Consider the following 57671-nt stretch of genomic DNA (forward strand, 5'->3'; position numbering starts at 1 on the left):
CCGAGCTCGCCCCGGGGGTCAAGTTCACCCTCACCGACCACGACCTCAGTGAGCTCAACCGCGACTGGCAGGTGGTCAAGGTCAAGCACACCGGCAGCCAGCCCCAGGCCCTGGAAGAGGATGGTGTCACTCAAGGTGACGCGGCAGGGATGGGCCAGATGACCAAGTTCGACAACGAACTGATCCTCACCCCCGCCGACCGCGCCTGGCGTCCCACGCCCAACCCCAAGCCCCGCGTCGACGGCCCGCAGATCGCCTTCGTCGTCGGCCCCGAGGGCGAAGAGATCCACTGCGACGAACACGGCCGGGTCAAGGTCCAGTTCCCCTGGGATCGCTACGCCGAACCCAATGAAACCGCCAGCGCCTGGGTGCGCGTCTCCCAGGGCTGGGCCGGCGGCGGCTACGGTAGCATGGCGATACCCCGGATTGGGCATGAGGTAGTGGTATCGTTCCTCGAGGGCGATCCGGATCAACCGCTGATCACCGGGCGCACCTACCACGCCGTCAACACGCCGCCCTACGCGCTGCCCGAGCACAAGACGCGTACCGTCATCCGCACCCAGAGTCACAAAGGCGAAGGATTTAACGAACTTCGCTTCGAGGACCAGGCCGGCGAAGAGCAGATCTGGCTGCATGCCCAGAAAGACCTGGAGCTGCTGACCAACAACGACCGCACCGAAGAGATCGGCAACGACAGCTTCCTCACCGTGCACCACGACCGCATCGGCGAGATCCATGCCGATGAGCACCACACCGTGCGCGGCGAGCGCCATGAGCAAACCGTCGCCAACCAGCACCTCACGGTACAGGGCACCCTGCACGTCAAGGCCGGCCAGGCCTGGCTCAGCGAATGCGGCCGCGAACTGCACATCAAGGCCGGCCACAAGGTGGTGCTCGAAGCCGGCAGCGAAATGACCCTCAATGCCGGCGGCAGCTTCCTCAAGCTCGACGGCGGCGGCGTCACCCTGGTCGGCCCCAAGGTCAAGATCAACGCCGGAGGCAGCCCCGGCTCCGGCAGCGGCCAAGCCGTCGAGATACCGCTGCTGCCGGGCAGGGCAGTGCCGGAGGTACATGAGGCGATACCGCCCACCGTGCTGCCCAAGCTCAAGGACTACCAGCTCAGCGAAGCCACGCTGCTGCCGCTGTGCGGCAAGCTGAGCGAGACCACCTGCAGCCGGGGAGATTGCCCATGCCTGGCTGGTTGAGTCGAATCGACGAGCGCAGCCAGCGTATCGAGACCCTATCGGGCAGCTTCGAAGCCCAGCGCTCTGCTTATGTGGTGCTGGATCAGCGCCGCGCCCCAGAACGCTGTGCCGAACTCGTGGGCCAGCCCGGCTGGCACGACTACCTGACGCTGTTTGCCGGCACGCCGCTATCACCGCTGCTCGAAGCCAGCCCTTGGCTGGTCGAACTCACGCCGGGCAGTGAAGCCTGGCAGGCCATCGGCTCGCTATGTGCCGGGCAGCGCCACGGCTGGCTCTTCCTGCCGGCCCAGGCCACCCCCCTGAACGAGCTGGCCGATCATCTGCGTCGCCTGTTCATCCTCGACGACCCGCACGGCGGCCAGTCGCTGGTGAACCTGCAGGATGCCGCCGCCTGGACAGCCCTGCTCGCCGCCAGCAGCGACACCGCCTACGCCCAACTCATCGGGCCGCTGGGGCAGGTCATCACGCCCACGCCGCTGACGCACTGGCAAAGATGGCAGCCAGCCGGCGACCGTGATGAAGCCGAAGCCGAAGCCCCCGCACTGACCGAAGCGCTGGAACGGGCGCTCAAGGAGAGCCCGCGTGCCTGGTGGCTGAGCAGCGCGACCGATACGCCGCTTTCGGCGTTGCCGCCGGCGTGGTTGGAGAGACTGGAGCGGCTCGAGGCAGCGGGCATCAAGCAAGCTCACTATCTCAAGCGCCTACTTCCTTTGATCCGCCAAGCAGACGAGCATTTTGACTCGTCTATCGAACAGGGACTGCGTGCCGACCTGCCGACGCGCAAAAAAGTACAAGCTTTGGAGAACCTGGTATGAGCACAGGAGCACGCCCCGGCAGCCCTGAAAATCCACATGCCATCAGCCGATTCGAGCCACCGGAGGCGGAGGGCGGCAGTATCGAATCGACGGCACAACACGTCTGCGAGGAGCGGTGCTGGGCCGACATCCTCTACCTGCCGGGCACCCGTACTTTCTGGCTGCTGACCGAAGAGGTCTCCGAAATCTTGTTGGAAGCCAGCGAAACGCTGAGCGAATGGGTACAGGAGGAAGACCCGGCCAAGCGCCTGCGCAAGCTCACCGAAGATGCCGGGCTGGAGTGCCTGCTGCCGGCCCGAGCCGAGAACTTTCTCGATGAGAGCGAACGACAGCGCTACCGGGAAGCCTTCGAGCGGCTCGTCGAGCTGACCCAAGACGACGAGGCCTCACTGGAAGCGCGTATCGCTCATCAGCGCACCATGTGGGATCACTTGTATCAATTCAGCACCCCGGGGATGCTGGAGTTCTTGAATCGCCGTATCCGCAGAGACGCTCAAGAAGTCTCTCGGCTGGAGCGCCAACTGAGGCAGCTTTACCAACAGGGCCTCGAGCGTGCCAGAGAGCAAGGCTATCGCCTGGAAGATGAGGGCTACTTTGGCCCTTGGGAAGCCGAGATAGCCACTGCGCTGGAAGCCTATCGCTCGCACCGCGCTCAGGCTCAGCGGGAGTATCACTTCAATCCTGGCGGGCAAGGCGAAGCCACCCCCTTCTCCCTGCAAGACGTGCTGGCGGAGTACCAGCGCTTCATCCAGCTATGCGAGTCGATGCCGCCCCGTGAGGCGGCCAACGAGTGCCGCTTCGTCGGCTACGTGCAGCAATTGAGCGAGCAACAGGAAAGCAAGTACAACGACTACCTGCACAGTATCCTCACGCTTGCATCACTCGGCATCGCTACGCCCGAGTTGGCCCTCTCCTCTCCCAACCCACAGCTGCGCCAACTGCGCAATGGTGTGGAAGCCTTCGATGCTTACTGCCGTACGCTCAAGGAGAGCCTCGAACTGCACCAGGCGGTGGAAAACAAGCTGCGTGAATGGGAGTCCGGTACGGGTGGGCAAACCCAACTGCCCGTTTTCCTCTTCGAGCAGGAGCGGCAACGCTATGAAACCTTGCAGGAGACCCTGAACGAACTGCATGAGCGAGCCCGCCAGGCCGTGGAAGAGATGGAGCCAGGCCGCGTGCTGGTCTGGCATACCGATATCGAAGACGACCGGCACGCCCTGGGCTACCAGAAACGCAAGATAGAGCTTCTGGTACAGAACGACTTTCCGCTGCGCGAATTCAGCTCACCGCAGGGACAGAAGTCCCTTAGCCACATCAGCCTGTTGCAGATGATCCCTACCATGACCGGCAACGAGCGCTGGCGGCTAGAGCGCACACTGAGAGCTGACGGGGTACTGCCGGCTCGACTGTGGGATGCCCCCGAGAGCGCGTTATCGCAATGGCTGCAAGGGCGAGGTTGCCAGGCAATAGCGCATCGGCTTGATTGGCACGATGAGCCCATGGGCTTCTTCGAGCCCGAGCGCTTCTTCGCTTATCTGGAAACGCAGGGCCATGAGGTGGCCTCGCTGGATGACGCCAGCAGGCAAGCCTGGGGCGAGGCGCTGCAAAAAATCCTCTTTACCGGCCCCAGCCGTGAGGAGCTTCGCCTGTTCGATGCCAGTGCCCAAGCGCAGATGCTGCGGTTGGTAGGCATGGCACGACGTGAACTCAACGAAGCCCGTCAGGAAGGAGAGCGCGACACCCCCTGGGACGTCACTGAACACGCTCCCAGCCTGACCTTCTTCGACCTCGAGATGGAAGGGAGTCGTGGAGGATCGCTGGGGGTAGAGAGCCGAAGCGAAGTTGCCTTCGATCGGGAGGAGCCCGGCCTCTGGATTCTGGATGCCAACGATGAATGGAGCCCTTCGGTCGACCTCACCTATAGCTGGGAAGCCAAGGGCACCTTCAGCCTCGCCCGCGGTGAGCTTCCGCTGGGGCGGCTCGTGCTCCCCAGTAGAGAGCAGGCCCGGCCTGTCGTCGCGACGCTCACCGATCGCGGCGAACAGCGCGAGCTTGGCCGCTACGCCATTGTACTCGACGCCGTTGCCAAGGGCTTCGCTGGCGCCAGCGTTGCATTGGCCACCGAAGTAGGGTTCTCCTTCGACAAGGATGGGCTCAGTGTTTCCGGCATCGACTGGGTCAAGCGAGAAGCGACCGGTGCCACGGTGGATGCTTTTGCCGGGGCGCGTCTCGGCATCGAGACGCGCTGCGAGGTACATTGGGAGCCCCCAGAAAACCTGCTGCGCATTCTCCCCCAGCGTGCTGCCATGGCCAGCCTGGGCATGCATCGCCCCAGCCAATCACTGAGCGGATGGCGCAGTATCGGCGTGGCTCAACTCGATGCTGAAGTAGCAGCGGGCATCGGCGGCAAACTCGGATTCGTGCTTGGCATGAAGAACGGCAAGTTCGTGTTCAAGGTATCGGGACGTTTCGTCTTGGGCAAGGGCGCCGGCGGTGGCCTTGCCATTGAACTCGACCCCGACAGTCTGGATCTATGGCTAGTCATGCTCCATCGCGCCATGGTAGATAACAACTTCGAAAAGCCGGAGTGGATCGATCAGGAAGCCTATGAAAGCATGAACTGGCTGGCCTACATCGCGACCACGACACTGCTCAATGTGGGGCTGCTGGCCGCACGTGGCAGAACCGGCATCGAGCGAATCTACCGGGCCATGACCGGTGGGCAGAAAGCGGGACCGATTGCGTATGTGTTAGTCAATGACCCGCGGAAAGACGAGCTGCGCAGCTGGGTTCAGCAGCTTTCCCCCGAAGCCTTGGGGGCACTATTGCATTTGCTGGTTAGCGAGCCAAGAGCTTTCGAGGTAGAAGCCTCAGGTCGAGGGCGTGGTGGAAGCCAGAGCTTCAGTGCGCGGCAGGCATTGGACTTCCAGCAGATCGCTATCTCAAACTGCCTGGGTTGGATCGTGGAGGGCGTGACGATGAGCGTGTACGGCGCACAGTGTCGCTTCAGTCACGTGGACCCCACTCCTGCACAATACCTCTTTACCAAGGCGGTGGTGCGTATGACAGCGATTGGCCAGCCGCCGCATAATTATCCGGATGTGGCCTATGCCAACCATAAACACCATCTGGATCGGTTTATGGAGAGGGTGTCAGGTAGTGGAGCACTCATTGAAAGAGACGCTGGAATCGCTCGGGCAGACTATCGCCGATATGCGGGTGGTCTCGGGGTGATCAATTGTGCTGTTTAAGCGCCTTAAAAGAACAGGAAATACACTGATGAGCCGGCGATCTATGTCAACACTAGCAGCTGTGGTGCTATCGCTTCTTGCAATACCCACAGCCTTGGCGCTCGATGAGGAAGCTCAAGTTGCCAAGGATGAGGGCATGCGGCTGTGGGGCATCCATCAGTGGATAAAAATGCAGCCCTATCTGGAGCAAGCTGCTGAACATGGTGACGTTGAGTCTATGTACTATCTGGGCGAATCAAATCGCCTGTTAAGCCGCGGGCTTTCGCTAGCTGCTTTGGAGTGGTACCACCGAGCCGCACAACTGGGCGAGCCCCATGCCATGTTGCGCCTCTATGATGGCAGCGCCTGCGAACTGGGCGATGTCTGCCCTGAAGAGGGCAACGATTGGCGTGAAGCGGCCCTCGCTGCCACGCTGCCGAAGGCTGAGGCGGGAGATGCCGATGCCATGGGCGCGCTCTATGATATCTACACCTACCTCGACCAGCACGATGAGGCCATGGAGTGGCTTCTGCGCTCTGCCGAAGCCGGCAACCTGGAATCCATGAACTGGCTCGGCCAGTTGGCACGTGACGATGAGGAGAACTACGCCACGGAGACCGAGCGCCTGGAAGCGGCGGTGGAGTGGTATCGCAAAGCGGCTGAAGCTGGCCACGTTCCTTCCATGAGCTTTCTTGCAGCATCTCTAAACAGTTTAGGCCGCTCTGAAGAGGCGTGGCGGTGGATGGTTAAGGCCTCTGAGGGTGGAAACATTAACGGTCGTCAGTGGTTGGCGACTTGCTATATTGATCCGCAAGAGAGCGAGCTATGCCACGTAGAGAAAGACCCTGCCAATGGCTGGGCGATTTTTCTTGCCATAAATGAAGAGATATCAAGTACCTCATCTGAGAGAGCGCTAAGGGTCTATCACGACAGCGTCACCCCCGAACAGCGTGAAGAAGGCGAGCGCATGATGGAAGAATGGCTCAATCGCGAGCCGCCGCTCTCCTATTTTCCGGACAAGTTTGGTTTCTGATGTCGATAAGCGGACGCAAAGCCGCGGCGGCGTTGGTAGCCCGACATTCTCATTTCTGGTGCTGCCCACAGCCTTGGCGCTCAATGGTAAGCGCAAGCCGTCAAGAATGAAGGAATGCGGCTTTTCCGAGTGGATCGAGATGCAGCCTTACTTGGAATAAACCCCGTGCATAGAAGGCCGAATCTCGCTCGATGTATTCGGCGATGAGTTCCAGATCCTCGAGCGCTTCTGGAGACCAGGCTAGCGCTCGAGCAGTTGCCGCCTAACATCCTTTGTCGTATCCATGGCTTCACCCGCCCCCAGACGGCCTCACCCCACACCCCTTGAGGATCACCTGGGTCAGGAAGCGGGTGATCCGCTCCACGTCGGCATCCGAGATCTCGTCCTGGCCCATGATGCCCAGCACCTGGGCCTCGAAGTCGGCGTAGTGCTGTGTGGCCGACCAGATCAGGAAGATCAGCCACACCGGGTCGACCGGATCCATCAGACCGCGCTCGGCCCACTGTTCGAAGATTCTCGCCCGGGTACGCACCCACTCGCGCAGCTCGCCGCGCAGATAGCCCTGCAGGAAAGGCGCACCGCCGAGTATCTCCGCGGCGAACAGACGCGACCCTTCCGGGTGCTGGCGAGAGAGCTGCATCTTGCTGCGGATGAAGGCCTCCAGCACTTCGGCCGGGTCGTCCTCCACGCTGATGTCATCGAGCAAGGCGTTCCAGCGCGCCATCATGCGCTCGAGCAGACGTACATACAGCCCACGCTTGTTGCCCATGTAATAGAGCACGTTGGACTTGGGCAGCCCCGCCTCCTCGGCGATGGCCTGAACGCTGGCGCCGCGATAGCCGAAGCGGGCGAACACCCGCTCGGCGGCTTCGAGTATCTCGCGCTCGTTGCGCTCGCGTGTGGCGCCATTGCTTTCGCCACCCGGCCGTACAGGCTGCAAGGTCTCGGTTTCGGTCACGTCGGTCATCGACAGGCCCTGCCCTGTGAATGATGGTGGGATGCCAAGAGAGTGCCCCACCGCGGCGGTTCCTGCAAATGAGACCATGGGCGTCTTTGCGCTTGCAAAGTGCGACATTCTGGCCCATGCTGGATACATCCTGACCATTTGGTCAACAATCGTCGAAACAGACGAACCAACACTGGCAACGTGCGTCACGCCACAACGACCGTGTCACAGCTTTTACCAACAACCACAATGTCAAAGAGACATAGCCAACAAGAGACAAGGCGATGATCGACTTCATGCTCAACGGGAGGCCGTGCAGAAGCGAAGCCACCCCCGAAACCAGCGTACTGGAGCTGCTGCGCGATACGCTCGGCGCTACCGGCACCAAGGAGGGCTGCGCCTCGGGCGACTGCGGCGCCTGCACGGTGGCCATCGGCGAACCCGGCCCCAATGGCGAGCTGCGCTATCACAGTGCCAACGCCTGCATCACGCCCGCACATCAGCTCAACGGCCGTTACCTGGTCACCGTCGAGGGTCTTGCCCAGGGCGAAAAGCTGCATCCCGCCCAGGCCGCCATGGTCGCGTGTCATGGCAGCCAGTGCGGCTTCTGCACGCCGGGCATCGTGATGTCGCTGTTCACCCTGCACGAACAGCAGCGCCATACTCCGGCCCCCCTCACGCCGCAGCGCCTGGAAGCCGCGCTGGGCGGCAACCTGTGCCGCTGCACCGGTTATCGCCCGATCCGCGATGCCGCCCTGAGCATGAACCAGCATCCCGAGAATCGCCCGCTGTGGCTCGACGCCGCCGCAGAGACCCAGCCAGCAGAGCCCAAGAATGAGGCGAAGGCGGCCGATAACGACGCCGCCTTCCTGCAGCCCACCACGCTTGCAGCACTCACCGATTGCCTGAAGCGGCACCCCAAGGCGCGGCTCGTCGCCGGCGCCACCGACCTGTGGCTCGAATCGACCCAGCGCCTGGCGCGCTTCGAGCACGTCATCGACGTGACCCGGGTCGCCGAACTCAACGACATCGACGATGCCACGCTGGAAGACGGCCGTAGCGGCTGGTGGATCGGCGCCGCCGTCACCTACTCGCGTCTCGAACCGCTGCTGGAAGCGCACTACGACGCCTTCGCCCACCTGCTGCACCGGCTCGGCTCCCAGCAGGTGCGCAACCGCGGCACCCTGGGAGGCAACGTCGCCAACGCCTCGCCCATCGGCGACACCCCGCCGGTGCTGCTGGCGCTGGGCTCGCGTCTGCGCCTGGTCGGCCCCGAGGGTGAGCGTGAATTGCCGCTGGACGACTTCTTCCTCGACTACAAGCGCACCGCGCTGCGCGAGGGCGAGGCCATTCGCGCGATCTTCCTGCCCCACCCCGAGGCGGGCCAAACTCTCAAGGTGTGGAAGCTGTCCAAACGTCGTGAGGACGACATCTCGGCGGTGCTGGGCGCCTTCGCCTACCGCCTGGAGAACGGCGTGATGCGCGACGTGCGACTCGCCTTCGGCGGCATGGCGGCCATCCCCAAGCGGGCCGCCAATGCGGAAGCGGCCCTGGAAGGCAAGGCGCCGGACCTGGCGGCCTTCCAGGCGGCTCGCGAGGCCCTGTCGAACGACTTCCAGCCCATGAGCGACGTGCGTGGCAGCGCTCACTACCGCCGGCTCTCCGCCGCCAACCTGCTCGAGCGCCTGCGCCTTTCGATCGCCCAGGCCGACACCGACAGCCCCCGGGAGGTGATGCTCCATGCGTACGCTCACTAAGCTTTCCAAGGCGCCCGGTGCCGCGCCAATTTCCAAGGCGCCCGAAGCCGCGCCAAAGGACATAGACGCTGTCGACGACGTGAGCGCGGACTCTGCCGCTGCCCGCGAGGAGCTCAGGGGCGAGATCAAGGGCTCCAGCCCGCTGGCCCGTGACACCGTCACGCCAGGCACACATCCGCACTCTCGCGCCCACGAGAGCGCGATCAAGCACGTTACCGGCCGCGCCTCCTACATCGACGACCTCAAGGCGCCGGCCGATGCGCTGCACGTGGCGCTGGCGCTCTCGCCCGTGGCCCATGGCCGCCTGACCCGGCTCGATCTGGACAAGGTGCGCAGCATGCCGGGCGTGGTCGACGTGGTCGGCTTCCACGACGTGCCGGGACACACCGATATCGGCCCCGTGTTCCCAGGCGACCCGATCTTCGTCGAGGATGAGATCAGCTACGTCGGCCAGGTGCTGTTCGCCGTGGCCGCCGAGAGCCATCGCGCCGCCCGCGAGGCGGTGAACACGGCGCTGGCCCAGGGCATCGCCGAGATCGACGAGCAGCCGGCCTGCCTCGATCCGGTGGCCGCCGCCGAGCGCGGCGAGTTCGTGCGCCCCACCCACGTGCAGCAGAGCGGCGATTGGGAACAGGCCCTGGCCAGCGCCGCCCACGTGGTCGAGGCGGAGCAGTTCGTCGGCGGTCAGGAGCACTTCTATCTGGAAGGTCAGGCCTGCCTGGTGCAGCCCACCGAAGACGAAGGCGTGATCGTTCACACCTCCAACCAGCACCCCAGCGAGACCCAGAAGCTGGTGGCCGAGGTGCTCGGCATTCCGTTCCACGCCGTGACCGTGGAAGTACGCCGCATGGGCGGCGGCTTCGGCGGCAAGGAGACCCAGGCCTCGCCCTGGGCCTGCATCGCCGCGCTGATTGCCCGGCGCACCGGCCGTACCACCCGCGTGCGCCTGCCCCGCGCCGACGACATGCGCGTTACCGGCAAGCGCCACCCGTTCCACAACCGCTACCGCCTCGGCGTGGATGAGCAGGGCGTGATCCAGGGCGGCGAGATCACCGTGATCGGCGACTGCGGCTACTCCCCCGATCTCTCGGACGCCATCGTCGACCGCGCCATGTTCCACAGCGACAACGCCTACTCCCTGGGCGAAGCCCGGGTGACCGGCCACCGCGCCCGCACCCACACCGCCTCCAACACCGCCTTCCGCGGCTTCGGCGGCCCCCAGGGCATGATGGTGATCGAAGCGGCGATGGACGACATCGCCCGGCGTATCGGCGAAGACCCGCTCACGGTGCGCAAGCGCAACTTCTACCGCCCCGGCCGGCAGACCACCCACTACGGCCAGCAGGTGGATCAGATCAAGCTGCTGCGCGAGCTGGTCGAGCAGTTGGAAACCAGCAGCGAGTACTGGGCACGGCGGCGTGCCATCACCGAGTTCAACGCCGAGAGCCCGATCATCAAGCGCGGCCTGGCGCTCACGCCGGTCAAGTTCGGCATCTCCTTCACCGCCAAGCACCTCAACCAGGCCGGCGCCCTGCTGCACGTCTATACCGACGGCAGCGTGATGATCAATCACGGCGGCACCGAGATGGGCCAGGGCCTGCACACCAAGATCTGCCAGGTGGTGGCCCGCGAGCTGGGGCTCGACGTCGACGAGGTGCGCATCACCGCCACCCGTACCGACAAGGTGCCCAACACCTCGCCCACCGCGGCCTCCAGCGGCGCCGACCTCAACGGCCAGGCCGCCCGCGACGCCTGCGTGAAGCTCAAGCAGCGCCTGTTCGACTTCGCCCACGAGCATCTCTACAAGGATCAGGGTCTCGACCGCGAAGAGATGCGCATGGAAGCCGGCCACCTGGTGGCGGGCCACGGCGAGAGCGAGCGCCGCATTCCCTGGGGCGAGCTGGTCCAGGCCGCCTATCTCAACCGCATCTCGCTCTCCGAGAAGGGCTTCTACGCCACGCCGCTGATCCACTACGACCGCAACACCAGCCAGGGCCGCCCCTTCTACTACTACGCCTTCGGTGCCGCCGTGGCGGAAGTGAGCGTGGACACCCTGAGCGGCGAGTACCAGGTCGAGCGGGTCGACATCCTGCACGACGTGGGCGACTCGCTGAACCCGGCCATCGACATCGGCCAGGTGGAGGGCGGCTTCATTCAGGGCATGGGCTGGCTGACCAGCGAGGAGCTGAAGTGGAACGAGGCCGGCCGGCTGATCTCCGACGGCCCCGCCACCTACAAGATCCCGACCTACGGCGATCTGCCGCCGGTGTTCAACGTCAAGCTGATGGAGGGCCACCCCAACTCCATGGCCAGCATCTACCGCTCCAAGGCGGTGGGCGAACCACCCTTCATGCTCGGCATGGCGGTGTGGTCGGCGCTGCGCGACGCCCTGGCCAGCCTGGCCGACTACGCCGAAGCGCCGCGTCTCGACACCCCGGCCACGCCGGAGCGGGTGCTGCTGGCCGCCGAGGAGCTGCGTAGCCGCTACGACAGCGCACGGCTGGAACGAGGCGCGCCGTAATGAACGCGCCACGGCCCACTCCCTGGCACGAAGCGCTGCACCGGCTGCAGCGCGAGGGGCTGCCCCACGCGCTGGCCACGGTGGTGACCAGCGCCGGCTCCACGCCCCGCGAGCCCGGCGCGCGCATGGTGATCAGCGAGAGCGAAGTGTTCGACACCCTGGGTGGCGGCACCTTCGAGTTCCAGGTGATCGACGCCGCCCGCGAGAAGCTGGCACAGGGCGACGCCGGCATGAGCCTCGAGGCCTTCGCCCTGGGCGGTCGCAGTGGCCAGTGCTGTGGCGGCTTCGTCAACGTGCTGCTGGAGGTGTTCCCCGGCAGCGCGGCTACGCTTGCCATCTTCGGTGCCGGCCACGTCGGCAACGAACTGGTACGCCTGGCCGCCCCGCTGCCCTGGCGTGTGCTGTGGCACGACAGCCGTGAGGGCGTATTCCCGGCCTGGACCACGGAACAACCGCGCCTGGCCTGCCGCCACGCCCCGGACCCGCAGGCCGCCGTGGCGGCACTGCCGGCGGGCAGCCACGCGCTGGTGCTGACCCACGACCACGCCGAGGATCGCGCCCTGGTCGACGCCCTGCTCCAGCGGGACGACATCGCCTCCATCGGCCTGATCGGCTCCAAGAGCAAGTGGGCCAGCTTCCGTTCGCGGCTCACCGATGCCGGCCACGACGACGCGGCCCTGGCCCGAGTGCGCTGCCCCATCGGCCTGGCCAGAGGCCCGGATGGCGAACCGATCCGAGGCGGCGACAAGACGCCCTACGCCATCGCCATCGCTGCCCTGGCCGAGCTGCTGCCGATGGTGGGCAATGCCGAACGCGCCGATCAACGCGGCCTGGCGCCGGCAGAGCTGCGTGCCCTGTTCTAACCCTACGAACCGGACGAATCACTGACCCTCGGCAGCGGACGCCGGGGGCAGCAACCAACGAGCCCCAGATATGACGAGCAACGAATCCCGCGTAATACGCGCCGAACTGCTGAGCTTCGATGCCGATCCCGGCGAAGGCGACAGCCCCGCCGAAGGCAGCGTGCGTCACTACGCCGACGGCGCGCTGTGGCTGGAGAACGGCCGCATCAAGGCCATCGACGACTACGCAGCGCTGGCGCCACGCCTGCCCCAAGGCATCGAGACGGTGGATCATCGCGGCAAACTGGTGATGCCCGGCTTCATCGACAGCCACGTGCACTACGTGCAGCTGGAGATCATGGCCTCCTACGGGCGTCAGCTGCTGGACTGGCTGAACGAGTACACCTTCCCCGAAGAGTGCGGCTTCGCCCAGCGCGAGCGGGCCGAGGTGATCTCCAACGCCTTCCTCGACGAGATGCTGCGGGTCGGCACCACCACCGCCCAGGTGTTCTGCTCCAGCCACCCCACCTCGGTGGAAGCCTTCTTCTCGGCCTGCCGCGAGCGCGACCTGCGCATGCTGGCCGGCAAGGTGCTGATGGATCGCAACGCCCCCGAGGCGCTGTGCGACGACACCTACGGCGGCATTCGCGACACCGAACGGCTCATCGGCGAGTGGCACGGCAGAGGGCGCCTGGGCTACAGCCTGACCCCGCGCTTCGCGCCGACCTCTACCCGCCAGCAGCTCGACGCCACCGGCGGCCTGCTGCGCAACGACCCGAGCCTGTGGCTGCAGACCCACCTCTCCGAGAACCCCGGAGAACTCGACTGGGTGGCCGAGCTGTTCCCCGAGAGCCGCGACTACCTCGAAGTCTACGAGCAGTCAGGCCTGGTCGGCCCGCGCAGCACCTTCGCCCATGGCATCCACCTCGACCAGGAGATGCGTTGCAGGCTGGCCGAGCGCGGCGCCAACATCGCCTTCTGCCCCAGCTCCAACATGTTCCTCGGCAGCGGCCTGTTCGACCGCCTGGCGGCACGCGAAGTCGGCCTCAACATCACCTACGCCAGCGACATCGGCGGCGGCACCGACCTCTCCGGCCTCGCCACGCTCAAGGCCGGCTACCAGGTAGGCCAACTGCGCGGCCAGCCGCTCACCGCCTGGCAGGGCCTCTACGGCCTCACCCTGGGCAACGCCAAGGCGCTCTCGCTGGACGACAAGATCGGCCGCCTCGCCCCCGGCATGGAGGCAGACTTCGTCGTGATCGACCCCGACGGCTCGCCGCTGCTTGGGCGACGTCACGCACGCTGCAAAACCCTCGGCGAGCGGCTGTTCGCCCTGATGATGCTGGGCGACGACCGCAGCATTCTAGAGACTTGGGCCAGCGGACGCTGCCAGCACCAGCGCGACCAAGCCTGAAACGAAAATGGCGAGTGGTTCTCAGAATTCATGAGGACCACTCGCCACGATTTGAAATTCAGTGTGAAACCCAGTTGTGAAACCTACTGCGAGGACCGTACCTCCTCGCTATCCGGATCGAAAATCCAACGCTCTTCGCCCACCCGGAAGAGCAGCTCTCCGTTGCTCCACGCCAGCGCCTCGTAGATGCGCTCCTCAGGTGCCAGCTCGTCATGCTCGGGGCTGCGCACCGGTATGGCACTCTCCTCCACCGTTTCACCCAGCCGCTCTGCATCGACCACCGTCAGCGTGCGACCGCCCGCAGGGCCTTCCTGCACGAAGACCAGCCGTTGCGAATCATCACTCCACGGCCCGATGGTGATATTGCCGCCGTACTGGAATGCAGCCGGCCTTGGCTGCCGCGCTTCCCCTCGAACAAGCCAGCCGGCGCTGTGTGCCGCCCCCGAAGTGACCACGGCTAGCCAGGTACCGTCCGGCGAAACCGAGGCTTCCTGGAAGCGCTGCGCAGCACCAAACTCAGCTTGTCGATCCGCGCGAATGGTGCCCGGCACATCTTCCATACTGAGCAGCACGGACCCATCCGCCGCACGGATCTCCTCGTCGCCTACCTCAAGCGGCGCAAGCGCCGCTTCGGATTCAGAGGTATCGGCTGTTTCGGTCGTAGGTGGCGGCTCGCCATCCCCCGGCGACGGACAGCCGCTGAGCATGAGAGCAGCGGTTGCGATTGAGAGAACGAACGATAGCCTGCGTGGTGCCATGAAGCCTCCTGATGCTGAATTGAATGCTTCATCTGCACGGCAGTGTAGGTGCCAGGGAACACCTGTAAACCTTTGCGCCGGTTTTCAGCCGCTTGCTAAGCGCTGGCCTCATCTATGGTCAGGGTCATGAACACACTGTTTGGATCTTCCAGGTAATCGCCGAATGGCGCACATGGGGTAAAGCCAAATGAAGCGTATAGCGCCCTTGCAGGCTTGAAGTACTCCATCGACCCTGTTTCTAGACTCAGTCGGCTATAACCGCTTGATTTTGCCTCACGCATCATGTGCGAAAGAAGGCGTGACGCAACACCCCGACGCAAGTAGGGCTTTGCGGTCTTCATGGACTTTATCTCGGCGTGAGTCTGTGAAAGGCGCTTAAGTGCTCCAATACCGGCGAGCTCCGCCCCGTCCCACATCGCCCAAAGGGTAACGTCCGGGCCACGTAGCCCATCAAGGTCGAGGGCGTGACGGCTCTCGGGAGGAGCCGTCGGCGCCATCGACTCAAGGTGCTCTCGTATTAGCTCGATAACTTCTTGACTTCGCAGGTCATCAACACGGATGTCCAAGGTTGGTTCCTCGTAGGATTGAGGCTTCATGGTGCCTAAGATGTTTCTATATTCGATCCCTACAGCCTTTATTTTTAAAATCTTTGTCATAGAAAAATTCTTAAAATCGAGCCCTATTACGCCGCCAATACGCGCAACTTTGTAGCGGAGGCGAGGCCGCAACGAACAAGCTGTTGTCGTGCTGGGCCTTCTTAGCGCCCGTGTTGGCTACCCAAGGCTGGCCTGCCTCAACCGAGGATTGTGTTTATACACTTCAACGATCTCGTAGCTCTTGTTGACGTATACGCCATTGTCATAATCACGCTCTTGTTTTATGACCAATTTCACCTCAAGGGAGTCCCCTGGTGCAATAGTGATGCTGTGGCTAAAGAAGTCGTCATAGAATGACTTAGAAGTGATTGGCGCCGATATTTTTACGCCCCTCCACATGAACTGCCACTTCTTTCGCCCACGCTCCAAAATTGCACGAAGAATCTGAAGTTCCACAATTTCGAAAATCTCCCGCTTACCATCAAGCTCAACCACCTCATTCGTGGCGAGCATAATTGCCTCGCGGGGCAAGATGAATTGTGGTCGTTCCATTCTCTCGTCTTCAATTATGCCGAAGCCTTGAATTTCGGGATCTCGCTGAATAGCTTCAAATGTACGATCTATAGCTTGAACAAATTTTGGATCTCGCTCTACCTGCCGAGCTGAATCATAGACCTGCCTGGGAACAACAAGACGCTCTTCACCTTTCTCAATAATGACTTCATCAGTGTGAATTTCAACCTTAATTTCATCGTCCACGGAGAGCGTTCTTTCATATATATAGCTAGATATTACCCCAATAATAACTCCAGCAACAATCTGGCTTGAAAATATGTTCTTTACGGACTTGTACGAAGCAGAAATTCTTGCCTTGAAGCTGCCCTCGGATAGAGCCTCAACAACAATTTCTATCTCATGGCCAGGATTAAGAGTGGCATTTGCGGCCTTCGCTGCATCCGCAATCGAAACTAGTATTGAAGCCAGCGAGTACGCATTTATCCGAGATTGCTTTGTATCGAAATACAAGACAACAGAATCGTCGATTTTTGAAATTTCCACTACTTTCATTTACACTTCCTTATAGCGCTAGCGCCTGAATTAAGCCAAGCCGCGTAGCGGTTTCGGCTTGAATGAAATGACCGTAGTCGGCCGCCACTCACGCTAGTCGCTTCCGCATATACGCAACGGCACGCCTGGAAAGAATCAGTGGCTTGGAGCCGCCCCACCCCACAAGGAGATCGACCATGCGGCCCACAGGCCAAGTTTCGCTTTTCCCGGTGATGAAGTCGACGCCGTGCTCGTCGCTGCAGCAATCATGCCCGTGGCGTGCAGCTAATACTTCATCGCGATAAATTCGGTATTTATATTCACCGAACGACTCGCGGGGCGAATCGTTACTTCCAATTTGGTAGGCCATATGAAGTTTCCCTGCGGACTAAACGCCACCACCCACAGAATAAATCAAGAGCGGTAGCCAGTGATTTTGTTCTTGTTCAGTGAGTTATTAATTTCATATCAATGTGGCGGGCTTCCCAAAAGACTTTCCAAAACAATCTCTAAGAATTAGCTTACTCCAACTCTCCAATTCATTCTCGTGATTTAGGATCTCGTCAATATCTAATATCATGCCACTTTTTGTGTTTCCACCGGTCATGAACTCATTCTTATCCAGCCTGACTTTCGTTCGAGAAAAATTTACCTCCATTATATAGCAAATGGCCAAGTGCTTTTTACTTCTATCATTATCTCTCATCCAAATGCACAAAGGGTCTAAGTCATCAGAAGACGGAATGTAATTTAGACCTGTTTCCTCTTTAATCTCTCTTCTCAAAGACAGTTTAGATATGCTTAGCAGTGAAGTATCAGAAGCACCAAAGCTATCCTCTTCCCGTGTATGCCCACCAAGATATAGCAATAGGCGATCAGATTCTGGCGACTCTTTTGATGTTGTTGTCTTGCTCTTTTTAACAACAAGAACTTTGTTTCTTTCTTTATTTGTTATTACTAGTATTGGAATCGGCTGGACTGCCCCGTCATCTTCTTCTACCCTTGCCCTGACCTGATAATCCAGAACAATATTATTTAGGCGAGCTTTTGAAAAACTGAATGTTTCAGGCAATTCGCTGGATATCGATGCTCTTGGGAAATAGCCAACCTTTTCGGCGATATTGCTCTGTATTATTTCAAGTATGCTTTTTGTAATATCGTGATTTACATCATTGAGAGATCTTTGGCTAGTGTCATAGATCTCAATTCCTTGGAATACATCAGCGTATTTCTTTGATACATTTTCCACGCAAGCCTTATAGCTGCTCAATGCGTCATCACACATAATACTTCCAAGTTTTCTCGTGAGAAGTGAGGCGTATTCACGTTGCAGGGAGATCTTAGGAGTAGCGGTGAAAACATATATCAAATCAATAACCGTTCTCCACTTATTCATCACCAGAAAAGATTCTAGACTCTTAAAATTCTCTTCATCTAAACTATTATTGTCTTTTAGCCAATTAAACCAACACAAGGCATCAAAAATCCCCCTGTCTAATATAATTACATCGTAGTCCTTTGAGCTGTTTGACAGAGCCTCTACTAATTCTGCGATTGCGGAGCAGGCAGTCCAAATATTGAAATTAGGATCGTATTTGTCATTTACCGGGCATACACTGGCTCTTTCAGTCAGCACCTTTGTTCTAAACCTATTCCGCCTAAGAAATAAGCTTAGAGAATTGATACAACTAGATTTGCCCGATTTCGGAGAGCCACAAAACTCAATGACAATTGGTCGCCTTGGTATGGATTCATGCTTCAGCTTAAGCACCTCCGAAGCAAGGCCCTCAAGATCCTTTATAATTTTCAATATTTCCTTTTCTTCTCTATCCATTGCGCGCTTACCCTATGAGTGAATCCAGCTTCTTCTGTCCTTTTGATTCCAGCTTCTTAATAAAATCGCCCGATAAGAACCCCACATAAAACGAAGACACCATTGTCAGATAAATAAACCCCTCATCTAATTGAAGCTCTGAACTAGACGACAGAATAATTCCTGAACGTATGCCGGCTACCACTAGCGCAGAAAACAGAATAGAAAACAGAGGTCGGACAATAAAATAAACGACAGTTCCCATACGCTTTAAGAACAGTTGATCATCGCCATCTTGCTCCGAAGAGAAATTGAAACACAATTTATATAATTTTCTTATGTATGCTGCACATGCTGCGGCCAAGGCAATAGATACTGAGCCAATAAGTGCTTGCTTGAAGACGTCTAAACCAAGAGAACTTCCGTAGAATAACATGTAACCCATGGCTATCGATGAGACAAGAAACAGAATCAAATAATAAATGAATATTATCACGACCCAACCCTTGGTTATATAAAGTTTTCGACCTTCATCGACCACCATTGTTTGTCCCTTTTATAGCTAACGCTTCAAACACCAGCATGGTAAAGACCTTATTATGCCCGCGCGCTTTGACTTGTTATATTTATTTCACGGGTGACAGCACCCTCTAAACTTTTCAGCTTGTTGGCTAGAATATTAATTTTTTCCAGGCACTCACTATCTCCACTCAGCACTTTTACACTAATCTTAAATGTTGAAAAAATTGATGACAAAGCCATACATAAAGCATTAGCTCGCTCCAGCTTCGCTTCCTCAGCATTCGTCTCGATAACTTCATTGCCTTCTAACCGATACCGCTTTCCAAAGGCCGCTGTTCCCCAGTGGTGATATTCTGACATAGGGCTATAATAAGTCTCATATAGATATATATACTGCTCATCGACCAAGCGTGAAATTTCCTTTATTGATTTACCACCATGCCAATTCCTATGATACTCACCATTTTCTTTTTTAAATAAACCATCCACCACCGGCTTAAAAAATTCTAATTGATTGCGCACATCTTGAGGCACAGCTTCGTCAGATTTTTCAAAGCGCTGAATATCAACAACAACGCAATATAGCCGCCACCTTCGGCACATTTCGCTATTCTTAAAAGAATAAGATAGATATAACGAGCCTTCGAGCATACTTCTTGCTATCAATATGGCATCATCGCTCCCCTCCAAAACCACCAGGCTCCGCAAATGAGACAATTGTCTTTTTGAGAATAACTTACACATAAAATGAAAATCATCTCTCATATCACCCTCCAATTTAGGGTAAATTTCTTGCCCTGCTGCTTCCATTTCTTTGGCAATATTATTTAATTTTTTCAGGAGACAATCCACATTGGATCCTTAAATTAACGTTTGACGCGTGCATGGTATTGTTGGCCACTTCTGGTGAGCCCCAAGATCATTAACAAGTTAGGCGAGGCGACCATTCACGTAAAGCAACACAGCCCCGGACCGAGAAGAGCCACAATGAAACGCAGGTGCTGAGCAGGAGCTTTGCCAGAGTGCTGAGTACGTAACCCGCTGGCTGAGCCGTGAACTCCAGGGACGCTACCGCCCTGCTGGCAGAATGGATGACGTTTCCCATCATCCCTAATGCGGCATCCCTGAGTACGTCTTGGTTACGCAAGCCATCTTCTGCGACTTTTTACTCAACGTAACCGAGAGAAACGTTGAGGGCAACGCCGAAGTATGCTCGACACCAAGGCAGTACCTTTGGCGCAATCGCATATGCACACCACTTGACCTAGATCAAAAATCTCGTTGCCTACGCCTTGGCCGGCTAGTGAGCATTAGATTTCTCATGCATATTGCATCATTACAAACGATAACCAGGGTCGTCCGTGCTCCCTCTGCCCACTTTGCTTCGACAGCCGTTGCTCTATTGCCGCCTGCCGTTGGCGGGTCTGCTGTGTCTTGCCAGCCTGCTCACCTGGGCGGATGAGCATGTAGCGGTCGAGCCCAGCGCCGAGCTGTTGGCTTCCCTCCACCAGGGCGGCTATGTGTTCTACATGCGCCACGGGCCGACGGATACGAGCCTTCCTGACCGGGTACCGGTCGACTTCGACGACTGCGCCACCCAGCGGCCCCTGAGCGACGAGGGCCGTGAACTCATGGCGACTATCGCCGAGCACATGGCGCGGCACGCCTGGCCTATCGAGGATCCCGTTCTCGTCACGCCCTTCTGCCGAACGCAGGAGACGGCTCGGATCCTGTTTCCGAACAAGCCCCAGCAGATCGATGAGCTGCTGCGCTATACCGCCGCGATGACGGACGACGAGAAGTGGCCGGTCATCAAGCATACCGACAAGACTCTCTCACTGCCGGTCGAGGGCAGCGCCAACCGCATGATCGTGGCCCACGGGCCCAACCTGGCCGACTTGATGGATTACTTCCCAGCCGAAGGCACTCTGGTGATCTTCTCGCCGCTGGGTGAGGCGGGTTATCTCTACCGTGCCAGCATTCCACCGGAGCTGTGGCCATCGCTGGCCTTCCAAGCACCGTAAGGTTGCCCATGAAGTCGAACCGACCGCTCATCTGGATCTTTCTTCTGCCCACTCTGGTGGTGCTGATCCCTGCCCTGCTGTTCGGACTTGCCGCGGTGCAGGTGCTCAAGGAAAGGATGACTCAGAACCACGCCACTCAGTCGGCGGACATGGCCGCTCTGCTGCAGGCCGCCGACTACGCCCAGAGCCTGGGCGAGCTACATCAGGACGTAGTGGACATGCTGCAGCAGGCCGACAGGGGCGAGCTGTCGGCGCTTGCCAGCTATCGGCTGCATTCGAGCTTCGTCAATGAGCTTGCCATCTTGGCTGGGCAGATACAGACGTTGACCGAAACGCCGCTGATGATCGATTTGAACCACGGCAGTGCCCAACATTTGCGCGAGGCCTTCGAGGGCTATCGGCGCTTCATCATCATGGCCGGCGACATCGCCACCGTGGATGCCACCCGGGCCCGACATTACCTGGACGAGGCACAGCATGAATTCCTGCGCTTCTCCACGCTCACGGGGCACCTTTCGTCCAAGCTGGCGCAGCGCAGCGGCGAGCGCACCAGCGATGCCTATCAGGACACTCTTGGGCACTTCAACACACTGCTGCTGTTTGGCGGGGCGATCCTGGCACTGATGCTGGTCGCCGCCTTTTACTCCGCCCGGATCCTGAATCGTCACCTGCTGATCATCGCCGAAGGGCTGCTCGCGCTTTCCCATCCCCACCGGGTGGTTCCCGAGCTGCCGCGAGTCCAGCGTCTTGCCGAACTGGGGCGGGGCCAGTTACAGCAGCTTGCCCTGGCGGTGCTGCGGCTGCGTGAAAGCGAGGCACGTCGACTGGTGGCCGAACGCAAGGCGCACCAGTTGGCCCACTTCGATGGCCTGACGGAACTGCCCAACTGGCGCATGATGAGCGAGCATCTGGCGCATTCATTGATGCTATGTCAGCGCAACGGCCAGCATGGGGCGCTGATCTACCTGGATCTCGATCTCTTCCAGCAGATCAACGACAGCTACGGGCATCGTACCGGCGATCGCTTGTTGCGCGAGGTCGCCCAGCGACTGCGCACCTTCCAGCAGGAGGGGTGTATTGCGGGGCGGCTGGGTGGCGATGAGTTTCTCCTCGTCATCGACTCCCTGCCCAAGCAGCCGGACAAGGCGGCCAATCTGGCTGAAGAGCTGGCCGACCGAATCAGGATCGTCGTGGCCGAGCCCTACTCCATCGATGGGATTCAGCACTTCCTCTCGGCAAGCCAGGGCGTGGCGATGTTCGACGGCTCGAGCGACGCCGAAACCCTGTTCAAGCTGGCAGATGCCGCCTGTCATCATGCCAAGCTGGCCGGTCGCGACACCATTTGCTTCCATGACGATGCCACCCAGGCCCTCATGGAAGCGCGTAACGAAACCAGGCGCGATCTGCGCTTAGCCCTACAGCGTGGCGAGTTCCGCCTCGTCTATCAGCTTCAGTACGACGCCGACCATCGGCCACTGGGGGCCGAGGCGCTGATCCGCTGGCAGCACCCGTCTCGCGGCATGGTGTCGCCGGCCGAGTTCATCCCTCTTGCCGAGGAGAGTGGTCTGATCGTGCCCCTCGGCGATTGGGTTCTCGAACAAGCGTGCCGGCAACTGGTGGCCTGGCAGCAGCAAGTTGCCACAGCGCATCTGACCCTGGCCGTGAACGTCAGCGCCCGGCAATTCAAGGAGCCGGATTTCGTCGAGCGTATTGAACGGGTGCTCACCACCAGTGGAGCCGATCCCCACCGCTTGAAGCTGGAGCTGACTGAGAGCAGCCTGCTGGACGACGTCGAGGCCGGGATCGACAAGATGCGGCGCTTGAAGCGTCTCGGCATCCGGTTCGCCCTGGACGACTTCGGCACCGGCTACTCTTCGCTGCAGTACCTCAAACGGCTGCCGCTGGATCAGATCAAGATCGACCAGAGCTTCGTCAATGATCTGCTGCTGAGCGGCGATGACATGGCCATCGTGCGGACCATCATCGCCATGGGAGTATCCCTGCAGCTCGAGGTAGTGGCTGAAGGCGTGGAAACCGCCCACCAGCTCGGCTGGCTCGTCGAGGCTGGCTGTCATGTGTTCCAGGGCTATTACTTCTGCAAGCCGCTTCCTATCGACCAAATCGAGCTGCCATTCACCTCAATCCCGGTGAGCTGAACCGGAAATTCCGCCTCGTTCCACAGGCGTCCGCCAATAGGTGGGTAAGCCGCCTTCAAGCAGGACGCTTTGCGAGGAGAGCCCACACACCCGCTGCTGACAGCAGCGAACCACCTGCCAGGTTGAAGCGCCGTTGCGCCCGTGGCGATGCCAGCAGCTTTCGCGCCGTGCCAGCAAATACTGCATACAGCGTTGCGTTGAGCGCGGCCATGGCGACGAACGTGACGGCAAGAACCCAAAGCTGTTGGGTGACGGCCAAGCTTGGATTGATGAACTGCGGCAGAAAGGCAACGAAGAAGACGATGCCCTTCGGATTGAGCGCGGTGACCAGGTAAGTGTTCGCGAATAGCTTCCAACGAGATCCCGGCGCGGCTGGCGCAGACAGCTCGGCGGTAGAAATGCCAGCGCGAAGGAGTTTGATACCGAGGTAAAGCAAGTACAGCCCGCCGGCCCATTTGACGACTGTAAACCAGAAAGCCGAGGTTGCCAGGAGTGCCCCCAAGCCGAGAAGCGACACCACCAAGGCCGTTGAGTCGCCGAGAGCAACGGCAGCGACGAGCGGCACGTTCGCCCGCCGACCATGCGTCATGGAGTAGCTTATGACCGTAAGGATCGTCGGGCCAGGAATGATGAGAAGCACCGCAGATGCGGCAACGAAGGCAAGCCATAACTCGATGGACATGGTGGTTCTCCCCTTTTAGCGTCTAAGGCCGGCATTTTTAGTGGTTTGGAGCGCGGTGGAAACCAGTCCGACACATGCGCTTGTTAGCTTTTTTTACTTCTAATAACGGTAGCTTCCGCTGCTGCTACAACAGTAACTTTCATTTCAGCACGCGCCAGCCACCTGACTTTTACCTTAAATGGTCTTTTGTAATTTTTATATGACCAAACGTATTGCCGCCCTTTCTCTGGAATTGTATGTGTGTGGTGAGACTCCCGCCTACTGCCCTTAAGGGATCTTTTCTTTCTCGTTTTCGAGCAGAAAAAGTCAGCATCTAGCACGGGGTGACCATCGTCATTTATATCTGACCAATCAACTCGCAGTTGAACTTCATCATCACCTACGGTAAATTTTTGGAAGAAGTGGCACGCACTATCGCTTTTTGTCTCAAGCTTGAGCTCTTCCCCAGTGTCGAGAAACTCAACAATGGCTTCGTCGATTTCCTCTTGAAGCTGTCCTCTCTTGATTGGCTCCACTAGACTCTCCAGAAAGCTAAAGTCAAAGCTGAGGGGCGCGCATCAGCGTGTCCTCTCCATGCCGTTGTTAACTGCTTCCTCGTCGATATAGGCACTTACGCCAGCAATGCGTATGCATTCGCACTGTCCGCTGAGGACTATAGCGGGACCACGCAACATGAAGGAATAGCCAGCCTGCATAGGCGCAACCTCTAAATTAGCCGAATTATCCTTGTCGAAACCAGTCAGCGAAAGTGCCTCGACTCCAATGAACTCGATCCACACCTGAACCCGGTTCGCCCCGGGCGGCCAGCGCCGCGATGGATGCTCAGGGAAGCGAGGAAGGTCTGCTCGAAGTGCAACGACCGGCCCATCTCTCTTGAGGCTGACCTCGAAAACATTGAGCGAATCCAATTCTTCGATGGAATTGAACAGCCTAGACAATGCTTCTGGATTCATCAGGTAATGAGGCCAACCCACGTCGTATTTACTCCTTAACAGCTAGCGCCGCCAACATACGCGGCTTTGCAATGGAGGCGAAACCATAATAAAAAAGCAACACAGCCCAAGGCTGCGTTCAGCCAGAAGCCGTCAAGGGGATATGGTGTACAGCAGAACCGCAAATTTCAGGGACGCTACCGCCCTGCTGGCAGAATGGATGACGATTCCCATCATCCCTAATGCGGCATCCCTGTGTACTTCTTGATCATGTAAGTCATCTTCTGCAGCTTTTTTCCTTACCGTAACCAAGCGAAACGTTGAGGGCAACGCCTAGGCGAGCCTTGGCCCTCTCCTCTCTCGTCTCATCCCCTATCCCCGACCTCCTTGCGCACGCCTCTACGACGTTAGTCGCAAGCCACCTGTCCAATCGGTCAAATATCTTCTAGGCTGTAGCCGAACAAGCCTGACCAAACGGTCAAGCTTGTCGCTGCGGCACCCAACAACGCTGATTCGACAACGCCAATCCAACAACAACGGACACAGATATGGAACCGACCTCCTCCCTAGCCGACAAGGCAGATGGACGCCCCTCCGCGCGAGCCACGGGGCAAGGAAGCAGCTGGCTGGACAGCTATTTCGGCGCAAGCCGTCGTGGCTCCAGCGTACGCACCGAGATTCTGGCGGGCATCGCCACCTTCCTGGCTTCGATGTACATCATCGTGGTCAACCCGGCGATTCTCTCCCATGCCGGCATCCCCTTCTCCGCCGCGCTCTCCGCCACCGTGCTGATCAGTTTCATGAGCAGCCTGGCCATGGGCCTGTATGCCCGCAACCCGATTCTGGTGGCGCCGGGCATGGGCATGAACGCGCTGTTCACCTACACCCTGGTGCAGGGCGCCGGGCTTTCCTGGGAGGTGGCGCTGGGCTGTGTGTTCTGGTCCGGTGTGCTGTTCGCCACCCTGGCGATGTTCAACGTGCGCGAGGCGATCATCAATGCGATTCCGCCTTCGCTGCGCTATGCCATCACCTGCGGCATCGGCTTGTTTATCACCTTCATCGGCTTCAAGAATGCCGGTTTCATCGTCGGTAGCGACGCCACCCTGGTCACCCTGGGCAGCATGGACGCCTCGCTGATCACCTTCTTCATCGGCATGATGGCCACCGCCATTCTGGTGATCATGCGCTTCAACGGCGCGCTGATTCTGGGCATTGCGCTGACCACCCTGCTGGCCACGCCGATGGGCCGCCTATGGGGCGGCGACGTGGTGGTGGAGTGGAGTGGTATCGCCGCCTGGCCGGACTTCAGCGCGGTGATGCAGGTGGATATCTGGGGCGCGCTCAAGGTCGCCTACCTGCCGTTCATCTTCGTCATGCTGTTCACCAACTTCTTCGATGCGCTGTCGTGCTTCATGGCGCTTTCCGAATCCGCCGATCTCAAGGACAAGGACGGCAATCCGCGCAACCTCAAGCGCTCGATGACCGTGGATGCCTTCGCCTCGATGATCGCCGCACCGCTGGGCACCAGCGCGGCGCAGACCTTCATCGAATCCGGCGCCGGCGTGGCCCAGGGCGGTCGTACCGGCCTGGTGGCGGTCACCATCGCCTTCCTGTTCCTGCCCTTCCTGTTCCTCTCGCCGCTGCTGTCGCTGGTGCCCGGTATCGCCACGGCGCCGGCCCTGGTGCTGGTCGGGCTGTTCATGCTGGCGCCGGTGAGCAAGATCGACTGGTCGCAGTTCGAGCAGGCGTTTCCGGCCTTCCTGGCCATCATCCTGATGCCGCTAACCTACTCGATCACCCTGGGCATTGCCTTCGGTTTCCTGAGCTTCGTGCTGATCAAGCTGGCCACCGGCAAGCTCTACGACATCAAGCCGGCGATGTGGGTCTCGGCTGCGCTTAGTGTTGTGATGCTGGTGACAACGCATTGAGAGAAATCGGGCCGGTGAAAGCCGGCCCGCTTCATTGACGATGGATATAGGCGTCGATGAGCCGGAAGAGCGTCAGTGCCGCCAGCACAGAGGCGAATAGGGTCGGCAGCAGGTAGTCGGCGCGGGTCAGGATCCACAGGTGCGTCACCCCCAGCGCTGCGGCCACGTAGATCAGGCGGTGCAGCCAGTGCCAGGCCGTCCAGCCCATGGCCTTCCGCACACGTGCGAAGGAAGTGACGGCCAGCGGTACCAGCAGCAGCAGCGCGGCCACGCCATAGCGAATGTAGGGCAGCTCGACCATTTCGCGGCGAATCCACGGCCAGTCCCAGTATTGATCCAGCCCCATCCAGGCCAGCATGTGGGCCAACAGCCAGAAGAACGCCCAGAGGCCGATCTGACGCCGGGCGGCCATGAGCCCGACCCAGCCGGTGAAGCGAAACGCCGGGCTGAAGGCGATGGTCATCAGCAGCAGGATCAGCCCCGTCTTGCCGGTGAAGTGCACCACGGCCTCGCCGGGCACGGCGCCCAGGTCGCCGAAGAACCACTGCCAGCCAAGCCACAGGGCGGGCGCACTGCAGCCCACCAGCACCAGCAGGCGAAACAGGTTGATAGCGGTGCGTTGATCCACGCTGACATGACTCCTTGAGTGGCTGGAGCTTGCTCAATAGTGACGCTGCAGGTCCATGCCGGTGTAAAGGTGCGCCACCTCGTCCGCGTAGCCGTTGAACATCAGCGTCTCACGCCTGCCGCCCTCGCCGATCCTGCGCTCCCGCGCCTGGGACCAGCGCGGGTGATCCACCTCAGGATTCACGTTGGCATAGAAGCCGTACTCCTCAGGGTTGCGCTCCTCCCAGGAGCTGAGCGGCCGCTCCTCCACCAGCGAGATGCGCACGATCGACTTGATGCTCTTGAAGCCGTATTTCCACGGCACCACCAGGCGAATGGGTGCGCCGCTCTGATTGGGCAGGATCTCGCCGTATAGCCCCACCGCCAGCAGGGTCAGCGGATGCATGGCCTCGTCGATGCGCAGCACCTCACGGTAGGGCCAGTCGAGCACGCTGCGGCGCTGGCCGCGCAGGTTGTCGGGGTCGTGAATCGATTCGAACACCACATAGCGGGCACGGGACGTCGGCTCTTGGCGATTGAGCAGGTTCGCCAGCGGAAAGCCGATCCAGGGCACTACCTTCGACCACGCCTCGACGCAGCGCAGACGGTAGATGCGCTCCTCCAGTTCCTGGTGCTTGAGTACGTCCTCAAGGGCGAAGGTGCCCGCCTTGTCCACTTCCCCATCGATGGTCAGCGACCAGGGATCGGTGACGAGCTGGTGGCCGTAGATCTCCGGGTCGCGCTTGCCGGTGCCCAGCTCGTAGAAGTTGTTGTAGGTGGTGATGTCGCGCAGCGAGGTCGGCGCTTCGCCGCCGGCCAGGTCGTGGCTGGGAAGCTGTGTGTCGAGGCGTGCTTCGAGGGCGCCCTGCCAGGCGTGGCTGGAGCGCGGCCAGAGCAGGCCGGGGGCGACGGCAGCGGCACCCAGCGCGAGGCCGGCGTTGAGAAAGCGTCGCCGCGACTCGAACAGCTCGCGGGGCGTGACTTGGGATTCCGGTATCGGCGGGTAGCGGTAACGGGTCATCTTGGATCCTCCCGAAGGCGACCGAAGAGACCACAGCTTCGCCTGTGAAACAAGCGTTTGTCACCTACCGGAACACGGGAATGAAGAAAACTTGACCCACCTCAATGAGGGGTCCATTCCGACCATTTTGCTTGGTTGATACCACTCAAGAGCCAACCGTAACCTGATGTTGCACTTCAGGCTACAACCGTCTCTAGCTTGCAACCAAGGGGATTCGCCATGATTCATAATGCTCTCGCCAGGCCGGCACTCATCGCCGCCGCAGTGTCGCTGAGCGCCGCGTTGGCGGCAACCGGCGTGGCCGCCGACGACGGCCTCGGCGACTACCGCGACCGCTTCGAACCGCTGCCTCACCTGCCGCCGATTCCGGCCCACAACTCTCTGACCGAAGAGAAGGTGGAACTGGGCAACATGCTGTTCTTCGAGCCGCGCATTTCGTCCAGCGGCGTGATCAGCTGCGCCACCTGCCACAACCCGGCTCTGGGCTGGGCGGACCGCATTCCGCGCGCCACCGGCCACGACGGCCAGATCGGCGACCGCAACACGCCCACGGTGCTCAACTCCGGCTTCCTCGGCGCCCAGTTCTGGGATGGCCGTGAGCCCGACCTGGAAGGCCAGGCGCTGGGTCCGATCCAGGCCGATATCGAAATGGCCATGGACCTCGACGCGGCCCTGGAGCGTCTGGAAGAGTTCGAGCTGTATCAGGAGAAGTTCGCCGAGGCCTTCCCCGGTGACGCCGCTCCGATCAACAAGGAAAACCTGGCCCAGGCACTGGCGAGCTTCCAGCGCACCCTGAACACGCCGAACTCGCCCTTCGATCGTTACCTGCGCGGCGACATGAACGCGATCGACGATCAGGAGAAGCGCGGCATGCAGGCCTTCGTCGACACCGGCTGTATCGCCTGTCACAGCGGCCCGGCACTGACCGACAGCAACTTCTGGGCGATTCAGGTGCCCGGCTCCACCGACGTGGGTCGTTTCGACGTGACCGGCGACGAAGCCGACATGTACAAGTTCCGCACGCCGACCCTGCGCAACGTGGGCGTGACCTACCCGTACATGAACAACGGTGCCACCGAAACCCTCGAGGAAGCCGTGGCCATCATGGGTCGCGAGATGCTGAACCGCGAGTTCGAGGACGAGATGATCGCCGACATCACCGCCTTCCTGCACACGCTGACCGGCAAGATGCCTGAGTTCGAGGTCCCGGCTCTGCCGTAAGCGGCCCAATCGCAGGGATTCGCAAGGGAACGACAATAACGATATGCAGCCCCCGGCCCAGGCCGGGGGTTTTCGTTCGTCAGACGCTCTCGGCCAGCTGCCGATGCAGTTCCAGGCGACGCCTGTCGCTCATGAAGGCGGATTCGATGGCGGTGCCGGCCAGTTGCACGAAGGTCTCCTTCGACCAGCCGAAGGCACCGTGGCAGGCCATGAAGTTGTCAAGCATGCCGCCGCCGAAGTAGGCCGGGTCGTCCGAGTTCAGAGTGATGCGCAGGCCGGCGTCGAGCAGTTGGGGCAAGGGGTGATCCTCGATGCGCTCCACCACCTTGAGCCGTACGTTGGAGAGCGGGCACACGGTGAGCACGACACCCTCGTCGCGCAGCCGGGTCACCAGCGCCGGATCCTCCAGGCAGCGCACCCCATGATCGATGCGACACACGTCGAGCAGATCGAGGGCCTCGCGAATGTATTCCGGTGGCCCTTCTTCACCGGCGTGGGCAACCCGCGGAATACCGAGCATCTTGGCACGCTGGAACACCTCGACGAACTTGGAGGGCGGGTGGCCCCGCTCGGCGCTGTCGAGGCCCACCGCGTCGAGCATCTCCCAGTAAGGGGCGGCGCTCTCCAGCACCCGCATCGCCTCGTCGGCGGGCCGGTCACGCAGAAACGCCATAATCAGTGCGGTGGACATGCCGAGCTCGCGTTCTGCTTCACGCTGGGCGAGGCTCAAGCCCTCCATCACGACTTCGAGTTCGATACCGCGAGCCAGGTGGGCCTGAGGATCGAAGTGCATCTCCACGTGGACCACCCCTTCGGCATGGGCACGCCGGAAATAGTCCATGGCCAGGTCGTGGAAGTCCTCGCTGCGCTTGAGCACGCTCATGCCCTGGTAGTAGAGCTCGAGAAACGAGGAGAGATCCTGGAAGTCGTAGGCCGCGCGTACCGCTTCCACCGAGTCGTAGGGCAGCTCGACCCCGTTGCGCCGGGCCAGGGCGAACATCAGTTCGGGCTCCAGCGAGCCTTCGATATGCAGATGGAGCTCGGCCTTGGGCAGCCGCTTGAGGAAGTCGCGCATGATGCACCTCGTCGCCTTTATTTCATCATCCTGATGGATACACCTTCTTTGCGCAAACGGTCAATCAAGCTCTGTCCGAAAACTGGTTGCGCTCGGCCAGCCTGGCCTGAAGCCGCTGCTCACGAGTGATGCCGGGGGGATCGAAGGCGCCGCCATCGAGCTGGTGCACCAGGTAGAGCACGCTGCGCCCGGTAAGCCACGCATCGAGTCGCGGCGAGAGTCGCGCGACGGTGGCGGCATCCAGGCCGGCGAAGGGCTCGTCGAGAATCACCAGGCCGGGGTCGCGCAGCCACAGCCGCGCCAGGGCCAGGCGCCGCGCCTGACCGCCGGAGAGTGCCCGCCCGCCTTCTCCCACCGGGGTGGCCAGGCCATGCGGCAGCGCTTCGGCCCAGTCGGCCAGCTCGACCCACGCCAGCGCCTGCCACAGCTGCGCGTCGGTGGCCTCCGGCGCTGCCAGCCGCAGGTTGCTCGCCAGGCTGTCCTGGAACAGGTCGATACGCTGGCCGAGAATGGCCACCCGCTCGCGCAGCGATGCCTCGTCGACCTCGCCAATGGGTATATCGCCCAGCAGGATTTCCCCCTGGCTGGGCGGCAGCCGCCGGGTCAGCAACGCCGCCACGCTGCTCTTGCCCGCCCCCGAGGCACCGGTCAGGGCCAGGCGCTCCCCGGGAGCCAGTACAAGATCGAGATCCTGCAGCGCCGGCACGAGAGCCCCCGGGTAGTGCAGGCCTACCCCACGTAGCCGTACGCTGAAGGCCCCTGTGGGAAGCTGAGCATGCCCAGCGCTGACCTTGGCCTGTCCCGTCTGTCCCGCCTGCCCCACCTCTTCCACCTCGTTGAGGCGCTCGGCCGCGCCGCGGCTCGCCCCCAACTGGGTGAAGGCGGTCGGCAGCAGCGCCAGCACCTCGCCGAGGGCCAGCACCGCAATCGGCATCATCACCATCACGGCGCCTGAAATCATGCCCTGCTGCCAGGCCGCCGCCGCCAGCCACAGGGCCGCCACCATGCCCAGCCCGACCATCAGGTTGACCAGGGCGACACCGAACCCCGCCACGCCGGCCGTGCGCTGCTGATCCCGTGACAGCTTCTCCTCACGTTCGAAAAAGCCCTGTCGATGCCAGTCGCGGCTGCGGTAGGCCTCGAGCTCCGCCAGGCCGGTGAGATGCTCGATGGCCTGGCTGCGCAGGCGCTGAAGATGCGCCACCTGACGCCGGCTCGACGCCATGCCCAGCCACGCCTGCCCGGCCGTCAACCACGCCCAGGTGGGCACCAGCAGCGCCGCCACGGCCAGCCCGACCATGGGCACCCAAAGCGCCAGGAAGGCGGCCAGCAGCACGATGGCGGCCAGTGCCACCACCGGTGGCGCCAGCAGGCGCAGATAGAGGCCGTCGAGGGTATCGATGTCGGCGGTCAGACGGTTGAGCCAGTCGCTGGCGCGCTGGCGTGCCAGGCTGCGGTCGTCGAGCCGGGCCATGGCCACGAACAGGCGATGGCGCAGGTCGGCGAGCAGGCGCAGCACGGTGTCGTGGTTGTAGAGCCGCTCGGCATAACGAGCCACGGTGCGGCTCACGGCGAAGAAACGTATGCCACCGCCCGGCACGTAGACGTCGAACGCCACGGCCATGCCCAGGGCCATTGCCATGCCGGCCAGCGCGCTGGCGGCGATGAACCAGCCCGATAGAGTCAGCAGCCCCACCGCCGAGAACACCGTGACGATCAGCAGCAGCACGCCGATGGCGAGCCGCCCACGTCGCTGGGCCAGCAAACGCAGCCAAGGGGCGAAGGTAGTACGCAATGAGCGTTTCGACATGCTCAACCTCCCGCCGCCACGACGGTCTGCTCCCGCCCTTCGTGCAAGGCCAGGCGGCGACTGGCCATGGCCATCAGCGCGGGGTGGTGAGTGGCGATGACCAGCGTCCTGCCTTCGTCGCCAAGGCGGCGCAGCGATTCGATGACGCGCGCTTCGGTCTCCTCGTCGAGGCTGGCGGTGGGCTCGTCGAGCAGCACCAGCTCGGCATCGGAGAGGAACACCCGCGCCAGCGCCAGGCGCTGCGCCTGGCCCCCGGAAAGCCCCGAGCCCCGCTCGCCCAGCGGCGTATGGATGCCCTGTGGCAACGCCGCCACCAGCTCGGCCAACCCGGCGTGCACAAGGGCGCGCTCTAGCTCGGCGTCGCTGGCTTGCGGGGCCGCCAGGCGCAGGTTCTCGGCCAGGCTGCCGTGGATCAGCAGCGGGCGCTGGTCCATCCAGGCGATTCTCAAGTCGGCCGCAGCGTGGCGCTGCCCCGATGCCGGCGCCACGAATCCCGCCAGCAGCTGCAGCAGCGCCGACTTGCCGGCCCCCGACGCCCCGGTGACGACCAGGATGTCGCCCTTCTCGACGACGACGTCCAGCGGACCCAGTACCTGCCCCCGCCCAGGATGAGCCAGGGTTACCGCCTCCAGCGCCACACAGCGCCCCGCTATCGGCGGCGCACCTGCCGACTCATGCTCGGGCCGCACCGGCTCGTCCAGCAGCGCCAGCATGCCATCGGCGGCGCCCAGGGCCGCGGCCCGGTCGTGATAGTGCTGGGCCAGGGTGCGCAGCGGCTGGAAGAATTCCGGCGCCAGCAGCAGCACCAGCAGCCCGCTGAACAGGGTCAGCTCCTCGGCCGGGCCGAACTCGATGTAGCCCAGCAGGCCGAAGCCCACGTAGATGGCCACCACGGCGATGGCCACCGAAGCGAAGAACTCGAGCACCGCCGAGGAGAGAAAGGCCACCCGCAGGGTGCGCATGCTGAGGCGGCGATAGTTGTCCGCCGCTGCGTGCACCTCGGTGGCCGCCTCATGGGTGCGGCCGAATAGCTGCAGCGTGGCGATGCCCCTCACGCGATCGAGAAAGTGCCCCGAAAGGCGACTCACGGCGACGAACTGGTCGCGATTGAGTCGCTCCGCCCCCATCCCCACCAGGGCCATGAACAGCGGGATCAGCGGTGCAGCCAGCAGCAGGAACAGTGCCGCCAGCCAGTCGAGCCACAGCACGACGAGCAGAATCAGCAGCGGAATGGCCACGCACAGTCGCAGCTGGGGCAGAAAGCGTGCGAAGTAGCCGTCCAGCGCCTCGACCTGCTCGACCAGCTGGTTGGCCAGCCCCGCGGAATGGCGGGCGCCGGCGCGAACCGGCCCCATCGCGGCGAGGTGGTCGAGCAGCTCGGCGCGCACCGCGTGGCGAATGCGCAGGCTGGCCAGCTGACCGCTCAGCTCCTGCCCCCACTGGCACAGGGCTCGGGTCGCCAGCACCGCCACCAGCATTAGGAAGGCCGAGGTGAGCGATGCCAGTGGCGCGCCATCCACCAGCAGGCGACTGACGATCCACGCCAGCAAGGCCATCTGGGCGACGGTCAGCGCACCGACAGCGATACCCGTCAGGGCGGCCAACCCCAGCCAGCCGCGCTGACGAGCGGCATGCGCCGCCAGCCAGCGGCGCGGCGACACCTGGGAGTCGTGGCTCATGGGCTCAGTGGTAACCCTCGCCCGCACGCACCTTGCCGCGGAACACCCAGTAGGACCAGAAGGTATAGCCCAGCACGAAAGGCAGCACGAACAGCACGCCGAGCAGCAGGAACAGCTGCGACTCGGGCGCCGAGGCGGCGTCCCAGATGGTGTAGTTGGGCGGCACCAGCCAGGGCCACTTGCTCACGATCAGCCCCAGGTAGGTGAAGAAGAACATGCCCAGCGTGGCCATGAACGGCAGCAGCTCACGCTGGCGCTTGACCGCCCAGTACACGCCATACATGCACAGCAGCGTCAGCGCCGGCAGGATCCAGATCACCTGCAGGTGGCCGAACCAGCGGTCCCACACCACCTCGTTGACCAGCGGGGTCCAGATACTGATGATGCCGAAGATCACCAGCACCGCCAGCAGCAGCGGCGGCGTGAGCTTGTAGGCCCAGGCCTGGATGTAGCCCTCCGACTTGAGGATCAGCCAGGTGGTGCCCAGCAGCGCATAGCCGACCATGATGCCGATGCCGGTGAGCACCGTGAACGGCGTCAGCCAGTCGAAGGCGCCGCCGACGAAGACCCCGTTCTGGGTCTCGAAGCCCTGAATGTAGGTACCCACCACGGCGCCCTGGGCGAAAGCCGCCACCGCCGAGCCGCCGCTGAAGGCCAGGTTCCACAGCCGCCGCCCGCGCCGCTCGCGGCGCGACTTGAAGCGCAGCTCGAAGGCCACCCCGCGGAACACCAGGCCGGCCACCATCAGGAACACGCCGATATAGAGCGCCGGCAGGAACACCGTATAGACCAGCGGGAAGGCGGCCAGGAAACCGGCCCCGCCCAGCACCAGCCAGGTCTCGTTGCCGTCCCACACCGGTGCCACCGTGTTCATCATCACGTCGCGGGCGTCCTCGTCCGGGGCGAACGGAAACAGGATACCGAGCCCCAGGTCGAAGCCATCCATCAGCACGTACATCATGATGCCGAAACCGATGATGAGCGCCCAGATCAAGGACAGATCGAACATTTCCATGGCTCAGCTCTCCCCTTTGGCGGGATTGTCGTCGAAGGGCGTGTGGGTGGCCGACCAGGGCCGCTTGGGCGTCTCGAAGTCGTCGACCATCTTCTCCTCTTCCTTCGGCTCCATGCCGTAGCGAATCACTCGCGTCAGGTAGTAGGTGCCGGCGTAGAAGATGATGCCGTAGACGGTGACGTAGCCGATCAGCGTGAACAACGCCATGCCACCGGTGAGCGAAGGCGTCACCCCCTCTGCATGGGTCATGAACTCATAGACCAGCCACGGTGCCCGGCCCGACTCGGTGGTGATCCAGCCGGCCAGCACGGCTATGAAGGGCGTCACCGACATCAGCCGCAGGGTCTGCAGGTAGCGGCGCGACTGGTAGAGCCTGCCGCCGCGGCGCAAATAGAGCCCCACCAGCGAGACGGCGATCATCAGGAAACCGATGCCGACCATCACCCGGAACGACCAGAACACCAGGGCGACGGGCGGCTGCTCCTCGGGTGGTGCCTCGAGTATTCCGGGCACCTCACCATACAGCTCGTGGGTCAGGATCAGGCTGGCCGCGTAGGGAATGCCGATCTCGAAACGGTTCTGCTGGGCCGCCTGGTCGGGCCAGGCGAAGAGCAGGAAGGGAGCGCCCTCTTTGGTTTCCCAGTTGCCCTCCATGGCCGCCAGCTTGGTCGGCTGGTACTCCAGGGTGTTGAGGCCGTGCAGATCACCGACGAAGGCCTGGGTCGGCGTCAGCACCAGCAGCAGCCACATGCACATCGACAGCGCCTTGCGGTTGGCCTCCACGTCGCGCCCGATCAGCAGGTACCAGGCGCTGACCCCGGCTACGACGAAGCCGCCGGTGATGAACGAGGCCATGGCCATGTGGGCGAAACGATACGGGAACGAGGGGTTGAAGATCGCCTCGAACCACGAGGTGACACGGAACACACCGTCGATGAACTCGACCCCCGCCGGTGTATGCATCCAACTGTTGGCCGCCAGGATCCAGAAGGTCGAGATGAAGGTGCCGAGCGCCACCATGGCAGCGGCGAACAGGTGCACCCCCGGTGGCACCCTCCCCCGGCCGAACAGCAGCACGCCGAGGAAGGCGGCTTCGAGGAAGAAGGCGGTGACCACCTCGTAGCTCAGCAACGGCCCGATGAAGTTGGCGCTGGCCTGGGAGAAGTTGCTCCAGTTGGTGCCGAACTGGAAGGACATCACGATGCCCGACACCACCCCCATACCGAAGGCGACGGCGAACACCTTGGTCCACAGATAGGCCAGACGGTCCCATGCCGGATTGCGCGTCTTGTAGAACAGCGCATGCAGCAAGGTGATGTAGGACGCCAGACCGATGGTGAAGACCGGAAAGATGGCGTGAAACGAGACGACAAAGGCAAACTGAATACGCGACAGCAGTACGGGATCAAGCTCCATGACGTACCTCTTGGCTGCAGAAGAGTCGACGTCTCGAGGCATGCGAAGGCACGGGGAGTGCGTTGTTGGGCTTCGGCCATGTCCCTCCTGGACATGACGTGACGCATTCCACCTCGACACACAGCTAGAGCCTAGAACAGGGAGTGCGGTGAGGCTTACTCGCTTACAAAAGCCTACACGACACAATGCTGTTCCAGGTCAATGCATTCCGCTACGTCTTGTGCTTGTGCGGTAAAGATTACTCGATGCAGATGCACCTTCATCTGTGTCGGGTTGTCGCAGCCGACCGTGGGGCTATCCACCGCCCTGCACGACCAACCGCACCATGAACGCGGTATAGCCGACGAACATCGCCAGCAGCATGGCCCCCTCGAGCCGGTTGATGCGCCCCGGACGCCCCTTCCAGCCGATGGCGAATACCGTCATCAGTACCGTCATCACCGTCATCAGGCTCCAGTCGCGCAACAGCACTTCCCCGCCCACCTCGATGGGGCGTATCACCGCGGCAAGGCCTACCACACCCAGGGTGTTGAACAGGTTGGAACCCACCACGTTGCCCACCACGAGATCGTGCTCGCCGCGTCGCAGCGCACTGATGGAGGAAGCCAGTTCCGGCAGCGAGGTGCCGACAGCCACGATGGTCAAGCCGATGATCAAGTCGCTGACACCGAAGCCCAGGGCGATCTCCACCGCGCCCCACACCAGCACGCGCGAGCTCAGCACCAGCAGGGCCAGGCCGACGAAGGTCCAGATCAGTCCGGCACGCAGCGACATGGGATGCGCCGCCAGGCTCTCCTCGGTGTCGGTCGCCAGCGCATCGCTGCCGTCACGCCGAGCCTGCCAGATGCTGAAGCCGATCATGGCGGCCAGCAGCGTCAGCAGCAGGCTGCCTTCGAGCCGCCCGATCATCCCGCCCCACATCAGCAGCGCCGAGAGCAGCGTGACGCCGACCAGCAGCGGCAGCTCGCGGCGAATCACGCTGGAGTGCACCGCCAGCGGCGTGATGACCGCCATGAGCCCCAGGATCATGCCGATATTGGCGATGTTGGAGCCATAACCGTTGCCCAGCGCCAGCCCCGGGTTGCCCTGCCCCGCGGCCAGCGCCGACACCATCAGCTCCGGCGCCGAGGTACCGAAACCGATTACCAGCATACCCACCAGCAGCGGCGACACCCCCAACCGTCGCGATGTCGCTGCCGCCCCATCCACGAAGCGCTCCGCGCTCCACACCAACAGCACCAAGCCTGCTGCCACGGCAACCAGGGGAAGCAACAATTTCATCTCCTCGGGGAACATTCAGGGTCGAATGTTTGTATATGGTAGGCACGACGTCAACGTGTCACACTTCCGTATGGCCTGCATCATTTGAATGACAGCGTGCCCCTCGCTTATCTCAGTCATCGAGTCGTCGCTCAAGTGCTCAATCAGCCCCTCCGCTTTCTGCCCGTTCCCGGTGAACCTCAGGTCGACCAGGCACCGCCCGAGGTACGTACTTCGCGTCGACGCCTGCGCGCCTGCCACGAGTGCGATTGGCTGGTGGCCCTGCCGCCGCTGCGGCCTGGCCAGAAGGCGGACTGTCCTCGCTGCGGCCACACGTTGGCTACGCGTCACCATCGTCCGGCTCAGCGCAGCATGGCGTTGGCGCTGGCGGCCATGGTTGCCCTGCTGCTGGCGATCTCCTTCCCCTTCGTCAGCTTCAACGCAGGGGGTATTGGCAACCGCATCGAATTGACGCAAACGGCCACCACCCTGATCGGCTTTCACCAGCCGCTGGTCGCCATTGCAGTGATCCTGACCATCGCCGTGCTGCCTGGGCTCTACCTGCTCGGCGTGATCTGGTTGCAGTTGGGCCTGCTGCAGGGCCAGCCGCTTCCTGCCAGCCGTGCCATTGCCCGCTCTCTGGCCCATCTGAACCCCTGGATGATGGCCGACGTCTTCATCATCGGGGCGCTGGTCAGCCTGATCAAGGTGGCGGGCCTGGCCCAGATCGAGCTGGGACTCTCGTTCTGGGCTTTTTGCGCCTTCGCGTTGCTGCTGCTGTTCACCACCCAGTCGATCGATTCGGACTGGATGTGGTTTTCGCTGGCCGGCGAGCCCCAGGCGCCTGAGGGCGCCCGTACCGGAACTACCGCCGCCGCACAGGGTCTGACTGGCTGCCCCACCTGCGGCCTGGTCAACCGGCTAGATGCCAACGGGCGTGGCCACTGCAGTCGCTGCGGCGAACGGCTGCGCGCCCGCCTGCCGCACAGCCTGCAACGCACCTGGGCTCTGCTGGCCACTGCCGCTCTGATGTACATACCGGCCAACGTCTACCCCATCATGACCACCACCAGCCTGGGCCACAGTAGCCCTTCGACCATCATCGGCGGCGTGGTGGAGCTGATCCAGATGGGCTCCTGGCCGGTCGCCGCGGTGATCTTCGTGGCTAGCGTGATCGTTCCCGTGGGCAAGCTGGTGGCGCTCTCCTGGCTGTGTCTGGTGGTCAAGCGCAGCGGCGAGCTCAATGCCGCCAGCCGCACCTGGCTCTATCGCGTCACCGAGTTCATCGGCCGCTGGTCGATGATCGACGTCTTCGTGGTCGCCATCCTGGTGGCCCTGATTCGTGCCGGTTCGCTGATGTCGGTCACCCCCGGCCCCGCGGCGCTGGCCTTCGGTGCAGTGGTGATACTGACCATGCTGGCCGCCATGACCTTCGACCCAAGACTGATCTGGGACACGCCCCCGGCGCATGACCCGGACACTACGCAAGGAACCTCTGGATGAGCGATACCCCTCGTGACGACGGGGCCACCCGCGACATGCACCGCGCCAGAGCCACCCCGCAGCGACGCCTGTCGCCGATCTGGATCGTGCCCATCGTGGCGATCCTGATCGGGTTGTGGCTGGTCTACGACAACTATCGCAGCCGTGGCCCGCTGATCACCCTCACCATGAGCAATGCCGAGGGCATCGAGGCCGGCAGCACGCTGATCAAGACCCGTAACGTCGAGGTGGGCCGGGTCGAGCGCGTGCAGCTCTCCGAGGATCTTTCTCATACCGTGATCACGGCACGCATGGCGCCCAATACCGACGCCATGCTCACCGAAGGCAGCCGCTTCTGGGTGGTGAAACCACGCATCGGACGCGAAGGCATCAGCGGCCTGGGCACGGTGCTCTCCGGTGCCTTCATTCAGCTCCAGCCCGGCAGCGGCGAGCCCGGCCAGCGCGAGTTTCAGGTCAGCGACCAGCCGCCCGTGGCCTCCGCCGATGCGCCAGGACTGCGCATCAACCTGATCAGTCAGCTCGGCAACTCGTTGCGCCCGGGGGATCCGGTGACCTATCAGGGCTACACCGTGGGCCGCGTGGAGGAAGTCGATTTCGATGCCGATTCGCGGCGCATGCATCAGCGTGTCTTCATCGAGACCCCCTACGACCGCCTGGTGACAGACAGCACCCGCTTCTGGTCGGCCAGCGGTATCGACCTGCGTCTCGATGCCGACGGCATCCGCGTCAACGTGGAGTCGCTCGAAGCCCTGCTCGGCGGCGGCGTCACTTTCGGCGAGCCGGAAGACCTGCCGCGCGGCAGGCCGGTGGAGAACGATGCCACCTTCAACCTCTATGCCGACGAGGAGAGTGCCCGCCAGGGCACCTTCAACCGTTACCTTGAGTACGTGCTGCTGGTCGAGGACAGCGTGCGTGGGCTCTCCCGAGGTGCGCCGGTGGAATTCCGCGGCGTACGCGTCGGCACCGTGGCCGCCGTACCCTGGCAGTTCACTGCCGAGCAACCGGGCACGCGCAACGGCTTCGCCATTCCGGTGCTGATTCGCATCGAACCGCAGCGACTCGGCATCGAGAATCAGCAGCTCGATCTCGAAGAGTGGGACGAACGCTTCAAGCGTCTCTTCGGTACCGGCCTGCGCGCCTCGCTCAAGTCGGGCAATCTGCTCACCGGCGCCATGTTCGTCGACATCAACTTCTACCGCGACGAGGCGGCGCAATACGTGGCGGAGACCTTCAGCGAGCGTACGGTCTTCCCCACCACCTCGGCCGGCTTCGCCCAGATCGAATCTCAGATCACCGCGCTGCTGGACAAGCTCAACGCACTGGAAGTCGAGCCGCTGCTGGCCGGTCTCCAGCGCAACCTGAGCGCCTCCGAGGCGATGCTGGACGAAGTGCGCGGCCTGACGAGTTCGCTGCAGGGTATGCTCGACGACCCGGGCACGCGCAGCCTGCCGGGCAACCTCAATGCCTCGCTGGAAGCGCTGCGCGAGACGCTGGAAGGCCTCTCGCCCGACTCCAGCGCCTATCGCGAGCTGACCGCCACCGCCGAGCGCCTGGAGCGCCTGATGCGCGACCTGCAGCCGGTGACGCGCACGCTCAACGAGAATCCTCGCGCCTTGCTGTTCGACAGCCTGGACACCGAGGATCCGGTGCCGAGAGCGCCGCGAGGCAACTGAACGAGAGGCAGACGCCAGTGAACGATGTTGAACGCAACCCATTGAAACGGAGAGCTGCATGAAGTGGATGTCCCGGTTCGCGCTGCTGACGAGCCTGCTCGTGCTCGTCGGCTGCGCCACCTCCACCACCCCGGCCAACCGCTACATGCTGCCCGATAGCGCCACGGCGCCATCGGGTGGCAGGCCGGCGGCGGGCCACCTGCTGATCGTGCAGCCGCCGCGGCTGGCCCACTACCTGGACGTCGACGGCATCGTGCTGCAGCTCGACGACATTTCGCTCAATGCCGCCCGTCAGCACCTGTGGGCCGAGCCGCTGGGCCGCCAGTTGGAGCGCAGCCTGCGGGCACTTCTGGCGGAGCAGCTAACCGACACCCGCATCATGCGCGACGAGGCCAGCCTCGGGCGCAGCGAGGCCCTGCGCCTGCGCCTCGAGGTGGATCGCTTCCAGGGACGTCATGACGGCCTGGCCATCGCCAGTGGACAGTGGCAGCTGCTGGCAGCGGACGGCCGCCTGCTGGCCATGGAGCGCTTCCATGTCGAGACGCAGCTCGAAGACGACGGCTACCCTGCCCTGGTCCGCGCCCTGGGGCGCAGTTGGGACCGGGTGGCCAGCGAGATCGCCGATGGCGTCGTGCGCTATCGTTAGGCGTGTAGGAGCGGTAGTTATCGCCTAGTCTCATAGAGCCGGACCCGGTACTGGAACCGAAACGCTTGCAAGGACGAACCATGTCGGCCAAGACAGATACCTCGACGCCCACGGACACCGCCATCGAGCACGAAACCGCCGAGACCTTGCTCAGCCTCGTCAGGCGGCTGGAGCATGAGCTGCTGGCCGCCCTCGACGCGGATTCCCCGCAGCAAGCCGTCGAGCCCCTGCTGACCAGCGTCGAATGTCTCGATGAACTCGATACGGCCCTGGCAGAGCTCGATTCCCAGGTGACCGGCCCGCTCGTGCAACGCCTGCGACTCGGGTTGGATCGACTGGCCTGCGACCTGCACCGGCGTGGCGGCTGGCAGCATCTGGACGAGGCGCAGCGACGTACGTTGCTCGCTCGTCATGCAAAAGGGCTCACCCAGTTCGACGGCATCGGCCCGGCAAGCGCCGAAGTGCTTTTCCTGCACGGCATCAGCGACCCCGAGCGGCTCTGCCAATCGGAACCCGATGCACTCGATGACATCGAAGGGCTGAACGCAGCCGTTCTCGCCCGACTCAAGCGCGAACTCGAAGCCATGAGGAAAACCCGGGCAGAATAGCTGCAGTGCGAACCATAAGCTGGCATAATGCCGGCACGCGGCGACTCGTGGTCCCTCCTGCCGCGCCCCTGAACCGAATTTCTCACGTCTTGGCCCGGGACTGGCCATGTGCAGATCGCACATGGCGCGGCGAAGACGTATCTGCGGAGACCGCATGACCCTCTTTTCCGAACTCGGCCTGCGTGCCGAACTGCTGAGTGCCGTCGAGGCCCAGGGTTACACCACCCCGACCCCGATCCAGCTCCAGGCCATTCCCGCCGTGCTCAAGGGCGGCGACCTGCTGGCCAGCGCTCAGACCGGCACCGGCAAGACCGCCGGCTTCACCCTGCCGATGCTGCAGCGGCTGGCCGACGGCCCGCGCCCCGGCAAGCGCCAGGTGCGCGCACTGGTACTGACGCCCACCCGCGAGCTGGCTGCTCAGGTGGGCGAGAGCGTGTCCGACTACGGCCGCCACCTTACCCTTACCAGCCATGTCATCTTCGGCGGTGTCGGCCAGCAGCCCCAGGTGGATGCCATCCGCCCCGGCCTCGACGTGCTGGTGGCCACCCCCGGCCGCCTGCTCGACCTGCAGCAGCAGAAGCACGTGGATCTCTCCCGTGTCGAGATCCTGGTGCTGGACGAAGCCGACCGCATGCTCGACATGGGCTTCATCCACGACATCAAGAAAGTGCTGCGCCTGCTGCCCGGGAAGCGCCAGAACCTGCTGTTCTCGGCGACCTTCTCCGACGAGATCCAGGCCCTGGCCGACAAGCTGCTCGACAATCCGGCGCGCATCGAAGTGGCTCGCCGCAACACCACCGCGGAAACTGTCGATCAGGCGATCTATCGTGTCGACCGCGAGAAGAAGCGCGAGCTGCTGGCGCATCTGATCAGCCAGCACGGCTGGCATCAGGTACTGGTCTTCACCCGTACCAAGCACGGCGCCAACCGCCTGGCCGAGCAGCTCTCCAAGCAGGACATCCCGGCCATGGCCATCCATGGCAACAAGAGCCAGTCGGCCCGCACCCGTGCGCTCTCCTCGTTCAAGAGCGGCGATCTGCAGGTGTTGGTGGCCACCGATATCGCCGCCCGCGGCCTGGACATCAGCGAGCTGCCTCACGTGGTCAACTTCGAGCTGCCCAACGTGGCCGAGGATTACGTCCACCGTATCGGCCGTACCGGCCGTGCCGGCAGCGAAGGCCAGGCCATCTCGCTGGTCTGCGTCGACGAACACGGCCTGCTCAAGGGCATCGAGCGTCTGATCAAGCGCGATCTGGAGAAGCGCATCGAGCCCGGCTTCGAGCCCGATCCCAATGCCAAGCCGGAGCCGATCGAGAACGGTCGCAATCGCCGCGGCGGACGCTCGGGACAGCCACGCCAGGGTGCCGGCAGCGGCCAGACAAGCCAGCGCAACAGCGGCGGAAATTCCGCCAACGGCGACGCTCAGGCGCCGCGTCGCCGGCGCAGCCGCGGCCAGCGCACGCGTCGCGCCTGACGGCCAGGCTTGGTCGAAAGCGGCGATTGTGGGATCGTATACGCCCAACTGAACAGTCGGCGGTCTGGCGTAACACGGCCTGGAGTAACACTGTCTGGCGTAATGGCGTAACTAGGAGACGCGCGCATGCTCAAATGGCTGACCGGAAAGCAACCCATTCCGGTCTGGGTCATCAAGCAGATCGATGACAATCTGCTGCACCTGTGCGGCCAGGGCAGCATCGAGCCACAAGCCAAGCGCAGCAGTGTCATCGAAGATCTCCATGCCGGCCGCTACCAGGGTGCAGTCAACATGGCGGGCGGCGGCCTGGTGCTCAACGCCAGGCTGTTTGCCGCCCTGGTTCCGCTGGAAGCCCTGCAGTTGGACGAGCAGGGCCATGCCCACTGGCAGGGGCGCCGCTGGTACGTGGCACAGGCACCGCAGCGCTGCTGGACTTTCGAAGGCCGACTCACCCCTCAGCGGCAGGTATTCAACGACCAGGAGCAGTTGGTCAGCGTGGAAGACGTCTCCGACATTCGCCGCCAAGTACAAGGCGCCACCGACCCCGGCCAGGTCAACTTCGATCCTACCGGGGTCAACGAGCACCCTCTGATCGCCCGACGCGATGAAGACGAACCGTCTGCACCACACCGCTCCAGCATCCGCTCCGACAAGTGGCGAGGTCATGACGACTGAGGCCAGACTCGACTCGCGACGCATCGCCCTGTTTCTCTTTCTCATGGTACTGGTCGGTCTCAACCTGAGGCCGGCCCTGTCGTCGCTCGCCCCCCTGTTGGTGCGTGTCCAGGCCGATACCGGCCTGACGCCGCTGGCAATTGGCGCGCTGACCACGCTGCCGGTGCTGTGCCTGGGGATCTTCGCGCCCCTGGCGCCTTGGTTGGCCAAGCGGGCAGGTCCCGAGAACACCCTGGCCCTGGCCCTCGGTATATTGATCGCCGGGCTACTGCTGCGTGGCCTACCCGCCCTGCCGCTGCTGTTTCTCGGCACCCTGTTGGCCGGGGCCGCCATCGGTATCGCCGGCACGCTGTTACCGGCCCTGGTCAAGCGTGAGCTTCCCGGCGGCGCGGACCTGATGACCGGCGTCTACACCATGGCGCTGTGCCTGGGTGGCGCCCTTGGCGCCGGCCTGAGCATTCCGCTGGCCGATCTGCTGGGCGGCTGGCGCTTTAGCCTGATGAGCTGGGGGCTGCTGGCGCTGCTGGCACTGGTCGCGTGGCTGACGCTGATGCCACGTGCTCCTCACTCCCAGGTTGCCACCGCTACCGGCGGCAGCATGCGCGAGCTGCTCGGACAGCCGCTGGCCTGGCAGGTGATGATCCTGATGGGAAGCCAGTCCTCATTGGCCTACATCGTTTTCGGCTGGCTGCCCACACTGCTCCAGGCGCGTGGGTACAGCGAGGCAGAGGCCGGCTGGATGATGGGCGCCTCGGTGATGGTGCAGCTGATTTCGGCGCTGGGTGCACCCTGGCTGGCACGCCTGAGCCGCGACCAGCGACCGGCACTGCTGCTGGTACTGGGCTGCATCGCGGCGGGGCTGTGGCTGCTGCTCCAGGCCGGCGAGAACTGGCGCTGGCCCGGTGTTGTGCTGCTGGGGCTGGGTCAGGGCGGCAGCTTCAGCCTTGCCCTTAGCCTGATCGTACTGCGTACGGCCAACTCCCGTCTGGCCGGCAAGCTCTCCGGCCTGGCGCAAGGCGGCGGCTACACCCTGGCCGCCATGGGGCCGCTGGCAGTGGGGGTCCTGCTGCAGCTCGAAGTCGGCATGTCGACCATGACCGGCGTACTGCTCTCCATCGTCGCCGTGGCCGCCGGCTTCGCCCTGCTGGCCGGTCGCAATCGGCGTCTCGACGTGGATGCCGAGGGGCGTCTGGTCACTCGCTGACTCGCGGGCTCATACCCTGCGTTGCGACCAGGCCACCCCAGCCAGGATCAAGCCCATGGCGATGAGATGGTTCCACTCGGGGCGCTCGCCCAGGAATAGCGCCCCGATCAACACCGCCCAGAGCGGGATCAGGTAGTTGATCATCGACAGGAAGGTGGGTCCGGCGGCGGCCACCAGAGTGAAGTAGATGACGCTGCCCAGCGCGGTGCAGATCAGCCCCAGCACGGCAACGGCCCATAGCGCTGCGGGAGACAGCACCGGCATGGCGGACGTGTCGATGGGCCAAGTGATGACGGCCAGCGGCAACGTCAGCAGCCAGGCCATGGCCAGCACCAGCGCCGACGTAGACCAGGGATCGCTGGCCGGCTTGTGGCGGGAAACGATTGCGTTCACCGCATAGCACACCGCCCCGCCCAGCACGGCCAACTGGGCCAGCAGCGTCTCGCCGCGGCCGCCCAGCTCCCGCAGCGCGGTGGGGCCGATCAGCAGCAGCACCCCCGCGAAACCGATCAGAAAGCCCACCAGGCGCCGCGGCACCATGCGCTCCCCGCTCACCAGGAAATGCGCCAGCACCAGGGTCAGCAAGGGCATCACGGCCATGAGAATGCCAGCCAGCCCGCTGTCGATACGCTGCTGCCCCCAGCTGATCAGCAGGAACGGCATCATGTTGCCGACTACGGCGATGGCCAGCATGAAGCCCCAGACTCGCGGCCCGCGCGGCCAAGCGCGGCGCAGCCCCCAAACCAGCAGCAGCAGCCCGGCGGCGGCGATGGCGTTGCGCCCAGCCACCAGCATCGCCGGCGTCATCTCCGCCACGGCGATTCTCGTCAGCGCGAACGAGCTGCCCCATACGATTGCCAGCGCCACCAGCAACAGCCAGTGCGATGCAGGCCGCGCCATGCCCTCTCCCCCTTTGATTCATTGATCCCGGTCAAACACTCCACCTTACCAAGCCGTGCTAGCCTTTCTTCACCGATACATTCTCTCACGCAGGGAAACAATGGACGAGACGGCCGAGGTGGTGTTTCACGCACGTGGCTTGAAGCGCTTCTATCAGATGGGCGAAATGACCATCCAGGCGCTGCGCGGCATCGACCTCGAACTGCATGCCGGCGAACTGGTGGTCATGCTCGGCGCTTCCGGCTCGGGCAAGTCGACGCTGCTCAACATCCTTGGCGGACTCGACAGCCCCAGCGAAGGCACGCTCTCTTATCACCCCCGCCGCAGCGAGGGCTCACATGAACCCCCGAGCCTGAATCTGGCCACGGCCAGCCAACGCGAGCTGACGAATTTTCGCCGCCACCACGTGGGCTTCGTGTTTCAGTTCTACAACCTGATCTCGAGCCTCACGGCGCGGGAGAACGTCGCCGTCGTCACCGAGATCAGCCGCACTCCTCTGCCCCCGGAAGAGGCTCTGGCGCTGGTGGGGCTGGAGCACCGGCTCGACCACTTCCCTTCCCAGCTCTCGGGTGGCGAACAGCAGCGAGTGGCCATCGCCCGCGCCGTGGCCAAACAGCCCGAAGTGCTGCTGTGTGACGAACCCACCGGCGCTCTCGATTTCCAGACCGGCATCCGCGTGCTCGAGGTACTCGAACGCATCAATCGGGAAACCGGCACCACGGTGGCGATCATCACCCATAACGAGGTCATTGGAGACATGGCCGATCGCATCATTCGCCTGCGCGACGGCAGGGTCGATGACTGGCAGGCCAATGCGCAGCGGCGCCGGCCGCAAGAGCTGCGCTGGTAGCCGCGGCCTGTGCCATGAAGACACTCGACCGCAAACTCTATCGCGACCTGTGGCGCCTCAAGGGCCAGGCGCTGGCCATCGCGCTGGTCATCGCCAGCGGCGTCATGACCCTCATTCTGGCCGTGACCACCCTGGAGTCGCTGACGGGCGCCCGCGACCGCTTCTACGCCAGTCATCACTTTGCAGAACTCTTCGTCGAGCTGAAACGCGCCCCGCTCGGCCTGCAGGCACAGCTGCAACAGCTCGAAGGGGTCAACCTGATCGAACCCCGGGTACGCGCCGCGGTGCGCCTGGCGGTGCCAGGTTATGGCGATCCCGTGCGCGGTCAGTTGCTGTCATTGCCCGACGGACGCCAGCCACTGCTCAATCATCTGTATCTGAAGGCGGGCAGCCTGCCGGAAGCCGGCCGCGACGATCAGGCGGTGGTCTCGGACGCCTTCGCCGAGGCACATGGTCTAGCGCCGGGGGATCGACTGGAAGCGATCGTCAACGGACGCCACACTCAACTGACGATATCCGGCATCGGCCTGAGCCCTGAGTTTCTCTACCAGGTAGCCCCCACGGACCTGATGCCGGACTATCATCGCTATGCCGTACTATGGATGAACCAGCGCGCCCTGGCCCAGGCCTACGGCATGGAGGGCGCCTTCAACAGCCTGACCCTGACGCTGCAAGCCGGCGCCAGCGAAGCCGAGGTGGTCGATGCCCTGGATCTGGTGCTGGCCCGCTACGGTGCCATCGGCGCCCAGACCCGCCATGACCAGCAGTCACATCGCTTCATCGAGGAGGAGCTGAACCAACAGCGCATTACCGCCACGGTGCTGCCGGCGATCTTCCTGACGGTATCGGCCTTTCTGCTCAACGTGGTGATGGGGCGCATCATCCAGACCCAGCGCGAGCAGCTGGCCGTACTCAAGGCCTTCGGCTATCGCGACAGCGAGCTGGCCCGCCACTACGGCCTGTTGGCAGCGGCCATCGTCCTGCTCGGCTGGGTCGTGGGGGTTGCCCTGGGAAGCTGGGCGGCCAGCGGTCTGGCGGGCATCTATCGCGAGTACTTCCGCTTTCCCGAGATGCATTTCGGCGTGCCGCTCTGGGCACTGGCGCTGTCGCTGCTGGTGACCCTGCTCGCCGCCCTGGCCGGAACCTGGCACGCCGTATGGCGAGCCGTCGGTCGCCCACCGGCCGAAGCGATGCGTCCGCCGGCACCGCACCGTTTTCGCCGCAGCTGGCTGGAACGCCTGATTCCGGCGCCACTGCTGGGCAACGAAGGACGCATCGTGCTGCGCAATCTCGCCCGCCATCCGCTCAAGGCCGCCTTCTCGGTGGTAGGGATCGCTCTCTCGGCGGGGCTGCTGGTGATCGGTGCCTATCAGCTGGCTGCGGTCGACACGATGATCGACCAGCAATACCGCCAGGTGCTGCAGATGGACATGGAGCTCACCTTCAACGAGCCGACACCGGCACGCGCCGCTGGCGAGCTGCGCCATCTACCCGGCGTGCTGGCGGTGGAGACCTGGCGGCGGGTACCGGTGACCTTGATCCACGCTCATCGTCAGTATCGCACCAGCCTGCTGGGCATGGCGCAGGAGCCGGGCATGCGCCAGGTACTCGAGGGACAAGGCCGTCCGCAGCGTTTGCCGGAAACCGGCGTGATGCTGACGCGTCACCTGGCCGAGCTGCTCGACGTGAAGGTCGGCGACACTCTGGAGGTGGCGGTCATGGAGGGGCGCCGGCAGCGCTTGTCGCTGCCGTTGACGGCGCTGGTGGATGAACCGCTGGGCGTCGGCGCCTACCTGGAGCTGAGCGCGCTCAATGCACTGATGCATGAAGGCCCCGCCATCAGCGGTGCGTGGCTGCTGGTGGATGCCGAGCATACGGCCGAGCTGCATGCCGCCCTGTGGGAGCTGCCGAGAGTGGCCTCCATCGGCCTGCTGACCGCAGCCGAGCAAGGCGTTCGCGAGTACATGGACGAGACTCTGCTGATGGTGGCGGTGATCTTCGTCGGCATCGCCTCCTCCATCGCCTTCGGCGTGGTCTACAACAATGCCCGCATCGCCTTCGCCGAACGCGCGCGGGAGCTCGCCACCCTGCAGGTACTAGGCTATACGCGTGCGGAGGTGGCGAGGATACTGCTCGGCGAGATCGCCCTGCTCACCCTGGCAGCGATTCCTCTGGGCTGGGCCATCGGTGTCTTTTTCAGTCACCTGCTGCATCGGGCCTTCAGTCACGATCTGTTCCGCATACCGCTGGTCTTCACACCGCACACCTTCGGCTTCGCCGCGGCGGGTGTCCTGGTCGCTTCCCTGCTGGTCGCTGCGCTCGTCTTCCGTCGGCTGGGTCGCCTGGACAAGATTCGCGTGCTCAAGGCCGTCGAGTAACGGTCGCACAATGCATTCATGGGGGATGGAATGAATAGACGCCGCACCTGGATCCGCTACCTGCTCTGGATCCTGCTGGGGACCGGCTTGCTCGGCATGCTGGCATGGGCACTGCGCCCCTCGCCCGTACCGGTCAACACGGCTCACGTCAGAGTTGGTCCTTTCGTCGACTCGGTGGTCGAAGAGGGACGCACCCAGCTGCGTGAGACCTGGAACGTCTCGGTTCCCATCGCCGGCTATCTGCAGCGCGTCGACCTGGAGGTGGGCGACAGCGTCGAGGAAGGCGCCGTGCTGTTCCAGCTCGAACCCAGCCCGGCACCGGCACTGGACGTGCGCACACGGCAGCAGGCCGAGGACAATCTGCAAGCCGCTCAGGCCCGTCTCCAGGCTGCTCAAGCCAACCTGGAAACGGCCCGCGCCGACCGCCGTTTTGCCGAGGCCGAGTATCAGCGCTACCGGCAGCTGCACCAGCGCAACCTGATCTCCACCGCCGAACTGGAGCAGCGCCAGAATCAGCGCGACCGGCTGCGTGCGCTGGAAAATTCCGCGGCTTCCGGCGTCGAGGTGGCACGCTTCGAGGTGGAGAGCGCCCGGGCCCTGCTGGCCGTGGCCATCGGCCAGCGCAGCGAGGCGGATCAGCCGGTGCTGCAGGTGCACGCTCCGGTTTCCGGCCTGGTGTTGACTCGCTATCGCTGCTGCGAGGGCAGTGTGAGCGCCGGCGAACCGATCCTCGAACTCGGCCGCCTCGCCGACCTGGAGATTCAGGTCGACCTGCTCTCGATGGATGCCGTGAGGCTACACCCGGGGCTCGACGTCGTGATCACCGGCTGGGGCGGTGAGCCGCTGGCCGGCAGCGTCAGGCGCATTGCACCCGCCGGGTTCACACGCACCTCGGCATTGGGCGTGGACGAGCAACGTGTACCGGTGATCGTGGACTTCGCCGGCGAACTCGACCGCGGCGAACTGGGCATCGGCAGTGGCTACCGGGTCGACGTCGAGTTCGTGATCTGGGAAGCCGAGGAGGTGATGCAGATTCCCACCAGTGCACTGTTTCGCCACCGGGGCGAGTGGGCGGTCTTCGTCATCGAAGAGGGGCGCGCCTCGCTGCGCAGCGTGGAGACGGGTCGCCGTCAGGGCCTGGTTTCACAGATCGTTGCCGGTCTGACGGAAGGCGAGGTCGTGATCACGCACCCCGGCGAGCGGGTGAGCGAAGGCATCCGCGTTGCACCAGATGAGTGAGATCGAACGCAACACTGGGTATGATCGTTATCAGGGCGCCTTGCCATGCCCGTGACGAACGCCATCTCCAGGAGCTGCCATGATCGCCCCCCCTTTTGCCGACCGCCCCGTACTGGTGCTCTACACCGGTGGTACTCTGGGAATGATGCCCAGCGCCGAGGGTCTGGTACCGGCTGGCGACATCGAAACCCGACTGCGACACGCTCTCGACGGCCTGCCACCGAGCCGCCGGAGTCAACTGCCCGAATTCGTGATCCATTCGGTGGCCGCTCCCATCGATTCCAGTGCCGCCACACCCCTCGACTGGCAGCGACTGGCGGCAACCATTGCCGATCGCATAGGCCACCATGCCGGCATCGTCGTACTGCATGGCACCGACACCCTCACCTGGACCGCCTCGAGCCTTGCCTTCCAATTGCAGGGCCTGGACCGGCCGGTGGTGGTCACCGGTGCCATGCATCCACTCGAAGCCGAGGGTAGCGACGCACTGGCCAACATCGAACTGGCGCTGCGCTTTGCCGCCCGGCCAGAGCTGCAGGAAGTCGCCGTGGCCTTCGCTGGACGCCTGCTGCGTGGCGTACGTTCGAGCAAGACCCACAGTGAGAGCGACGACGCCTTCGCCAGCCCCAACTATCCGCTGCTGGGTGAGCAAGTCGGCGAAGATGTCGTGCTCTATCCCGCGCGCTGCCTGGAAACCCAGCAGCGCGGTGCGCCGCGCTTCGAATTGCCGGACTATTCACCGCTGGCCGAGGGGGGAGTGGCACGTATCGCCCTGTGGCCAGGCATTCAGGCATGGCAGTTGGAAGCCTGGCTGGGCGACGACAGGGTCCAGGGCGCTCTGCTCGAAGTGTGGGGTGGTGGCAACATCCCACCAGACCCCGAGTTGATCGGCGTGCTGGCCAAGGCCAGCGGTGAGGGCAAGCTGCTCGCCGCGATCAGCCAGTGCCGCTGGGGCAGCATCGCACCCGGTCGTTATGCCGCCGGCCAGGGCCTCATCGAGGCCGGGGTGCTCTCGGGCGACGACATGACGCCCGAGGCCGCCATCGCCAAACTCGCGCACCTGTTGGCACTGCCGCTGGATACCGCCGAGCGTCGCCGGTTGTTTCTCACCCCTCTGGTGGGTGAGCGCTGAGTCTCAGGGGGCGGTAAGCGTCGCGCCGCCCTAGGCTGGCGTTCCACCGCCACCGGGCTAAGTTGAGTGTAACGAAGCGAAAGCGTCCGAGGAGTCATCATGGAACATCCCGTACATCCCTTCACCGAGCTATTCGAGCAGCTCGGCCTACCCTCCGACGAGGCCTCGATCCAGGCTTTCATCGAGCGACATTCGCCGCTGCCACCAACGCTGGCGCTTTATGAAGCGCCCTTCTGGAATCAGGCCCAGGCAGCCTTTCTTCATGCAGCACTCGAAGAGGATGCCGACTGGGCCGAAGTGGTCGATCACCTCGACGCATCGTTGAGGAAGGATTAACGACTCAAACGCTCGTCCCAAGGGCATTCTGCTAATCTTGGCGCGATAACAATCAGAACACTCTCAGGCGGGGAACAGTATGCCGATCGATAGGATATCGACTGCGGAAGCCTCTGGCATTACCAAGCCCGTCGATCTTGATATCCCCCCTATACCGGAAGCCCTGCTTTCACGCCTGGCCGACTGCCGCATACTGCCCAGCCTGCCGGCCGCAGCGGCACGCGTCATTGCCATCGCCCGCTCCCCGGAGCCTCGACTCGCCGATTACGCCCGGATCATCGAACAGGATCCGGCACTTACCCTGCGGCTGTTGTCCATGGCCAACAGTGCCTTCTACGCGCGAGGCGGCAACCCGGTATCCAACTGTCTCGATGCCGTTTCGCGCATCGGTCTGGACGCCACCCTGTCGGTTGCCCTGAGTTTCGGCCTGCCCAAGCACAGGAGCGACAGCGGGCTGGATCACGAATACCTTTGTCAGCGTGCCATCATTGCGGCCACTGCCGCCCAGGAGCTGGCCGAACACCTGTGCCCCCACGAGGCACCTCAACTGTTCACCACGGCACTGCTTCAGGACATCGGCATCCTCACCTTTGCCGCCGTCGATGGCGACCTCTACATCGCCAGCATTCCTGACATACGCCAACACCAGCGCCTGAGCGAGGTAGAGCTCGAGTGTTACGGCTGCGACCACGCCCTGGTCGGCGCCTGGCTCGCCGCCAGTTGGGGAGTGCCGGGAACGATTGCCAAAGGCATCATCGACAGCCACGGCCCGCTGGTCGACGGCGATGCACGCAAGCTCTGCCTGCGGCTCTCCTGCCGCATTGCCGACTGCTGGCTCGCTGCCGATTCCGCCTCTGCCTTCAGCGCCCTGCTGCGCCAGCTCGCTTCACTGGCCTCGCTGGACATCGTCATGCTGATGACGGTGATGCAGGAGCTTCAGCACCGCCTGCCTTCTCTGGCTCGATTGTTCGAGATCACCTGCCCCCCCGCCATCGACAGCACGCACCTGCTCGCCGAAGCCAAGGAGCTGCTGTTCGAGCAGAACCTGCGCATGACCCTTCGCCTGGCCGAGCAGCAGCGGGAGCTGGAGGCGCTGCATGCCAGCCACGTCGTGCTGGACGAGCAGCACCGTACCGATCACCTCACCCAGTTGGCCAATCGCCCGTGGCTGGAGAAGCGCCTCGCGCAACATTTCGAGCTGGCCAAGCATGCTCATCAGACGCTCTCGGTGATGTTCATCGATCTGGACCACTTCAAACGCATCAACGATCGCTTCGGGCATCGCTTCGGCGACGAAGTGCTGATCCATTTCGCCGCGGCGCTGAGCAACATGGTGCGCGAAAGCGATATCGCCGGGCGTTACGGCGGTGAGGAGTTCCTGGTGATCATGCCCAATACGCGCCGTGAGCAGGCCGGCATACTGGCCGAGCGCATTCGCGAATACCTGGCCAGCCAGCCGCTGACCCAGGCCGAAGGCGAGCCGCTGCACGTCACCGCCTCGATCGGCATCGTCGATATGGAAGACGGGGAGTTCGAAAGCGCCGCCGCCCTCGTCGATGCCGCCGACCAGGCCATGTACGGGGTCAAGCACGACGGCCGTGACGGCGTGGGGCACTATGAGGAGTCAGAGCCCAACGCCTGAGTGGCCGGCACTCGCCTGGCACGTCTCGATCTTTGCGATACGACACGATATGAAGAGGGCGGCCATCGGGCCGCCCTCTTACGTCTACGGGATGAAATCCCGCAGCGCCTACCCTTTCAGGTCACGCATCAGCAGCGCGAATTCGATGCGCTCCGGCGCGATGGCCTCGCCCGGCACCGGGATGCGCACCACATGGCCCGAGCCCGGTGCCGCCTGGACCGATTCTCCATGCTTGTTCTCGATGTGCTCGAGAGCGAAGCGACGGTTGCCCCCTGGCAGCATCAGCTCCATGCCGTCGCCCACCTCGAAGCGGTTCTTGACCTCGACCTCCAGCATGCCGCGATCCGGATCGTAGCCGGTCACCTCGCCGACGAACTGCTGATGCACCCCGACCGAATTGCCGCGCTCGTAGTTCTGGTACTCGTCATGGACATGGCGACGATAGAAGCCTTCGGTGTAACCGCGGTTGGCCAGGTTGTCGAGTTCGTCCATCAGGCGCATGTCGAAGGGTCGGCCGGCCACGGCGTCGTCGATGGCACGACGATAGACCTGAGCAGTGCGTGCCACGTAGTAGTGCGACTTGGTGCGGCCTTCGATCTTGAGCGAGGTGACACCCATCTCGGTGAGCCTGGGCACGTGCTGGACGGCGCGCAGGTCCTTGGAGTTCATGATGTAGGTGCCGTGCTCGTCTTCGAAGATCGGCATCAGCTCACCGGGGCGAGTGGCGTCCTCGATCAGAGCGGAAAGCTCGTCCTGGCCTTCCACACCGCCGGCCGTCGCCGTGCTGTAGTTCGTGCTACCGCTGCCCGAAGCGATCAATCCGTTCTGGCCGGGCGTCCACACGCCGCTTGCGGCATGGGCCGCGGCGGAGTTGGCCGGTACCAGATCGCCGGTCTCGTCCTGGGCCGCCGCCACGGTGTTGTACTTCCAGCGGCAGGCGTTGGTGCAGGTGCCCTGGTTGGGGTCGCGGTGATTGAAATAGCCGGAGAGCAGGCAGCGCCCCGAGTAGGCGATGCACAGCGCACCGTGGACGAAGGTCTCGATCTCCAGCTCCGGGCACTCGGCGCGGATCTCGGCGATCTCTTCCAGCGAGAGTTCGCGCGACAGGATGATACGGCTGATGCCCTGCTTGTACCAGAACTTGGCCGCCGCCCAGTTGACCACGTTGGACTGCACCGAAAGGTGGATCACCTGCTCCGGCCAGCGCTCGCGGATCATCATGATCAGGCCCGGGTCGGACATGATCAAAGCATCGGGGCCGGCTTCGATCACCGGCTCCATGTCGCGCAGATAGGTCTTGAGCTTGCTGTTGTGCGGCGCGATGTTGGAGGCCACGTAGAACTGCTTGCCCCGATCGTGGGCGTAGGCGATGCCCTTGTGCAGGTTCTCGACCTTGAAATCGTTGTTACGCACGCGCAGCGAATAGCGCGGCTGGCCGGCATAGACGGCATCGGCGCCATAGGCGAAGGCGTAGCGCATGTTCTTGAACGTCCCCGCTGGGGAGAGCAGTTCGGGAGCTTTCATTGGAGTCACCGTTTTCAGGACGATGCAGCACTGCGCCATTTCCGCTGTCGACAAAACGCTTTGCTGTCGGCGAAACGCAGGGCTGAGATAGAGGGGCAGGAAGTCTAGCAAGTGGGTGGGGCTCTGGCCAGCGTTCGCTCCAACCGGTAGACTGGGCCGCGCCGGACCGGATCCCGGTGCCCTGCCGCAGGCGGGGAGCGACAAATTCTCCGATACAGAGCCTTACCATGACCCAAGCGACCCCACGCTCCACCGTCGTGATCTACTCCGGCGGCATGGACTCCTATACCGTACTCCACCGTGCCCTGCGCGAAGGCCTGAACGTCACGGCCCTCTCCTTCGACTATGGCCAGCGCCACGCCCGCGAACTCGAGATTGCAGCGCGCGTCTGTGAAGAGCTTGGCGTGCCGCATCAGGTGGTCGACATTCGCGCCATTCACGGCCTGATCGACAACTCGGCGTTGACCGATGCCAACCGCGAGATGCCCGAGGGCGACTACGGAGAGGAGAATCTCTCCGCGACGGTGGTACCCAACCGCAACATGATCCTGCTCTCGCTGGCCATCGCCAAGGCGGTCAATGTCGGCGCCGAGCGTGTCGACTACGGCGCCCACGGTGGCGATCACGTGCTCTATCCCGACTGCCGGCCCGAGTTCGTCGAGGCCATGAACGCGGTGGCCGGTATCGCCAATTTCTCGCCGGTCGAGATTCATGCGCCCTACCTGCGTGCGAGCAAGGCGGAGATCCTGGCCGAGGGCCTGGCCATGGGCCTCGATTACGCCAAGACCTGGACCTGCTACCGTGGTGAAGCCCTGGCCTGCGGGCGCTGCGGCAGCTGCCGCGAACGCCTGGCGGCCTTTGTCGCCAATGGCCAGACGGACCCGCTCGAGTATGCTGTAGATGCGCCACGACCCGACCTTGCCAGGGGAGGCGTCTAATGTATCACGTCAAGGAGGCGTTCTATTCGCTGCAGGGGGAAGGCGCGCGGGCCGGACGTGCCAGCGTGTTCTGTCGCTTCAGCGGCTGCAATCTGTGGTCGGGGCGCGAGCAGGACCGGTCGAGTGCGGCGTGCAGTTTCTGCGATACCGACTTCGTCGGCACCGATGGCCAGAACGGCGGACGCTTCGCCAGCGCCGAAGCCCTGGCCAACCACCTGACGGCACTGTGGCCCGAGGCAGGCGGTGTGGCGACCCCCTATGTGGTCTTTACCGGCGGCGAGCCGCTGCTGCAGCTCGATGCGGCCTTGATCGCCGCCATGCATGCCCGCGGCTTCGAGGTCGCGGTCGAGACCAACGGCACCCTGCCCGCTCCGGCGGGCATCGACTGGCTATGCGTGAGCCCCAAGGGTGCCACGCCCCTGGCGCTCACGTCGGGTGATGAACTCAAGCTGGTCTACCCCCAGCAGGCGGCGCCGCCTGAACGCTTCGCCGAACTCGCTTTCCGATACCACTTCCTGCAGCCCATGGACACCACGGCGTTGTCCGCCAACGACGAGCATATGAGCGCCACCGTGGCCTACTGCCTGGCCCACCCTCTGTGGCGACTATCGCTACAGACACACAAGATCACGGGGATCGACTGATGACGCTGTTCGTCAACCGCCTGACTCAACTCGACTCCTCGCTGTGGTGCCCGCAGCGGGGTCTGATCGGCGTCAGCTGGTTCGTCGACGCAGAGCTCGACGGTGAACTCGGCGAAGACGGCATGCTGTTCGACTTCGGCCACGTCAAGCCGTGGATCAAGTCGCGCCTGGATGCCAGTGCCGACCATACGCTGCTGGTGCCGATCCGCGCCCCTGGCGTCGAGATCAGCGAGTGCAGCGAAGGTATCTGCGTACGCGCCTCGCTGCCCTATGCCATGGAGGTTCGTGCACCGCGCCAGGCCTTCACCCTGCTGCCATGGCAGCAGATCGAGCCCGAACGGCTTGCCGATCACCTTGCCCGTGAGCTGATGAAGCGTCCTCCGCCGCGTGTCAGCGCCATCCGCCTGCGCCTGCGCCCGGAGGTGATCGAAGGCGCCGCCTATACCTACAGTCATGGCCTCAGGCACCATGGCGGCAACTGCCAGCGCATCGCCCACGGCCATCGCTCACGCTTGCACATCTGGCAGCGCGGCCTGCGCTGTCCGGCGCTGGAGGCCCACTGGGCAGAGCATCTGAACGACCGCTACCTGGTGGACAAGGCCGACATCGTCAATCGACCCGAGCCGGAACTCCGCCGCAGCCTGACCAGCCGCTACCGCGCCGAACAAGGCCGCTTCCAGTTGCGCCTGCCGCTGGAGCGCTGCCTCGTGCTCGACACCCCGACCACCATCGAGCACATCGCCGTCTGGCTGGCTCGGCAGATCGCCGCCGAAACGGGAACCACCACTCGGGTGCAGGCTTTCGAGGGAATCGACAAGGGTGCGATAGCCGAGGCCAAGCCGTGAGCCCAAGGAGCGAAGCCTCAACGGCAAGTCGGGAGGCGGGTTGTCGCCCTGGTTGCGGCGCATGCTGCATCGCGCCTTCGATCAGCTCGCCGATACCCGGCATGCCCCACGGCAAGCCGGCCCAGGTACGCTGCAT

50 protein-coding genes (1 of these 50 running past the window's edge) are annotated in these 57671 nt (G+C 63.0%); 29 read left to right on the plus strand and 21 right to left on the minus strand.

The genetic code is table 11. From position 1 onward, the window contains the following. The 4 genes from HOP59_RS15240 to HOP59_RS15255 all read left to right on the plus strand — a co-directional run. Positions 1-1205: type VI secretion system Vgr family protein (locus HOP59_RS15240; protein ID WP_234254525.1), on the plus strand; the 1205-nt coding region annotated here is incomplete at its 5' end. After that, positions 1190-2020, plus strand: coding sequence for a DUF4123 domain-containing protein (locus HOP59_RS15245; protein WP_234254527.1), 831 nt, complete (start codon positions 1190-1192; stop codon positions 2018-2020). The genes HOP59_RS15240 and HOP59_RS15245, both read left to right, overlap by 16 nt. After that, entirely contained in the window at positions 2017-5271 is a 3255-nt protein-coding gene (locus tag HOP59_RS15250) for a hypothetical protein (RefSeq protein ID WP_234254528.1), read from the plus strand. Before HOP59_RS15245 ends, HOP59_RS15250 begins: the two co-directional genes overlap by 4 nt. 43 nt (positions 5272-5314) lie before the next feature. Continuing rightward, on the plus strand, positions 5315-6283 hold the full coding sequence (locus HOP59_RS15255; RefSeq protein WP_234254529.1) for a tetratricopeptide repeat protein: 969 nt from the start codon (positions 5315-5317) through the stop codon (positions 6281-6283). A 289-nt stretch (positions 6284-6572) separates the two neighbouring features. Here HOP59_RS15255 and HOP59_RS15260 read toward each other — a convergent pair whose 3' ends face one another. Beyond that, positions 6573-7250, minus strand: a complete 678-nt coding sequence (locus tag HOP59_RS15260; protein ID WP_086511682.1) for a TetR/AcrR family transcriptional regulator — start codon at positions 7248-7250, stop codon at positions 6573-6575. 263 nt (positions 7251-7513) lie between these two features. Between HOP59_RS15260 and xdhA the strand changes: the two genes are divergently transcribed. The 4 genes from xdhA to guaD all read left to right on the plus strand — a co-directional run bounded on the left by xdhA (position 7514) and on the right by guaD (position 13763). Continuing rightward, positions 7514-8986, plus strand: a complete 1473-nt coding sequence (xdhA, locus tag HOP59_RS15265; protein WP_234245826.1) for a xanthine dehydrogenase small subunit — start codon at positions 7514-7516, stop codon at positions 8984-8986. Then, on the plus strand, positions 8970-11507 hold the full coding sequence (gene xdhB, locus HOP59_RS15270) for a xanthine dehydrogenase molybdopterin binding subunit (protein WP_234254530.1): 2538 nt from the start codon (positions 8970-8972) through the stop codon (positions 11505-11507). The genes xdhA and xdhB overlap by 17 nt, the downstream gene beginning before the upstream one ends. Next, positions 11507-12370, plus strand: coding sequence for a xanthine dehydrogenase accessory protein XdhC (gene xdhC, locus HOP59_RS15275; RefSeq protein ID WP_234254531.1), 864 nt, complete (start codon positions 11507-11509; stop codon positions 12368-12370). The genes xdhB and xdhC overlap by 1 nt, the downstream gene beginning before the upstream one ends. 70 nt (positions 12371-12440) lie before the next feature. Further along, the gene (guaD, locus tag HOP59_RS15280) at positions 12441-13763 is read left to right on the plus strand and encodes a guanine deaminase (RefSeq protein ID WP_234254532.1); all 1323 of its coding nucleotides are present in this window, start codon (positions 12441-12443) and stop codon (positions 13761-13763) included. 83 nt (positions 13764-13846) lie between these two features. Here guaD and HOP59_RS15285 read toward each other — a convergent pair whose 3' ends face one another. The 7 genes from HOP59_RS15285 to HOP59_RS15315 all read right to left on the minus strand — a co-directional run bounded on the left by HOP59_RS15285 (position 13847) and on the right by HOP59_RS15315 (position 19351). Next, on the minus strand, positions 13847-14521 hold the full coding sequence (locus HOP59_RS15285) for a hypothetical protein (RefSeq protein ID WP_234254533.1): 675 nt from the start codon (positions 14519-14521) through the stop codon (positions 13847-13849). A gap of 95 nt (positions 14522-14616) precedes the next feature. Then, complete coding sequence (locus HOP59_RS15290) at positions 14617-15177, minus strand: GNAT family N-acetyltransferase (protein WP_234254534.1); 561 nt, start codon at positions 15175-15177, stop codon at positions 14617-14619. A gap of 117 nt (positions 15178-15294) precedes the next feature. Further along, positions 15295-16185 carry an LAPAL motif-containing putative phage structural protein gene (locus HOP59_RS15295; protein ID WP_234254535.1) on the minus strand — a complete coding sequence of 297 codons (891 nt, stop codon included), beginning with the start codon at positions 16183-16185 and terminating at the stop codon, positions 15295-15297. Between the two features lie 88 nt (positions 16186-16273). Beyond that, positions 16274-16534, minus strand: coding sequence for a hypothetical protein (locus HOP59_RS15300; RefSeq protein ID WP_234254536.1), 261 nt, complete (start codon positions 16532-16534; stop codon positions 16274-16276). A 93-nt stretch (positions 16535-16627) separates the two neighbouring features. Then, positions 16628-17998 carry an NUDIX hydrolase gene (locus HOP59_RS15305; protein WP_234254537.1) on the minus strand — a complete coding sequence of 457 codons (1371 nt, stop codon included), beginning with the start codon at positions 17996-17998 and terminating at the stop codon, positions 16628-16630. Positions 17999-18005: 7 nt separating this feature from the next. Beyond that, positions 18006-18521, minus strand: coding sequence for a hypothetical protein (locus HOP59_RS15310; RefSeq protein ID WP_234254538.1), 516 nt, complete (start codon positions 18519-18521; stop codon positions 18006-18008). 53 nt (positions 18522-18574) lie between these two features. Further along, on the minus strand, positions 18575-19351 hold the full coding sequence (locus tag HOP59_RS15315) for a DUF5677 domain-containing protein (RefSeq protein WP_234254539.1): 777 nt from the start codon (positions 19349-19351) through the stop codon (positions 18575-18577). Between the two features lie 542 nt (positions 19352-19893). Between HOP59_RS15315 and HOP59_RS15320 the strand changes: the two genes are divergently transcribed. Further along, a complete protein-coding gene (locus tag HOP59_RS15320) occupies positions 19894-20523 on the plus strand; it encodes a histidine phosphatase family protein (protein ID WP_234254540.1) in 630 nt (209 codons plus the stop codon). Between the two features lie 8 nt (positions 20524-20531). Then, positions 20532-22679: a putative bifunctional diguanylate cyclase/phosphodiesterase gene (locus tag HOP59_RS15325; protein WP_234254542.1), complete on the plus strand. Its 2148-nt coding sequence runs from the start codon at positions 20532-20534 to the stop codon at positions 22677-22679. A 55-nt stretch (positions 22680-22734) separates the two neighbouring features. Here HOP59_RS15325 and HOP59_RS15330 read toward each other — a convergent pair whose 3' ends face one another. From HOP59_RS15330 to HOP59_RS15340, 3 genes are all read right to left on the minus strand, one after another. After that, on the minus strand, positions 22735-23361 hold the full coding sequence (locus HOP59_RS15330) for a LysE family translocator (RefSeq protein ID WP_234254543.1): 627 nt from the start codon (positions 23359-23361) through the stop codon (positions 22735-22737). An 83-nt stretch (positions 23362-23444) separates the two neighbouring features. Then, entirely contained in the window at positions 23445-23876 is a 432-nt protein-coding gene (locus tag HOP59_RS15335; protein WP_234254544.1) for a hypothetical protein, read from the minus strand. Positions 23877-23918: 42 nt separating this feature from the next. Further along, positions 23919-24335, minus strand: a complete 417-nt coding sequence (locus HOP59_RS15340) for an Imm50 family immunity protein (protein WP_234254545.1) — start codon at positions 24333-24335, stop codon at positions 23919-23921. Between the two features lie 506 nt (positions 24336-24841). Here HOP59_RS15340 and HOP59_RS15345 point away from each other — a divergent pair. Continuing rightward, the gene (locus HOP59_RS15345) at positions 24842-26221 is read left to right on the plus strand and encodes an NCS2 family permease (RefSeq protein ID WP_086511698.1); all 1380 of its coding nucleotides are present in this window, start codon (positions 24842-24844) and stop codon (positions 26219-26221) included. Between the two features lie 31 nt (positions 26222-26252). Here the strand turns inward: HOP59_RS15345 and HOP59_RS15350 are convergent, their stop codons facing one another. Next, entirely contained in the window at positions 26253-26849 is a 597-nt protein-coding gene (locus HOP59_RS15350) for a protein-methionine-sulfoxide reductase heme-binding subunit MsrQ (RefSeq protein WP_234254546.1), read from the minus strand. A gap of 33 nt (positions 26850-26882) precedes the next feature. Further along, on the minus strand, positions 26883-27848 hold the full coding sequence (gene msrP / locus HOP59_RS15355) for a protein-methionine-sulfoxide reductase catalytic subunit MsrP (RefSeq protein ID WP_234254547.1): 966 nt from the start codon (positions 27846-27848) through the stop codon (positions 26883-26885). Between the two features lie 219 nt (positions 27849-28067). On the opposite strand from msrP, the gene HOP59_RS15360 reads away from it, so the two are divergent. Beyond that, positions 28068-29069 (plus strand): cytochrome-c peroxidase, encoded by a 1002-nt coding sequence (locus HOP59_RS15360; RefSeq protein WP_010628388.1) that lies wholly within the window; start codon positions 28068-28070, stop codon positions 29067-29069. Positions 29070-29148: 79 nt separating this feature from the next. Here HOP59_RS15360 and HOP59_RS15365 read toward each other — a convergent pair whose 3' ends face one another. The 6 genes from HOP59_RS15365 to HOP59_RS15390 form a co-directional block, all read right to left on the minus strand. Then, positions 29149-30144 carry an adenosine deaminase gene (locus tag HOP59_RS15365; protein ID WP_234254548.1) on the minus strand — a complete coding sequence of 332 codons (996 nt, stop codon included), beginning with the start codon at positions 30142-30144 and terminating at the stop codon, positions 29149-29151. A gap of 64 nt (positions 30145-30208) precedes the next feature. After that, entirely contained in the window at positions 30209-31954 is a 1746-nt protein-coding gene (gene cydC, locus HOP59_RS15370) for a thiol reductant ABC exporter subunit CydC (RefSeq protein WP_234254549.1), read from the minus strand. Between the two features lie 2 nt (positions 31955-31956). Further along, positions 31957-33633 carry a thiol reductant ABC exporter subunit CydD gene (cydD, locus tag HOP59_RS15375; protein ID WP_234254550.1) on the minus strand — a complete coding sequence of 559 codons (1677 nt, stop codon included), beginning with the start codon at positions 33631-33633 and terminating at the stop codon, positions 31957-31959. A gap of 4 nt (positions 33634-33637) precedes the next feature. Next, positions 33638-34648: a cytochrome d ubiquinol oxidase subunit II gene (gene cydB, locus HOP59_RS15380; protein WP_010628383.1), complete on the minus strand. Its 1011-nt coding sequence runs from the start codon at positions 34646-34648 to the stop codon at positions 33638-33640. Positions 34649-34651: 3 nt separating this feature from the next. Continuing rightward, a complete protein-coding gene (locus tag HOP59_RS15385) occupies positions 34652-36064 on the minus strand; it encodes a cytochrome ubiquinol oxidase subunit I (protein WP_234254552.1) in 1413 nt (470 codons plus the stop codon). 294 nt (positions 36065-36358) lie between these two features. Then, positions 36359-37339, minus strand: coding sequence for a calcium/sodium antiporter (locus HOP59_RS15390; protein WP_234254553.1), 981 nt, complete (start codon positions 37337-37339; stop codon positions 36359-36361). Between the two features lie 141 nt (positions 37340-37480). Between HOP59_RS15390 and HOP59_RS15395 the strand changes: the two genes are divergently transcribed. From HOP59_RS15395 to HOP59_RS15425, 7 genes are all read left to right on the plus strand, one after another. Beyond that, positions 37481-38827 (plus strand): paraquat-inducible protein A, encoded by a 1347-nt coding sequence (locus HOP59_RS15395; RefSeq protein WP_010628380.1) that lies wholly within the window; start codon positions 37481-37483, stop codon positions 38825-38827. Beyond that, a complete protein-coding gene (gene pqiB, locus HOP59_RS15400; RefSeq protein ID WP_234254554.1) occupies positions 38824-40500 on the plus strand; it encodes an intermembrane transport protein PqiB in 1677 nt (558 codons plus the stop codon). The genes HOP59_RS15395 and pqiB overlap by 4 nt, the downstream gene beginning before the upstream one ends. 58 nt (positions 40501-40558) lie before the next feature. After that, on the plus strand, positions 40559-41146 hold the full coding sequence (locus HOP59_RS15405) for a PqiC family protein (RefSeq protein ID WP_234254555.1): 588 nt from the start codon (positions 40559-40561) through the stop codon (positions 41144-41146). A gap of 80 nt (positions 41147-41226) precedes the next feature. Then, positions 41227-41754, plus strand: a complete 528-nt coding sequence (locus tag HOP59_RS15410) for a helix-hairpin-helix domain-containing protein (protein ID WP_234254556.1) — start codon at positions 41227-41229, stop codon at positions 41752-41754. A 154-nt stretch (positions 41755-41908) separates the two neighbouring features. After that, on the plus strand, positions 41909-43228 hold the full coding sequence (locus HOP59_RS15415; RefSeq protein ID WP_010628376.1) for a DEAD/DEAH box helicase: 1320 nt from the start codon (positions 41909-41911) through the stop codon (positions 43226-43228). Between the two features lie 126 nt (positions 43229-43354). Beyond that, positions 43355-43903 (plus strand): hypothetical protein, encoded by a 549-nt coding sequence (locus HOP59_RS15420; RefSeq protein ID WP_010628375.1) that lies wholly within the window; start codon positions 43355-43357, stop codon positions 43901-43903. Then, positions 43893-45107 (plus strand): MFS transporter, encoded by a 1215-nt coding sequence (locus HOP59_RS15425; RefSeq protein ID WP_010628374.1) that lies wholly within the window; start codon positions 43893-43895, stop codon positions 45105-45107. The genes HOP59_RS15420 and HOP59_RS15425 overlap by 11 nt, the downstream gene beginning before the upstream one ends. Positions 45108-45116: 9 nt before the next feature. On the opposite strand, the gene HOP59_RS15430 is transcribed toward HOP59_RS15425, so the two are convergent. Next, a complete protein-coding gene (locus tag HOP59_RS15430; protein WP_010628373.1) occupies positions 45117-46007 on the minus strand; it encodes a DMT family transporter in 891 nt (296 codons plus the stop codon). A 100-nt stretch (positions 46008-46107) separates the two neighbouring features. On the opposite strand from HOP59_RS15430, the gene HOP59_RS15435 reads away from it, so the two are divergent. The 6 genes from HOP59_RS15435 (at position 46108) to HOP59_RS15460 (ending at position 53584) form a co-directional block, all read left to right on the plus strand. Beyond that, positions 46108-46857, plus strand: a complete 750-nt coding sequence (locus tag HOP59_RS15435; RefSeq protein WP_234254557.1) for an ABC transporter ATP-binding protein — start codon at positions 46108-46110, stop codon at positions 46855-46857. A gap of 14 nt (positions 46858-46871) precedes the next feature. Continuing rightward, on the plus strand, positions 46872-49235 hold the full coding sequence (locus HOP59_RS15440) for an ABC transporter permease (RefSeq protein ID WP_234254558.1): 2364 nt from the start codon (positions 46872-46874) through the stop codon (positions 49233-49235). 30 nt (positions 49236-49265) lie between these two features. After that, the gene (locus HOP59_RS15445) at positions 49266-50474 is read left to right on the plus strand and encodes an efflux RND transporter periplasmic adaptor subunit (RefSeq protein WP_234254559.1); all 1209 of its coding nucleotides are present in this window, start codon (positions 49266-49268) and stop codon (positions 50472-50474) included. Between the two features lie 79 nt (positions 50475-50553). Continuing rightward, positions 50554-51606, plus strand: coding sequence for an asparaginase (locus HOP59_RS15450; RefSeq protein WP_234254560.1), 1053 nt, complete (start codon positions 50554-50556; stop codon positions 51604-51606). 99 nt (positions 51607-51705) lie between these two features. Next, positions 51706-51942 carry a DUF2789 domain-containing protein gene (locus HOP59_RS15455; RefSeq protein ID WP_010628368.1) on the plus strand — a complete coding sequence of 79 codons (237 nt, stop codon included), beginning with the start codon at positions 51706-51708 and terminating at the stop codon, positions 51940-51942. 79 nt (positions 51943-52021) lie between these two features. After that, positions 52022-53584, plus strand: coding sequence for a sensor domain-containing diguanylate cyclase (locus HOP59_RS15460; RefSeq protein WP_234254561.1), 1563 nt, complete (start codon positions 52022-52024; stop codon positions 53582-53584). Positions 53585-53692: 108 nt separating this feature from the next. On the opposite strand, the gene trhP is transcribed toward HOP59_RS15460, so the two are convergent. Next, the gene (gene trhP / locus HOP59_RS15465) at positions 53693-55108 is read right to left on the minus strand and encodes a prephenate-dependent tRNA uridine(34) hydroxylase TrhP (RefSeq protein WP_010628366.1); all 1416 of its coding nucleotides are present in this window, start codon (positions 55106-55108) and stop codon (positions 53693-53695) included. Positions 55109-55335: 227 nt separating this feature from the next. On the opposite strand from trhP, the gene queC reads away from it, so the two are divergent. The 4 genes in view from queC to HOP59_RS15485 are tightly spaced (each overlapping or abutting the next) and all read left to right on the plus strand, a layout consistent with a single transcriptional unit that may run on beyond the window. Further along, entirely contained in the window at positions 55336-56046 is a 711-nt protein-coding gene (gene queC / locus HOP59_RS15470) for a 7-cyano-7-deazaguanine synthase QueC (protein ID WP_234254562.1), read from the plus strand. Then, positions 56046-56690, plus strand: coding sequence for a 7-carboxy-7-deazaguanine synthase (gene queE / locus HOP59_RS15475; protein ID WP_234254563.1), 645 nt, complete (start codon positions 56046-56048; stop codon positions 56688-56690). The genes queC and queE overlap by 1 nt, the downstream gene beginning before the upstream one ends. Beyond that, positions 56690-57535: a 6-carboxytetrahydropterin synthase gene (locus tag HOP59_RS15480; protein ID WP_234254564.1), complete on the plus strand. Its 846-nt coding sequence runs from the start codon at positions 56690-56692 to the stop codon at positions 57533-57535. Before queE ends, HOP59_RS15480 begins: the two co-directional genes overlap by 1 nt. Further along, positions 57532-57671: the 5' end (the start) of a YkgJ family cysteine cluster protein gene (locus HOP59_RS15485; protein WP_051004637.1), read on the plus strand. 154 nt of this gene lie beyond the right edge of the window; only the first 140 of its 294 coding nucleotides appear in the window; it begins with the start codon at positions 57532-57534; its stop codon lies off the right edge, out of view. The genes HOP59_RS15480 and HOP59_RS15485 overlap by 4 nt, the downstream gene beginning before the upstream one ends.

This window comes from Billgrantia aerodenitrificans, from assembly GCF_021404405.1.
GTDB classification, from domain to species: domain Bacteria; phylum Pseudomonadota; class Gammaproteobacteria; order Pseudomonadales; family Halomonadaceae; genus Halomonas; species Halomonas aerodenitrificans.

Bases quoted from the DNA above. Each gene is read 5' to 3' on its own strand.
- HOP59_RS15245 (WP_234254527.1), top strand. From the start codon at position 1,190: ATGCCTGGCTGGTTGAGTCGAATCGACGAGCGCAGCCAGCGTATCGAG.
- HOP59_RS15250 (WP_234254528.1), top strand. From the start codon at position 2,017: ATGAGCACAGGAGCACGCCCCGGCAGCCCTGAAAATCCACATGCCATC.
- HOP59_RS15255 (WP_234254529.1), top strand. From the start codon at position 5,315: ATGTCAACACTAGCAGCTGTGGTGCTATCGCTTCTTGCAATACCCACA.
- HOP59_RS15260 (WP_086511682.1), bottom strand. From the start codon at position 7,250: ATGACCGACGTGACCGAAACCGAGACCTTGCAGCCTGTACGGCCGGGT.
- xdhA (WP_234245826.1), top strand. From the start codon at position 7,514: ATGATCGACTTCATGCTCAACGGGAGGCCGTGCAGAAGCGAAGCCACC.
- xdhB (WP_234254530.1), top strand. From the start codon at position 8,970: ATGCGTACGCTCACTAAGCTTTCCAAGGCGCCCGGTGCCGCGCCAATT.
- xdhC (WP_234254531.1), top strand. From the start codon at position 11,507: ATGAACGCGCCACGGCCCACTCCCTGGCACGAAGCGCTGCACCGGCTG.
- guaD (WP_234254532.1), top strand. From the start codon at position 12,441: ATGACGAGCAACGAATCCCGCGTAATACGCGCCGAACTGCTGAGCTTC.
- HOP59_RS15285 (WP_234254533.1), bottom strand. From the start codon at position 14,521: ATGGCACCACGCAGGCTATCGTTCGTTCTCTCAATCGCAACCGCTGCT.
- HOP59_RS15290 (WP_234254534.1), bottom strand. From the start codon at position 15,177: ATGACAAAGATTTTAAAAATAAAGGCTGTAGGGATCGAATATAGAAAC.
- HOP59_RS15295 (WP_234254535.1), bottom strand. From the start codon at position 16,185: ATGAAAGTAGTGGAAATTTCAAAAATCGACGATTCTGTTGTCTTGTAT.
- HOP59_RS15300 (WP_234254536.1), bottom strand. From the start codon at position 16,534: ATGGCCTACCAAATTGGAAGTAACGATTCGCCCCGCGAGTCGTTCGGT.
- HOP59_RS15305 (WP_234254537.1), bottom strand. From the start codon at position 17,998: ATGGATAGAGAAGAAAAGGAAATATTGAAAATTATAAAGGATCTTGAG.
- HOP59_RS15310 (WP_234254538.1), bottom strand. From the start codon at position 18,521: ATGGTGGTCGATGAAGGTCGAAAACTTTATATAACCAAGGGTTGGGTC.
- HOP59_RS15325 (WP_234254542.1), top strand. From the start codon at position 20,532: ATGAAGTCGAACCGACCGCTCATCTGGATCTTTCTTCTGCCCACTCTG.
- HOP59_RS15330 (WP_234254543.1), bottom strand. From the start codon at position 23,361: ATGTCCATCGAGTTATGGCTTGCCTTCGTTGCCGCATCTGCGGTGCTT.
- HOP59_RS15345 (WP_086511698.1), top strand. From the start codon at position 24,842: ATGGAACCGACCTCCTCCCTAGCCGACAAGGCAGATGGACGCCCCTCC.
- msrP (WP_234254547.1), bottom strand. From the start codon at position 27,848: ATGACCCGTTACCGCTACCCGCCGATACCGGAATCCCAAGTCACGCCC.
- HOP59_RS15360 (WP_010628388.1), top strand. From the start codon at position 28,068: ATGATTCATAATGCTCTCGCCAGGCCGGCACTCATCGCCGCCGCAGTG.
- HOP59_RS15365 (WP_234254548.1), bottom strand. From the start codon at position 30,144: ATGCGCGACTTCCTCAAGCGGCTGCCCAAGGCCGAGCTCCATCTGCAT.
- cydC (WP_234254549.1), bottom strand. From the start codon at position 31,954: ATGTCGAAACGCTCATTGCGTACTACCTTCGCCCCTTGGCTGCGTTTG.
- cydD (WP_234254550.1), bottom strand. From the start codon at position 33,633: ATGAGCCACGACTCCCAGGTGTCGCCGCGCCGCTGGCTGGCGGCGCAT.
- cydB (WP_010628383.1), bottom strand. From the start codon at position 34,648: ATGGAAATGTTCGATCTGTCCTTGATCTGGGCGCTCATCATCGGTTTC.
- HOP59_RS15385 (WP_234254552.1), bottom strand. From the start codon at position 36,064: ATGGAGCTTGATCCCGTACTGCTGTCGCGTATTCAGTTTGCCTTTGTC.
- pqiB (WP_234254554.1), top strand. From the start codon at position 38,824: ATGAGCGATACCCCTCGTGACGACGGGGCCACCCGCGACATGCACCGC.
- HOP59_RS15405 (WP_234254555.1), top strand. From the start codon at position 40,559: ATGAAGTGGATGTCCCGGTTCGCGCTGCTGACGAGCCTGCTCGTGCTC.
- HOP59_RS15410 (WP_234254556.1), top strand. From the start codon at position 41,227: ATGTCGGCCAAGACAGATACCTCGACGCCCACGGACACCGCCATCGAG.
- HOP59_RS15415 (WP_010628376.1), top strand. From the start codon at position 41,909: ATGACCCTCTTTTCCGAACTCGGCCTGCGTGCCGAACTGCTGAGTGCC.
- HOP59_RS15420 (WP_010628375.1), top strand. From the start codon at position 43,355: ATGCTCAAATGGCTGACCGGAAAGCAACCCATTCCGGTCTGGGTCATC.
- HOP59_RS15425 (WP_010628374.1), top strand. From the start codon at position 43,893: ATGACGACTGAGGCCAGACTCGACTCGCGACGCATCGCCCTGTTTCTC.
- HOP59_RS15430 (WP_010628373.1), bottom strand. From the start codon at position 46,007: ATGGCGCGGCCTGCATCGCACTGGCTGTTGCTGGTGGCGCTGGCAATC.
- HOP59_RS15435 (WP_234254557.1), top strand. From the start codon at position 46,108: ATGGACGAGACGGCCGAGGTGGTGTTTCACGCACGTGGCTTGAAGCGC.
- HOP59_RS15440 (WP_234254558.1), top strand. From the start codon at position 46,872: ATGAAGACACTCGACCGCAAACTCTATCGCGACCTGTGGCGCCTCAAG.
- HOP59_RS15445 (WP_234254559.1), top strand. From the start codon at position 49,266: ATGAATAGACGCCGCACCTGGATCCGCTACCTGCTCTGGATCCTGCTG.
- HOP59_RS15450 (WP_234254560.1), top strand. From the start codon at position 50,554: ATGATCGCCCCCCCTTTTGCCGACCGCCCCGTACTGGTGCTCTACACC.
- HOP59_RS15455 (WP_010628368.1), top strand. From the start codon at position 51,706: ATGGAACATCCCGTACATCCCTTCACCGAGCTATTCGAGCAGCTCGGC.
- HOP59_RS15460 (WP_234254561.1), top strand. From the start codon at position 52,022: ATGCCGATCGATAGGATATCGACTGCGGAAGCCTCTGGCATTACCAAG.
- trhP (WP_010628366.1), bottom strand. From the start codon at position 55,108: ATGAAAGCTCCCGAACTGCTCTCCCCAGCGGGGACGTTCAAGAACATG.
- queC (WP_234254562.1), top strand. From the start codon at position 55,336: ATGACCCAAGCGACCCCACGCTCCACCGTCGTGATCTACTCCGGCGGC.
- queE (WP_234254563.1), top strand. From the start codon at position 56,046: ATGTATCACGTCAAGGAGGCGTTCTATTCGCTGCAGGGGGAAGGCGCG.
- HOP59_RS15480 (WP_234254564.1), top strand. From the start codon at position 56,690: ATGACGCTGTTCGTCAACCGCCTGACTCAACTCGACTCCTCGCTGTGG.